Raw genomic sequence first — 56,850 nt, forward strand, 5'->3', positions numbered from 1 at the left:
ACTTCCTGGCCGCCATCGCACTCGCATCAGCAAGACTCTGGGTCAGAGCTTATGAGTCCACGCCCTAGGCTCGCGTCTGCCCCGTGCCAAACACCTGGTATTTCCAGCTTGTGAGCTGGTCTGCACCAACGGGTCCGCGCGCATGGATGCGGCCCGTGGCAATGCCGATTTCGGCGCCAAAGCCGAATTCTCCGCCGTCTGAAAACCCGGTCGAGGCATTGTGAAGGACCACGCCTGCATCCGCGCGGGCGAGGAAGGTGTGGGCCGCCGCCTCATCGCCGGTGATGATCGCCTCGGTATGGCCAGAGCCATGGCGGGCGATGTGAACCAGCGCGCCCTCTACCCCGTCGACCATTGCCATCGATACGATGGCATCGAGATATTCGGTGTCGAAATCGTCAAGGCTGGCGGGCGTGACGGACGGGGCAAGGGCGCGAATGGTGGCATCGGCGCGCACCTCGCACCCTGCCGCCTGCAGGGCGCTGACGAGGCGCGTGACCATCGCCTCGCCTGCCTTGCGGTCAATCAGCACGCATTCAGCCGCGTTGCACACGCCGGTGCGGCGCATCTTGGAATTGACCACCAGGCTTTCGGCCATGCCCGGATCCGCGGCGCCATCGACATAGACATGGCAGAGGCCGTCGAGATGGCCGAGCACCGGCACACGTGCCTCCTCCTGCACACGTCTGACCAGCGCCTTGCCGCCGCGCGGAATGACCAGATCCAGCGCGCCAATGAGCCCCGTCAGCATATCGCCGACATAGGCGCGGTCTGTATCGGGCGGCGTAGTGATGATGGCGTCAGGCAGGCCGGCCTCGCGCAAGCCGTCTCGCAGCGCATCCAGGATCGCCGCGACGCTGGCCGCCGCATCCGACCCGCCGCGCAAGACCACCGCATTACCCGAACGCACGCACAGGGCCGCCGCGTCGGCGGCGACGTTAGGGCGGCTTTCAAATATCACACCGATCGCCCCTATCGGCACACGCACCTGCGAAATCACCAGGCCGTTGGGCCGTGTCCAGCGTGTGATCTCGCGGCCAATCGGATCAGGGTGACGGGCGACGGCGCGGATGCCCTCCACGATGCCGCCAAGCCTGACCGGATCAAGGCGCAGCCGGTCCAGCATCGCGCCACTGGTGCCATTGCTTTCAGCGCGGGCCACATCATCCGCATTGGCAGCCAGCACGCTGGGGGAGGCGGCCTGCAGCGCATCGGCCATGGCCTCCAGCGCGGTGGTGCGGGTCTGCGCATCTGTATCGGCCAGCGCGCGGGCCGCGGCACGAAGGTCTGCACCGGCGCGTGCGGCCCAGTCAGCTTGATAAGCGCTCATCCCTGATCCTCCAGCACCAGATCGTTGACATGGATCGCCGCCACGCCGCGCCGGTATCCCAGCACGGCTTCGATATCGGCAGAGCGAAGGCCGGCGATCCGGCGCAATTCCTCTGCCCCGTAGGCGGAAATTCCCTTGGCGAGCACCGCGCCATCACCGCCTGCCAGCGCCACTGTCTCGCCGCGCGAGAACTCGCCTTCCACCCGCGCAATACCTGCCGGAAGCAGGCTTTTGCCCGAACGAACCGCGCGCGCTGCCCCGTCGTCGAGGTGGAGAATGCCACGCGGCGCGATGGCGCCTGAAATCCAGTTGCGCCGGGCATTGGTGCGCGAGGTCTCCGGCGCGAAAACGGTGTGCGGCGCGCCGCGCGTCAGCCGGTCCAGCGGATCGTCTGCCGCACCGGCTGCAATGATGGTGGCGATACCGGCACGCGCCGCGATACGGGCCGCTGCAATCTTGGAGGCCATGCCGCCAGTGCCGGTCCCGGCCTTCCCGGCCTCGCCGCCCAGCGCCTCGATTTCCGGCGTTATCGCCGCCACATGGGCCATGAGCTGCGCGCCCGGCACGCGCGACGGATCGGCGCTGTAGAGCCCGTCCACGTCCGACAGGAGCACGAGCAGACCGGCATCGCACATCTGCGCGACGCGCGCGGCCAGCCGGTCATTATCGCCATAGCGCAGCTCGGCTGTGGCGACCGTGTCATTCTCGTTGATGACGGGCAGCGCACCAGCGGCCAGCAGCGCGTCCAGCGTGGCGCGCGCATTGAGCCAGCGGCGGCGGCTTTCCATATCGTCAAAGGTCAGAAGCGCCTGCGCCGCGGGCATGCCGTGGGGTTCCAGCGCAGTATTCCACGCCATCATCAGGGCCGTCTGGCCTGCTGCTGCTGCGGCCTGCTTCTGGTCGAGCGCCAGCTTGCCCGCAGGAAGCTTCAAACGCTGACGCCCCAGCGCCACCGCGCCGGAGGATACCAGTACGGTTTCAATGCCGCGCGCACGCCAGCGCACCAGCGCTCCGGCAATCGCCTCGAAACGGGCGGTGTCCGGGCCGCCCGTATGCGCATCAATGAGAAGGGAGGAGCCGATTTTCACGACGGCGCGGCGCGCGTTCGCAATCAGCCCGGATGCGGTCGCCGCCACGGCACATTATCCTTCAGACCCAAGAACCAGGGACACCATATCGCAGGCGCAGCATTGCGCAATGTGCAGCCGCTAGCGGCCCGCCTCGATCTCCTCGCGCAGCATTTCCAGCTCCAGCCAGCGTTCTTCCCTGGCCTCGCGATCCTCGCTGGCTTTCGCCAGCTCGGCGCTGGCAGCGTGGAAACGCTCCGGGTTGCGGACAAACAGGGCCGGATCGGCAAGCTCGGCTTCCAGCCTGGCGATCTTTTGAGTAAGAGCGTCGATCTCGCCGGGCAGGGTTTCCAGCGCATGCTTGTCCTTGAAAGACAGCTTGGTGCGCTGTGGCGGGGACTGGGGGGGCGGTGATTTCGGAGCGGCCGCTGCGCTCGGCCTTGGCCCAGTCTCCTGCTGGCTGCGCGCGCGTACACCCTCGCCGCGCTGGGCTACCATGTCGGAATAGCCGCCCGCATAAACCTGCCAGTTGCCATCGCCCTCATAGGCGATTGTGCGGTTCACCGTGCGATCCAGAAAGTCCCGGTCATGGCTGACCAGCAGGACCGTGCCGGCATAGTCGGCAATGAGATCCTGCAACAGGTCGAGCGTTTCCAGATCGAGATCATTGGTCGGCTCGTCGAGCACCATGACATTGCCCGGCAGGGCAAGCGCCCGCGCCAGCATCACGCGGGCGCGTTCACCGCCCGAGAGCACATGAACCGGCGTGCGTGCCTGCTCCGGGCGGAAGAGGAAATCCTTCATCCAGGCCGCGATATGGCGTGTCTGACCATTGATCTCGACATGATCTCCGCCACCGCCGGTCAGCGCCTCGGCCAACGTCCAGCCGGGTTTGAGCTGCGCGCGCTTCTGGTCGAGCTGGGCGATCTCAAGGCCCACGCCGAGGCGTACCGATCCGGTGTCGGGTTCCAGATTGCCGACCAGCATGTTGAGCAGCGTCGTCTTGCCGGCGCCATTGGGTCCGACAAGGCCGATCCGCTCTCCGCGCAGGATGCGCGCGGAGAAGCCGCGCACCACTACACGGTCGCCGAAGCGTTTGGAGATCGTCTTGGCCTCGACAATGAGCTTGCCGGACTGCTCCGCGTCCGAGGCTTCGAGATTGGCGAGACCTTGCGGGCCGGAATGGCTGCGATAGCGCACCTTGAGGGCCTTGAGCTCATCAACCCGGCGGACATTGCGCTTGCGCCGGGCGGTCACTCCGTAGCGCATCCAGTCTTCTTCGCGCGCGATCTGGCGGGCGAGCTTGTGCTGTTCCAGCTCCTCGGCAGCCAGCACCTCGTCGCGCCAGTCCTCGAAATGGGCAAAGCCCCTGTCGAGGCGCCGGGCCTTGCCGCGGTCCAGCCAGACCGTGGCCCGCGAGAGATTCTCGAGGAATCGCCGGTCGTGACTGATCAGCACCAGCGCACTTTTCGTGCGTGACAGCTCGTCTTCCAGCCATTCGATGGCGGGCAGGTCGAGATGGTTGGTCGGCTCATCAAGGAAGAGAATATCCGGTTCCGGTGCCAGGGTGCGCGCCAGAGCCGCCCGCCGGGCTTCGCCGCCAGAGAGGCGCGCCGGGTCCTCCCCGCCGGTCAGTCCCAGCGCTTCGAGCAGCATGCGCGCGCGCCAGGGATCGTCACCGGGTGTCAGCCCGGCCTCGACATAGGCCCGCACAGTCTCGAACCCCGACAGATCAGGTTCCTGCGGGAGATAGCGCACGGTGGCACCGGGGTGAACAAAGTGTTCCCCGCTATCGGCCTCAATCAGGCCGGCCGCGATCTTCATCAGCGAGGATTTGCCCGACCCGTTGCGTCCGACCAGGCAGATGCGTTCGCCCGGGCCGACGATCAGTTCGGCGCCGGTGAGCAAGGGGGTGACCCCGAAGCTCAGATGTATGTCCTGCAAGGTGAGTAGGGGTGGAGCCATGATGACGCGTGCGATACCGCAAACCGGCATGCCTGTCAGCGCCCTTGCGCTGCCGCACCGGGGCGTTGATGGTGATAATGGCAAACGGGAATCGAGAGGGGTCTCGGGCTGATGCACCGCAACCGCCGCCGCATATTGATGGCCACTCTTATCGTCAGCGCCCTTGTGGGCGTTCTGGCCACCGGCTGGGTATGGTCCACGCGCAATCCGCTGGAGCTGACGCTGCAGGAACTGGGACAGGCTGCCGGACAGTCGTATATTTACGGCTATCCGCTGGTCCTGATGGACGAGACGCGCCGCGAGGTCATCGAGCATGGCGGCTTGCCGCCGAACCGGCTGGCGCATATCCGCAACCTGCCGGGCGCCGGTTTCACGGCCGTGGTGCGCCCCAATGTGGATACGCTTTACTCGATTGCCTGGCTGGAGCTTGGGACAACCCCGCTACAACTGGACATTCCGGCCATGGAAGGGCGCTACTGGCTGTTTCAGGGGCTGGATGCGTGGACGAACGTGTTTGCCGATCCGGGCGTGCGCACGCTGGGCGACGGAAATGTGAGCGTGCTGATAGCCGGTCCGGACTTCGAGGGCAGTGTGCCCGACGGCGTGACGCTTTATCGTTCGCCGACGCGCACCGCCTGGCTGCTGGGCCGGATCGAGATAGACGGCCAACACGATCTGTCAGCAGCTCACCGGCTGCAGGACGGGCTGCGGCTTCACCCCTACCGCGCCATGCCAGGCGGTCACGGGGTCACGCTTGACCGCCCGGCGACACCAACATCACGGCCCGCCCCGCCAGCCCGCGTGGAGGCGATGGATGCCCCAGAGTTTTTCAACCGGCTCGGCGCCTTGATGGTGGATAATCCTCCCGCTGACGGCGATGGCGAGGCGCTGTCACGTATGCAGGCGCTTGGTGCCGGTCCGGGCGAGTCTGTGGACTGGTCCGAATACGGCATACTGGCCGTACAGGCGATATTGCGCGGCGTGCGGCTTGCCCGGCAGCGGCTAGCAGAAGGGCCCTCGCAAGGCACAGGATGGGTGATGCCGGAGGGCCATATTGGCCGCTATGGCACCGACTACGCCTACCGGGCCGGCGTCGCGCTCTACGGCCTTGGCGCCAATCTGCCGGAAGATGCGGTCTATCCGGGTGCGCGCACGGATTCGGCAGGAGACGCATTGCAAGGCGGTGAGCACTACCGCATCCGATTCGCTCCCGATGCCGTGCCGCCGGTCAACGGTTTCTGGTCGATCACGCTTTATGACGAGGACGGATATTTCATCGCCAACGGGGCGCAGCGCTTCGCACTGTCGAACCGGGATGAACTGGTCACCGGCGCGGACGGGGCAATCACGCTCGACATTCACCCGGGTCCGCCAGCGGAGGGGCGCGAGGCGAACTGGCTGCCTGCACCGGAAGAGGGCAAGTTCACCTTGCTCGCCCGGCTCTACTGGCCGCAGGAGAGCGTGCTGGATGGCAGCTGGACCATGCCGCCCGTGGAACGGGTCGAGGCGCCCCCCGAATAGCTATTCAGCGGCGCGCGGCAGGCTGGAGGATGCCTCACCGGTACCGGACTTCGCCTTGCGGAACTGCAAATGCCCGTCCTGCAGCCGGCCATAGCGTATCGTCACCATGTCCTGCAGATAATTCTGGTATGTGCGCCAGGGCGCCTTTGTCCCCTGCCGCGGCAGATGAGGCAGGGCGCGCTGCACATAGCCGGAGGAAAAATCGAGCAGCGGTGCCAGCTCGATATCATCAGGCGGAACCGGCACGCAGTAATCGAAGCCCTCGCGCTCCATATGGTTCAGCAGGCGGCAGACCCGCTCTGCAGTGAGGTCGATCTTCAGCGTCCAGGAGGCATTGGTGTAACCAAAGGCAATTGCAGCATTGGGCACGCCGGAGAGCATCATGCCGCGATAGGTGATCTTGTCTGCCGGGACCAGCGCCTCGCCGTCCACGCTGATATCCATGCCGCCACCGACCTGCATCTCAAGGCCCGTCGCCGGGATGATGAGGTCCGCCTCTATCAGCTCGCCGGATTTCAGGCGGATGCCGCCGGTCTCGAACCGCTCGATATGATCAGTGATTATGCTGGCCTTGCCGCTTTTCAGCGCGGCGAAGAAATCACCATCCGGTGCGAGGCAGAAGCGCTGGTCCCACGGATTATAGCTTGGCGAGAAATGGCGCTCGACGTCAAAATCCTCGCCCAGCTCGGCGCGGATCGCCTTGATGACCCCGCGCTTGACGAAATCCGGCCAGGCTCTGGAGAGCTGGAAGAAGAACATGGCAAGGCCGATATTCTTTACGCGTGACAGCGTGTAGGCGAGCCGTCCGGGCAGCAGCTTTCGCAGCGCATCGGCGATCGCATCGCGCGACGGGCGCGCCGCAATATAGCTTGGAGAGCGCTGCAGCATGGTCACATGGGCCGACTTCTCCGCCATGGCTGGCACCAGCGTCACCGCGGTCGCACCGGAACCGATGATGACCACGCGCTTGCCCGCATAGTCATGACCCTCGGGCCATTTCTGTGGATGGATGATCTCGCCCGCGAAGTCCGCAACACCTGCAAATTCGGGCATATAGCCCTGCTCGTAACGATAGTAGCCAGAGCAGATCATCAGGAAACGGGCCGTCAGCGTCACCGGGCCGTCAGGCCCCTCGGCCCTGACCGTCCATCGTGCAGATGCGCTATCCCAGCGGGCGGACAGAACGCGTGTATTGAACCGGATATACCGGTCGATACCCGCTTCGCTGGCGGTATCGGTGACGTAACGACGGATGCTCGGCCCGTCGGCAAACACCTGTCCGTCCACCCATGGACGGAAGTTATAACCGAAGGTGTACATGTCGGAATCGGAACGTATGCCGGGATATCGGAAGAGATCCCACGTGCCGCCGATCTGCGAACGCGCCTCGAGAATGGCAAAGCGCATGGAGGGTGCGCGGTGTTGCAGATGCCAGGCCGTTCCAATGCCGGAAATGCCTGCCCCCACGATCAGCACGTCGAGCGTGTCATCGGTCTTGCCGCTCATGATCAGCTGTCCCTGAACCGGTTGCCGGAGCAAAAGTGAACACTGTTCACCTCAGTCTGGCAAGCCGGTCAGCGACAGATGCTGTGGAGCAAGCGCACGCAGAAACGCTGCCCCGTCAAAGAGTGCGGAGGGTGCGTAGGCACCTCCTCTCGGCGGCGGCGAAGCGAGGACGCGCAAGGCGGCCTCGCACACCAGCGGCGCTGTAACGGCATAAATGTCCTGCCCGCTGACGCTGATGCGTAGCTGTCCGCCGTGCCTGCCTATGGCGGCCTCTACCAGAAAGCGCTGCGCAGAGCGCCCTGAAGCGTCTACCGGAACGGGTGGCGGCGTTGCTGCATTGCGGATGTCGTCCAGTGCCACTTGCGACAGCCAGGTGTGCAACTCGCCGGTCTTCACACGCTGCGTGATGAGGGGGATTTCAGAGAACGGCAGAGCGGTAACGGATTTGCGGTGCCAGGGCGCGGGAAAGTCCCATTCACGCTCGGGGGCAGGTTGTGGCAGCGGGACAAGCTTGCCACCGGACACTACCTGACGCACCGCCGTGTTGCGCGCACCTGTCCGCCGCGTACCCTCGGTCGGGTGCCAGCTGTCGAGCATGATGGCGATGTCTATCGTGTCGGCCTCGCGCGCTGTTCCCAGCCCTGCGGCGACCACCAGATCGGCGAGGCCACCGAAAAACCCCGCCGCCGGCACGGCAGTAACGCCCGCCCGGCGCGCAGGCCTGTCCATCTGCTGCAGGACGTTCCATGCACTCGCCTGCTCGGTCGTTATGTCGAGATAGTGCGCGCCGGCTGCGAGCGCTGCCTGCGCAACAGGCAGAGCGGTATCCAGAAACGGGCCCGCGCAATTGATGACGGCTGCACAGCCGGAGAACGCCGAAATCAGTGCCGCCGGATCGTCAATCAAGGCCGCGCGAATCCCGACCGCTTCGCCGTCAAACCCGCAATCGAGCAGGCGTGTGATATCCCGCCCCGCCGCCACAACAGGGACACCCCGGCGACGCAGCTCGGCAACAACGAAGCGGCCTGTATGACCGGATGCCCCATAGACGGCAATCTGCTGCCGTCCGGCCACACGCTGTTTCATGCCGCAATACCTCCACCCGGGACGATACAGACCTGTTCGTTTTAATAAAACAAACTGGTCTGTATGGTGTCAAGCTGCTATTCTCAATCGGCATCGCGCGGCATGTGACAGGAGAAGTGGATGACGGAGCCGGCCGGGAATAATGATCAAGCAGGCGGAATGCGCCAGCGGATACTGGAGACGGCATCATCGCTCTTTTACGAGCACGGGGTACGCGCGATCGGCGTCGACCTGGTGGTGGAGCGCGCCGGCATCGCCAAAACGAGCCTCTACCGGCATTTCAGGACCAAGGATGAGCTTGTCGCCGCGTTTCTGGAGCGTGAGGATGCCGCCTTCTGGCAGGCATGGGACGATGTGGCTGCTCGCCACCGCGACGATCCGGAAGCCGAGCTGCTTGCGCATATGGGCTGGATTGCCGAACGCGTTGCCAGACCGGGCTATCGCGGCTGTCCGCAGATAAATGTCGCTGCGGAATTTCCCGAGAGCGGCCATCCGGCGCGCCAGGTGGAATATGAGCACAAGCGCGAGATGCGCCGCCGGATACAGGCGCTGGGTGAACGCATGCAGATGGCGGACCCGGCCGGCTTCTCCGCCAGCCTGTCCGTCTTCATCAACGGGGCATTCGTCAGCTCGCGGGTCCTCGATCCCGGTGAGGCAAAGCCGGTGCTGGCAGACACCGCCGCTGCACTCTTGTCTGCCTATCGGTGATCATTCACACCCCATCCTCTGGCGCATGGCATCAAGACTGCCGCGTGGGCGCCATGCCGCGATCGCTTCAACAACCGTACAGCGCTGTGCATCATCCAGCCGGGTGTCAGCGGCGAGATCGGCTTCGAGCTGCTCAAAGCTGTCAGTGCCGGTGATGAGCTCCTGACCATTGGCCTGAGGACTGTCAAAGCGCATCAGCAAGCCGTTTTCATTCCAGCGCTCCCAGCGCGGCAGATTGGTCGGCCCGCCCGTGCCCGGCTCGCCTGTACGGGCGAACTCGGCCCAATAGGCGCCCATGGCCGCGGCCAGCGCTTCACGGCCGCTGGCATTATTGCTGTTGAACATGGCGCCGTCGAGACGGCCGAAGAAATCGAAATGGTTGAAGACGAAGGGTATCTCCATCGCGTGCGCGGCGCCCAGCAGATGGGACAGGTCCATCACGAACAGCGCGCGGCCCTGCTCGTCCCAGTCAAACCGGTAGGCCCAGACATCGCCGTGCCCGCCCGCCTGAATCCGGCTGGCTGCCTGATCGACCGCCAGGATACGCCATGTACGGCTCTGATACTCGGCGATGGTGTCGTAGAATTGCCGGTTCCGGCTGACGAGAATAACCCCCAGATAGCGGTTCACCAGATCTCCTCGGAAGGCGTTGAACAGCTTCATCTCGTCCCGGTTGGTGCCGGTAATGACCGGCACGGCATTGAAGGTGTCGGGTGAGGCAAATGCATTGGCAAGGCCATCGCGCGGGATCGTCACCCCGTCCTCGATCATGCGCGGCAGGTTCAGGAAGGGTGCGCCATCGTCTCCGCGATAGGCGTTGAACACGGTCTCCAGATCCGCCGCGCGCAGGGCTTCGGCAGTGTAGCCGTCTCCGGCAATACGCAGGGCGACCTCATCAGACGTGTTGGACTGGCCAGGTTCCGCCCCGCTGGCGGCTTCCCAGCTGACACTGTCAAAACTGCCGGACTGGATGATGGCGCGGTGAAAGAGGCCCGATGCCAGTGGCGAGGCGAGAAGTCCGGCCACGTTGTGCCCGCCAGCGCTCTCGCCGAAAATGGTGACATTGCCGGCATCGCCGCCAAATGCACCGATATTGCCGCGTACCCATTCAAGCGCCGCGATCTGGTCGAGAAGGGCGAAGTTTGCTGCCGCGTCACGCGGGTCCGTGGCATCTGCCCGGAGCGTATCGCTGGCAAAAAAGCCCAGCCCGCCAAGCCGGTACTGGACCGCCACGACCACGACATCCTGGTCCTTTGCCAGCTGCGCGCCATCATACTGCCCGGCAAAACCCCAGACATTGGCGCCGCCGTGAATCCAGACCATGACCGGGCGGTTTGCGTTGTCGGAGCTCGCCCCTTCCGGTGCGTAGATGTCCAGCCTCAGGCAGTCCTCGGACCCTACCAGCTGGCCGGGTTCGACGCCGGAAGAGGCTTGAAGCGCGCTGGTGAATTGCGGGCAGGGCTCGGGATGTTCCAGCGCCTCGAACCGGCCGTTGAAGGCCGGCGCGGGGCGCGGGGCGCGCCAGCGCAGATCACCTTCCGGAGCAGCCGCGAAGGGCACGCCGAGCCAGGCCCAGGCACCCGGCGAGTGCTGGAAGCCGACAAGCTCGCCCTGCCCGACAGTGCGCACCGTTGCCTCCAGCGGCTGGGGCGGACGCTCGCCTGTACCTGAACAGGCCGATACCGCCAAGACGCCCAACAAGCCCAGCCATATATGCCGCATGAAACCCTCCCCGGCGTTTTTGAAGATCGCTGGAGAGCCTAGCTGGCATGTGCTGTCCTGCAAGCGTTTTGGCGCTATCCCGCCTTCGGCACATTCACCAGCCGCACCCAGCCCGTCTTCTTGTCGCGCACGACAATGATCCGGTTCACATCAAGCCCGGAGACATCGCGCCCGGTCTCTTCAAGCATGGCCATGGAGGCCGCACGCACATCCGCGTCACTGGCCTGGGGCGCAAGATGCACCGAGCCGCGCTTCTTGCCGCCCTCTTGCACCACGATCTCGATAGTCTCGACCGCCGCGCGCAGCATGTCCGCATCAGCTTTCGGCCAGTCGGCATGGAAGACACTGCCTGTCTGCCCGGCACGCTCCCACAATTCCTCCGCCATGTGCGGAGCAAAGGGGGCGAGCACGCGCAGGAAGGTGAGAAGGCTCTCCTTCGTGACGGGCTGGCCCTCCACCGCATTGAGGAATTTCATCAGCTCGGCGATGGCTGTGTTGAGGCGGAGATTCTCCAGATCCTCCGTCACCGCCTCGACCAGCTTGCCCGTGGCGATGGTGACAGCAGAGCTTTCCGCATCGGCCGGGCTGGCGATGCCGGTTGCGGCATAGTTCCACACCCGCCGCAGGAATTTCAGCGAAGCCGCGGCCTTCTCCGTCTCCCAGACGCGCCCGCCCTCAACCGGCCCCATGAACATCAGGCAGACGCGGAAGGCGTCCGAGCCGTATTGCGCGACGACATCATCCGGCGTCACCACATTGCGCAGCGATTTCGACATTTTCGCGCCGATCCGCTCCACCGGATCCCCAGTGGGAACGTGAACAAACTGGCCCTCGCCGCGCTCTTCCACCTCGTCGACGGGCAGGATGACGCCGCGCGCATTCTGGTAGGCGAAGGAGGTGAGCATGCCCTGATTGACGAGCTTGCTGAACGGTTCGGCCGTCGAGATGACGCCCAGATCGTGCAGGGCCAGATACCAGAAGCGCGCATAGAGCAGGTGCAGCGTCGCGTGCTCGGCCCCGCCGACATAGAGATCGACCGCGCCCCAGGCTTTCTCCTTTGACGGATCAACAAGCGCACTTTCATTCTTCGGGTCCATGAAGCGCAACGGATACCAGCACGATCCGGCCCATTGCGGCATGGTGTTCAGCTCGCGCCGCCCCTTCATGCCGGTTTCCGGATCGGTGACTTCCACCCAGCCGGCCGCTCGCGCCAGTGCTGGCGCGTCATAGCTGGTCGGCTTGTAATCATCGACATGGGGCAGGGTCAGCGGCAGCTCTGACACATCAAGGCTGGTGCGCGTGCCGTCTTCCCAGTGGATGATCGGGATGGGTTCACCCCAATAGCGCTGGCGGGAGAAAATCCAGTCTCGCAGGTTATAGCTGATCACCCGCTGGCCGAGATTTCGCGCCTCAAGGAAGCTGGCCACCGCCTCGCGCGCGTCACGCCAGCGCTGGCCCGCGGTGTAGAGCCCGGCTTTCGTGCCCGCAGGCGGGTCGAGCATGATGCCGTCTTCGGTCCAGCAGGCCTCCCCTTTCAGGACGGCATCGCGCACAGGCACATCAGCGCCCGGATCAATGACCGGAACGATAGGCAGGCCGTATTTCTTAGCAAAGGCAAAATCACGCTCGTCATGGGCCGGCACACCCATCACCGCGCCGGTGCCATAATCTGGCAGGACATAGTCCGCCACGAAGATTTCAACCTTCGCAGACGTCACCGGGTTAATGGCGTAAAGACCTGAGGAAACGCCGGTTTTCTCTGCGTCCACCGTGCGGTCGAGATCGGATTTTCGGGCCGCCGCCTCGCGATAGGCGTCCACATCGGTGCGGTGACTGGCCGGAACGAGGCGTTCCACCAGGGGGTGTTCAGGCGCGAGTGCGAGGAAGGTGACGCCCGCCAGCGTGTCAGCCCGGGTGGTGAACGTGGTGACGGTTTCGTTCGAACCGTCGATGGCGAAGCGGATTTCCACACCTTCAGAGCGGCCAATCCAGTTGCGTTGGCTGTCCTTGATGCCTTCGGGCCAGTCCAGCGCTTCAAGGCCCGCCAGAAGGCGTTCCGCATACGCTGTAATGCGCATCTTCACCTGCCGGATGGGGACGCGCACCACGTCAAAGCCCTGCTCCGACTTGCCGTCAAACACCTCCTCATTGGAGAGGATGGTGCCAAGCTCGGCGCACCAGTTGACCAGCGCATCATCAAAATAGACCAGACGGCGCGCATCCTGATATTCCTGCACGGCGAGCCTGCCTTGCGCCTTCACCTCCTCGGGGATGGGAAGCTCGCTTATCGGACGGGCCTTGTTCTGGTCCTTGTCGAACCAGGCCTCATACATCTGGACGAAGATGAATTGCGTCCACTTGTAATAGTCCGGCCTTGAGGTCGCGATCTCGCGGCTCCAGTCATAGCCGAGCCCCAGCAGCTCCATCTGCCGGCGGAAGGTCTTGATATTCTTGGCCGTGGAAACTTCCGGGTGCTCACCCGTCTTTATCGCGTGCTGCTCGGCGGGCAGGCCGAAACTGTCCCAGCCCATCGGGTGGAGCACGTTGAAACCCGCCATGCGCTTGTAGCGCGCCACTATGTCTGTCGCGAGATAGCCCACCGGGTGGCCGACATGGAGACCCGACCCGGACGGATAAGGAAACATGTCGAGCACATAGAAGGTCTTTTCGCCGGGCTTGGGGTCAGGCGTGCGATACGTGTCCCGCTCAGCCCAGAGCTGGCGCCATTTGGTTTCAATCGCGGTGAAATCATAGGTCTCGGACACGGGGAGGCAACCTTCCTTGAAAACAGGCGAAGCGGCGGATGAACCGCCGCTTCTACTAGGCTCCAGCGTTTCTGGCAAAGCCCTGACGGGCAGCGCCTGTCTCAGGCCGCACGGGCCTGCTCGAAGCGGGTAATGGCATCCTCACGCGCCAGGAGAAAGCCGAGCGCATCATGGCCCTCCATCAGGCAGGTGCGCGCAAACGGCTCCAGCGTGAAATCTGCCCGCACATTGCCGCTGGTCACGCTCATATCGGCCAGGCTGACAATCACCTCCTCGCCTGCCCGCTCCAGCAGCGCTGCATGCGCCTCAGCGTCGATCTCGGCAACGACCAGCCCGTTATTGGCAGCGTTCGCCTTGAAGATATCGCCCGCGCGCGTGGTGATGACCGCCCGCACGCCGAAATCGCGCAAGGCCCACGGTGCATGCTCGCGCGAGGAGCCACAACCGAAATTATCGCCTGCGACAAGGACCGCGTGAGTGGCCGTCTCAACCGTGTTGAGCGGATGGGTGGTCGGATTGCCCGCCTCGTCAAAACGCCAGTCGTGAAAACAGGCTTCAGCCAGCGCGCCGCGCTCTGTAGTCGTCAGGAAGCGGGCCGGAATGATCTGGTCGGTATCGATATTCTCGCCCGGCAGCGCAAAGCTGCGCGAGCGGATCCCGGTTATCGGTTCACGCTGCACCACACATCTCCATCATCTTGCGCGGATCGGTAATCGCACCGGCGACAGCCGCAGCCGCAGCGGTTGCAGGACTTGCCAGCACGGTGCGCACACCCGGTCCCTGCCGGCCGGCGAAATTGCGGTTGGAGGTGGAGACGACCAGCTCTCCGGGTCTGCCGCTATCGCCGTTCATGGCGATGCACATGGAGCAGCCCGGCTCGCGCCACTCCGCCCCTGCCGTGCGGAAAATGGCATCAAGGCCTTCAGCTTCAGCCGCCTTGCGCACCCGTTCAGAGCCGGGCACGACCAGCATACGCACGCCGGGCTTCACATGGCGTCCGGCCATGATGAAGGCGGCCTCGCGCAGATCGGACAGGCGCGCATTGGTGCAAGAGCCGACAAAGACCGTGTGGACCGCCTCCCCCATCAGCATCTCGCCAGGGGCAAAACCCATCCATGCGAGCGCCTTCACATCGTCCGGGTTTTTGGGTCTGGGCACGCTGGCATCGACCGGCGCGGCCATGTGCGGGGAGGCGCCCCAGGTGACCATGGGGGCAAGCCGGCTGGCATCGAGGCGCACCTCGCGGTCAAAGCGCGCGCCCTTGTCTGTACGCAGACGCTTCCACTTCAGGCGGGCCGCCTCGAACGCGGCGCCTTTGGGCGCGTGATCGCGGCCCGTCAGCCAGGCAAAGGTAACCTCATCAGGAGCGATGAGACCCGCGCGCGCGCCTGCCTCGATCGACATGTTGCAGACGGTCATGCGCCCCTCCATGGAGAGAGCTTCAATGGCCGGGCCGCAATATTCGATCACATGGCCGGCCGCGCCGCCCGCGCCGAGCTTTGCGATGATGGCGAGAATCAGATCCTTGGCACCCACCCCATAGGGCAGACGGCCATCGACCTGGACTTTCAGCGTTTTCGGCTTGCGTTGCAGCACGGTCTGGGTGGCCAGCACATGGGCGACTTCGGTCGTGCCGATGCCGAAGGCCAGCGCCCCGAACGCACCATGCGTTGATGTATGGCTGTCACCGCAGACAATGGTCATGCCGGGCTGGGTCAGGCCCAGCTCCGGGCCCATCACATGGACGATCCCGCGGTCGGAACTGCCCCAGCCCGCCAGCGGAATGCGGTGCCGGGCGCAATTATCCTCAAGACGCTCCACCTGTGCCCTGGCCGCCGGGCTGATATAGGCCGGGCGCTCGCCTTTCCGGCGCGGTGTGGTGGGGGTGGAATGGTCGAGCGTGGCGAAGGTGCGCTGCGGCGCACGCACCTTCAGGCCGCGCTCGTCCAGCATCGCGAAAGCCTGCGGGCTCGTCACCTCGTGAACAAGGTGAAGATCGACATAGAGCATGGCCGGTGCCTCAGGGCTTTCCGGCATGACGATGTGACTGTCCCACAGCTTGTCGAACAGCGTGCGCGGTTCAGACGGCGATGCGCTTTCCATTATCTGCTTCCTTGTCAGTAGTGTGGGCCGGGACTGGCTCCAGCCAGTTCCAGCGGTCGGGCGTGCGCCCTTCGAACAGGCCGAAAAAGCGGTCCTGCAGGCATTTGGTGATTTCGCCGGGTCCGCCTGCACGGGTAGGCTTGCGGTCGACCGAGCGCACCGGCGTCAGCTCGACCGCCGTGCCGGTAAAGAATATCTCGTCGGCGAGATAGAGAATCTCGCGCGGCAGGGCCTGCTCGACGACTTCGATGCCTTCGGCTCTGGCCAGTTTGATCACGCTGTCGCGGGTAATGCCCTGCAGGATGGACGAGGCCGCCGGCGGGGTGAGAATACGGCCATCCTTCACCGCAAAGATGTTCTCGCCTGCGCCTTCGGAGAGGCGCCCTTCCGTATCAAGACCGATACCTTCGGCAAACCCGTTCAGCTTGGCCTCGCGCGAGATGAGGAAGCTGGAAAGATAGTTCCCGCCCGCCTTGGCACCGGTGGGAGCCGTGTTAGGCGCAAGCCGGTTCCAGGAGGAGACGCACACATCCACCCCCTTGGTGCGACCTTCATCGCCGAGATAGGCACCCCAGGGGAAGGCAGCCATGTAGATTTCCACCGGCGGCAGTTTCAGCGGCGCGACACCGACAGAGCCATAGCCGAGAAAAGCGACAGGGCGGATATAGGCTGAACGCAGATTGTTGGCGGCCACCGTGTCCAGACAGGCTCTGGTCAGCGCTTCTGCGTCATAATCGAGCTCAATGCCGTAGATTTTCGCCGAATCCACCAGGCGCTGCATGTGATCATGCACGCGAAAGCCCTTCGGGCCATCGGGCGTGTCATAGACGCGAATGCCCTCAAACAGCGAGGTGCCATAATGGAGCGCATGGGTCAGCACATGCACCTTGGCATCCTGCCAGCGTATAAGCTGGCCGTTGTGCCAGATGTGTTCGACTTCCTGAATGCTCATCGGCGTATTCCTATTCTGCTGCGACACCGCTGGCCGCTGGATGATCGGAACCGCTGCCTGCACGATGGCGGGCGACGGCGCTGGCATTACACAGCGCGTCGATATACGCGCCTACGCATGCAGGCAGGATATCGCGATTGCGCGCGCGCCCGGTAAAGCTTTCGCTGCAGCTCGACACGGTCATGTCGATCAGCACATCAGCACCCTGGCCCGCCCTGCCGGCGTCTTCAGCTTCGGCCGCGATGTAGCGCATGTCGATAGACTCAACGCTGGCCTCGACGCCGATGATCTGGCTGACCGCAAGGAAAGCCGCATCCATGGCGCCGGGCGCGGCGGCAATGTCAGTTACCCGCCCGCGCCGGGGATGGTTGAGCTCCACCCGGGCAACCGGTTCGGCATTGGAAGCCAGGGGCGCACGGATCTCGACCCTCGACAGCTCCCAGAGCTCGTCATCCGATGCGCCCTCACTGCGAGACAGAATGGCGGCAAGGCGCGCGGTATCGACCGTGCCGACCTCGTCCGCCACCCGCTTGAACTCGGCAAAGGCGCGGGCAAACGCCTCGTTATCCAGCTCGAATCCCAGCTCTGCGGCTCTGGCGGCCAGGGCATGCTTGCCCGAATGCTTGCCGAGAACCAGAGAGCTGGCCGGCCAGCCCACATCCTCAGGCTTCATGATCTCGTAGGTTTCCCGGTTCATCAGCATGCCGTGCTGGTGAATGCCGGCCTCATGCGCGAAGGCATTGGCCCCGACGATCGCCTTGTTGCGCGGTGGCAGGGTGGAGGTAATGCGCGACAGGGTCCGGCTGGCATTCATGATCTCGCGCGTTTCGACACCCGTCGTGACGCCCGTGGCGTCGCGCCGTGTACGGATCGCCATCACGATATCTTCCAGCGCGGCATTGCCCGCGCGCTCGCCAATGCCGTTGACGGTACATTCCACCTGACGGGCCCCGCCACGGATGGCGGCAAGGGAATTGGCAACCGCCAGGCCCAGATCATTGTGGCAATGGGCGGAAAAGATCACATCGTCATTGCGGCTGACCTTCCGGCCCAGCATGCGGAAGAGCTCATAGATCTCGTCCGGCGTCGCATAGCCGACCGTATCTGGCACGTTGAGCGTCGTGGCGCCGGCCGCCGCCGCCGTGGACAACGCCTCGACCAGAAATCCCGGTTCTGTGCGGATCGCGTCCTCGGCGGAAAATTCCACATCGCCGCAGTATGTGCGCGCGTGTGCGACCATGTCGGCAATGGCAGTCAGGATCTCCGCAGGGCTCATTTTCAGTTTGAACTCGCGGTGGATCGGGCTGGTGCCAAGGAAAACGTGGATGCGGCTTCTGGGTGCGGATTTCAGCGCCGATACCGCTGCATCGATATCGGCTTTCGACGCCCTTGCCAGCGAGCAGATGCGCGGGCCTTCAATCTCGGCAGCGATGCGGGCAATCGCCCTGGCATCGCCCGGTGACGCCGCGGCAAAGCCGGCCTCTATAACGTCAACCTTCAGGGCCGCGAGCGCTCTGGCCATGGCCAGCTTGCCGGCCTCGTTCATGGAGAAGCCGGGCGCCTGCTCGCCATCGCGCAGGCTGGTGTCGAATATGGTGATCTGCCGGGTCATGACGCGGCTTCCAGTCTCGGCACGGCCGACATTTCGCTCACTGACGTCACGCCATAGAGGCGGGCAATCTGGGCCTTGAGCGTCTCGATCCGGCGGGGGCCAGGGCGCGGGCGGACCACCATGCTGAGGCGGTGCGTGCCCGGGGCGGGAACATAGTTCATCGCATCCAGCTCATAGCCGCGGCGTTCCACGAGGCCGATAAGACGCACCACAGCCCCTTCGGCGGGCAGAAAATCGACGTCGATTTGCGTGGTCATGGCTCAGGCCTCCATCATGTCGGAATTGGATTTGCCCGGCGGCACGAGCGGCCAGACATTCTCGCGCGGATCGATGCGCACATGGCACAGCACGGGCCCGCGCGTGGACAAAAGACGCTCCACGGCGCCCGGCACATCGGCCCGGCGGTCCAGCGTGAACGCCTCGATGCCGAAGGCACGCGCCAGCTCGGCAAAGTCGGGATTGTCCCAGAGATCGACCTCGGAGAAGTTCTCCTCGTAGAACAGCTCCTGCCATTGCCGGACCATGCCGAGCTGGGCGTTGTCGATAAGGACTATTTTCAGCGGGATGCGATAGCGGCGCAGCGTCGCCAGCTCCTGGATATTCATCATGATGGAGCCATCGCCGCTGATCGTGACAACCGTGGCGTCCGGCTCGGCCAGAGCTGCGCCGATACCGGCGGGCAGGCCATAGCCCATCGTGCCCAGCCCGGCGCTGGTGAGATGTGCCTGAGGCCGCGAAAAGCGGCAATGCTGGGCCACCCACATCTGGTGCTGGCCGACATCGCAGGTGGCGATGAAACTGTCTCCGGCGGCCGCTGAAATCTGCTTGAGCAGGGCAGGCGCGTAGACGCCCGAGCCCGGCGCGTCATAGCGGAAGGCCCAGCGCTCGGCGTTCTCGGCGCAGGTGCGCCGCCAGCCCTCGATTTCCCCGGTCTCACCGGACAGGGCTGACAGTATCGCCGAGACATCTCCGGCCAGCGCTACATCAGCCTTGCGCAGCTTGGATATCTCCGCCGCATCGCCATCGATGTGAATGACGCGGGCATTGGCCGCAAAGCTGTCCAGCCGGCCTGTCGCGCGGTCATCAAAGCGCGCGCCCACACAGATCAGGAGATCGCAATCATTTACGGCAGTATTGGCGGCACGGGTGCCATGCATGCCCAGCATGCCGAGAAAGCCCGGCCAGTCGGTGGGCAGCGCACCAAGACCTTTGAGCGTGGCGACAGCAGGAATTCGCGAGCGCTGGAAGAAGGCGCGCAACGCGCCTTCGGCTTGGCCAAGGGCAATGCCGCCACCGAAATAGAGGACGGGGCGGCGGGCCGAAGCGATCAGGCGGTCGGCAGCGGCCAACGCCTTCGCATCGAGGGGAAACACGGCCCGCGCCGCCGTCCGGCAGGCCAACGCACGGGGGACAGTGACGTTTGCCTGCGTTACATCCTTGGGAAGATCGATCAGAACCGGGCCCGGCCTGCCCGAACGGGCAAAACGGAAGGCCTCGGCAAATATGTCGGGAATATCGGCCGCGTCACGCACCAGCCAGGAATGCTTCACGACCGGCAGGGTGATGCCGAACGTGTCGATCTCCTGGAAGGCATCGGTACCCATCAGGGGTGAAGCGACCTGTCCGGTGATGGCTACCATCGGCACGCAATCCATGAAGGCATTGGCCAGTCCGGTAACCAGATTTGTCGCGCCGGGCCCTGATGTGGCCAGGCACACGCCCGGCTCGCCGGTTACCCGCGCCCACGCGTCGGCGGCCAAAGCCGCCGCCTGCTCGTGGCGCACCAGAATGTGCTTCAGGCTGGACGCTGTCAGTGCGTCATAGACCGGCATGATCGCCCCGCCCGGATAGCCGAATACCCGGCGCACACCCTCGTGCTCCAGCGCGTCGATGACGAGCTGGGCGCCGGAGCGTGCGTCCGTGCGGCTATTCAGTGTGGCGGGTGAAGCGGCGGTCATGATTGCAGCGTCCCCTCAGGCCTGGCCGGCATTCGCGCCGGGCTGAAGCCAGCCCATGCGCGCGCGCAGACGCTCGCCGGTATGCTCGATCGGCTGGTCGAGGTCCTCCCGCAGCAGGGCGGCGTAGCGCGGCTTGCCAGCCTGGTTTTCCAGCACCCAGTCGCGGGCGAAGCTGCCGGTCTGGATGTCGCGCAGCACCTCCTTCATGCGGGCGCGTGTTTCGGCATTGATGACACGCGGACCGGAAACCAGATCGCCATATTTGGCGGTTTCCGACACGAAACTGTGCATCTTGGCCAGCCCGCCCTCATACATCAGGTCGACGATCAGCTTCAGCTCGTGCAGGCACTCGAAATAGGCCACTTCAGGCTGGTATCCGGCCTCCACCAGCGTCTCGTAACCGGCGATGACCAGCTCGCTGGCGCCGCCGCACAGAACGGCCTGCTCGCCGAACAGATCGGTCTCGGTCTCTTCAGCGAAACTGGTTTCAATGGCACCGCCCGCCGTGCCGCCATTGCCCGCGCAATAGGCAAGCGCCTTGTCGCGCGCCTTGCCAGAGGCATCCTGCCAGACTGCAAACAGGCTTGGCACGCCGGCCCCGCGCTCATATTCGCGCCGGACCAGATCACCCGGCCCCTTGGGCGCGACAAGGATGACATCAACGTCTTTTGCGGGCTGGACCTGCCCGTAATGGATGGAAAACCCGTGCGCGACCAGCAGGGCGTCGCCTGCGCTCATATTGGGCGCGATGTCTTTCGTGTAGACCTCGGCATGGGTCATGTCGGGGGTCAGGAGCGCGATGAGCGTGGCGGCCTTCGCGGCCTCGGCCGGGTTCATTACTGTAAAGCCGTCGCCTCTGGCCGTTGCCTCGGCGCGGCCACCGTCACGGGCACCGACAATCACCTCATGGCCGCTATCGCGCAAATTTCGGGCGTGGGCGCGGCCCTGACTGCCATAGCCGATAATGGCGACCGGACCCGGCCTTATCGCGGCGGGACTTGCATCATTGTCTGTGTAGATCCGGGCTTGCATCGTTCGAGGTCTCCTTGGCGTGCGCTTGGCGCAAAAGAAAACCCCCGCTTCCGGTCGGGAGCGGGGGTCTTGCGTTTCGGGTCTGGTCTTGACCGTCAGGCAGGGACAACCGCTCCCGGTATGGGAATGGTAAGTACGATCACAAGTACAAGCGTAATGAGCCCGGTCACGGCAATCATCCGTGTCCGGGTCTCGCGCTCTGCGCGGGCAGCCATGACGATGGCGCGGCGGCTCATACTTCTGGTTCCTTCAGCAGCCCGACCGGCTGCAAATCGCGGCGCGAAACAGGTATGTCTCGCATCTGCAAAAACCGTGAGCCAAGCGCAGCAAAAGCGCAAGGGAAAATTTCCCCACCGATGCGTTTTTTTATTTTATATTATATTTCATGTGCTTATGTTGCTTTTTCTGTGCGCACCCGCACGTCTTCAACCGGATTCTTAAAAAAAATGTTTGACGCCGCGCCCGGTTTGCATCGAAGCTTGCACCACCTTAGCAGGCGCAACATAGCGTGCCGCATGGAAGACAAGGACAGGCCAATGGGGGCGATAGCCGCCTTTTTCACGAACGCTTCTGCCGGGTTTGACACCTGTGGCAGCAGCGCTGTGCCTGCACTCCACATGACCATTACGACGACCATCATCACCACCACCGGCAGCCCCGGGGGCGGAACGGATATGGTCTGACGAGGCAGGCAAACCTCACCACACCAAACCGACCCGCTCCCCGTCCGGCGAGCGGGTTTTTTCATGCCTTGAACCCGGCCCAACTTTCAGCACGACACAGGAAACCGCCATGAAACCCCAATCGATGAAACCCGGCGCAGCGCCCCTTTGCGTGCTCAAATTCGGCAGTTCCGTGCTCGGATCGGAAACCGATTACGACGCGGCAGCGCAGGAAGTTTTCCGTCATGTCAGGCGCGGCGAGAAGGTCATTGCCGTGGTTTCAGCGCTCGCGGGAGAAACCGATGCGCTACTCGCACAGGGCGAGCAGGTGGGTGGACGTGGATCCACGCCTCACGCCGCGATGATGGCACGGCTGGCACGGGTCGGCGAGCTGAGATCTGCCGCCCTTATGGGTCTGGCGCTGGGCCGGATCGGCGTTCGCACCGGGGTTCTTGATCCGCATGAGATCGGTCTGGAAGCAGACGGTGATCCGATGGACGCCAATCTGTGCGCGCTCGACAGGCATGCCGTGTCAGACGTCCTTCACAGCAATGAGGCACTGGTCGTGCCGGGCTTTACGGCTGTACATGCCCGGTTTGGCGCTGTCACGCTGGGGCGTGGCGGCACCGATCTGACAGCCGTGTTCTTTGCGGCCCAATGCGGCGCCGCACGCGTGCGCCTGATCAAGGATGTCGATGGCGTATACGCACAGGATCCGGTCGAGAACCCGGATGCCGAACGCTATGCCGAACTGGATTATGATGCCGCAGCCAGGGTCAGCACCGGCCTCATCCAGCCAAAGGCGATTGCCGCGGCAAAGGCTGCCAATGTCGTTATGGAAGTGGCGGCAATGGGCTCTGGCGATGCGACGCGCATCTGCCGCGCTCCGGCCCGTAAGGCGCCCGCCCGCCCCGTCCGGCGCCTGCGGGTCGCGCTGCTGGGATGCGGCGCGGTGGGCGCCGGCGTGCTGGCCCATCTTTGTTCCCGCCCTGACCTCTTCGACATCAACCCGGTGCTGGTCCGCAACACGCTGTCGCGGCCGGGCGGGGGCGCGGTGCGCTTCACCAACGATCTGCACGCCGCGCTGGCCGGTGAGCCGGACCTGGTGGTCGAGCTGATGGGCGGCGCGGACCTGCCGGCCGATATCATGGCTAGCGCTCTCAGCCATGGCCGCCATGTGGTGACCGCCAACAAGGCGGCCATGGCGCGCCATTATGACCGGCTCCATACCGCTGCGTGCGATGGCGGGGTCCGGCTGTCCTTCAGTGCCGCGGTTGGCGGGGGAACACCTGTTCTCGAGACTCTGGAACGGCTGGCCGCCTCCGGCGGGACAGTGCGGATTGAAGGCGTGATGAACGGAACGGCCAACTTCCTGCTCGACCGGCTCGCGGCGGGCGACCCGTTCGACGCGGCCGTGAAAGAAGCCCAGCGCCTGGGATTTGCCGAAGCGGACCCTGCAGCCGATGTGGATGGTCACGATGCGGCCGACAAATTGTCCCTGCTCATCCGGGCGGCGTTCGGCGCCGCCGTCGATCCGGCGCAGATCGCCAAGGATTCGCTGGCCGATATTGATCCTGCAGCGGTGAAGTCAGCACATGAGGAAGGCCTCGCTTTCAAGCAGATAGGCTGTTGCGAGCTCGCCGGCGATGGCAGGGTGCAGGCTGAAGTGCGCGTTCGCGCCGTGCCTGCTCACCACCCGCTGGCCGGTGCCCGTAACGAGGAAAACCGCTTCGTCCTCACCGGCGCAGACGGCAGTGAGCATGCCCTGTTTGGCAAGGGCGCCGGACGCTGGCCCACCGCTGCAGCGGTGTTCGCCGACATCATGGACATTCATCGCGGACTGTCAGAGCCTGATGCTGTGGACTTCGCTGCATCGGTACCGGCCAGAGCGCCCGCACTGCTGAGGGCCTGACCGATGGGCGGCAAGGAAAGGATGCGCGCGATGACAGACATCGCAAGAGCGAGTGCGCCGGCCAGTATCGGTAATGTGGGGCCGGGTTTTGACATTCTCGGGCAGGCGTTTGACGCGTTACAGGACGTGGTCACGGCCCACCGCGAGCCAGAGCCCGGCGTGCGTCTCGGCAAGGTTTCCGGCCGGTTGACCCACCTGCCTGACACAGCGGAGCGTAACACTGCACTGGCAGCGGCAAAGGCCCTGCTGGATTCGGCTGGCGCGAAGTTCGGCGTCAGGCTGGACATCGAAAAGGGTGTGCCGCTGAGCGCGGGCATGGGCGGGTCTGCCGCGTCGGCCGTTGCCGCAGCCGTCGCCGTCAACGCGTTGCTGGACAAGCCCTGTCCTCATGAAGAGCTATTGCTGTTCAGCCTTGAGGGAGAGCGCGTTTCCTCCGATCCGCCCCCTTGGGACAATGTCATGGCCAGCCTGCTGGGCGGTCTGGTCATCGCCGCAAGGCTGGAGGCCGGTCAGGTGCGCCGCATCCCGGCACCATCGGGTCTCGTCTCCATCATCGCCCATCCCGATGCCGAGATCGAAACCCGCGCAGCACGCGGAATCTTGCGCCCGTCCGTCGCCATGGAAACGGTTGTGGACCATTCGCGGCGTCTGGCGGCCTTCGTCGCTGGATGTGCCGCCGACGATCATGAGCTGATCCGGGCAGGGCTGGAGGATGTGCTGGTCGAGCCCCAGCGGCGGTACCTGTTGCCAGCCCTTCCTGCTGTCAAGGCCGCCGCCCTGGAGGCCGGCGCGCTGGGATGTTCATTCTCCGGCTCGGGACCATCCATGTTTGCCTGGTGCGCGCAAGGCGACCGGGCGGGCGTTGAAGCTGCAATGTGCGCGGCGTTTGCCGCGGAAGGACAGCCGGCCCGCGCCTATCACGCACCGATAAATTCACGCGGTGCGAGGCTTGAGCCGGTCTCGGAGGCGGTGGGGTGAAATATGTCTCCACGCGCGGTGGTCAGCCCGTCAGGCTGAGCGAGGCGATTTGCCAGGGTGGCGCGCCGGGGGGTGGCCTTTTCGTGCCGCAATCCCTGCCACGCATAGCGCCTCGCGATCTTGAAGCGGAGCTGCCGCTCGCAGACCTGGCCGTGAGGCTTCTGGAGCCGTTCTTTGCGGACGATGCGCTTGAAGCGTATCTGCCGGCACTCTGCTCGCAAGCTTTCGACTTCCCCGTGCCTCTCACAATTCCTGATCCGGCAAGGCCGGGCCTGCGCGCGCTGGAGCTGTTCCACGGGCCAACAGGCGCGTTCAAGGATTTCGGCACGCGCTTTCTCATGGGTGCGCTGGACCATCTTGCCGGGAGCGGAAATCCGTTCACGGTTCTTGTGGCAACATCCGGTGATACTGGCGGCGCGGCCGCACAGGCGGCCGAAGGCCGCAAGGGCGTGCAGCTGGCCGTTCTGTACCCGAAGGGACGGGTCTCCCCGTTTCAGGAGCATCAGCTGACCTGCTGGAATGCGCCGGTGCGCGCCTTTCGCGTGCACGGTGATTTCGATACCTGTCAGGCGCTGGTAAAGCAGGCATTCGCCGATGATGCGCTGGTACGGCGATTCCGGCTTACCTCCGCCAATTCGATCAATATCGTGCGGCTTTTGCCGCAGATGGTCTATCTGGCCGAGGCGTCCCTGAGAGCGTGGCGCAGCAGCGGCACTATCCCTGGACTGATCATTCCAAGCGGCAATCTCGGGCACGGCCTGGCAGCGCTCTATGCCCGCGCCATCGGCCTGCCCATAGGCCCTGTCGTAATCGCAACCAACGCCAATGCGACATTGCACGACTGGAACCGGACAGGCGTATACCGGCCGCGGCCATCGGTCGTCACGCTGGCGAACGCCATGGATATCGGCACGCCGAGCAATTTCGAGCGCCTTGACCATCTGGCCTCAGACCAGCGCGCCATCAGTGTGGAACGTGTCGATGACGATGCCATCCGTGCCCGGATCCGGAACGATTTCGAGCGCACCGGCTATATCTGGTGTCCTCACTCCGCCATCGCTGCCGAGGCCTGGCACCGGCTGCCGGAGGCCGCTCGCGAACAACGCGTCTGGATAGCGGCAGCTACGGCGCACCCGTACAAGTTTGCTGACATCGTGGAGCCACTGATCGGACAGGCCGTGCAGCCGAGCGCGCCGCTTGCGGCGGTGATGGGCAGACCCTCGACTGTCGACGAGATGAAGGCCGGCATGGACGCCCTGACGGCGGCCCTGTCCGGGGCCTTTTTCACGCCGGCAATTCCTGAAGGAGCTGTATAATGGCCATACCGGGAAAGTCACCGTCGCGAACCCTGATTGAGGGACCAAGCCGCGCTCCGGCCAGGGCCATGCTGCGGGCGGCAGGCTATGATGACGAGGCGATGGCCAAACCGATGATCGCCATTGTGAATACCTGGACCAGCGTCACGCCCTGCAACATGCATCTGAACACGCTCGCGGACCATGCGCGCGAGGGCATACTGGCGGCAGGCGGCACGCCGGTAGACTTCAACACCATCGTGGTCACTGACGGGATTGCGATGGGTACCGAGGGCATGCGCGCCAGCCTGATGAGCCGCGAGTGTGTGGCCGATTCAGCCGAACTGGCCGTACGCGGACATTGCCTGGATGCGGTGCTGTTCCTGGCCGGATGCGACAAGACGATACCGGCAGCCGCAATGGCGGCAGCCCGTCTCGATCTGCCCAGCGTCATACTCTATGGCGGGTCAATCATGCCAGGGCAGCTTCGCGGCAAACCCGTTACCATACAGGATGTGTTCGAGGCCGTCGGCGCTTGTGCGGCCGGCAGGATCAGCGAGGCGGAGCTGGGTGAAGTGGAGCGGCAGGCCTGCCCTGGAGCAGGCGCGTGCGGCGGACAGTTCACTGCCAACACCATGGCATTGGCGCTGACCTTCCTGGGCCTGTCACCGATGGGGCTGAACGATATTCCGGCTACCGACCCCAGAAAGCCGGATGCTGCGCGACGGGCCGGAGAGCTCGTCGTCGAAGCGTTCCGTGAAGGGCGCAACGCCCGCCGCTTCGTGACACCGGCATCCTTGCGCAATGCCGCCGCGGCCGTCAGCGCAACGGCCGGATCCACCAATGCCGTCCTGCACCTGGTAGCGATTGCCCGCGAAGCCGGGCTGGACCCGTCCGCATTCGGAATCGATGCCTTCGACGCCATATCGCGCGCCACGCCGGTAATCGCCGACCTGAAGCCGGGCGGACGTTATATGGCACCGGACATGGCGCGCGCCGGAGGCTCGCCCTTGCTTGGCCGCCGGTTGATGGAGGCCGGACTGATCACCGACACGCCGGCCATCACCGGCGACAACCTGTTTGCGCTAGTATCCGGCGCACAGGAAGCCGCCGGACAGGATGTGATCCGCGAGGCGGGCGCTCCGCTCAAGGCGCGTGGCGGATTTGGCATCCTCTACGGCGATCTTGCGCCGGAAGGATGCGTTGCCAAGCTGGCTGGACACGACCGGCTTGCCTTCGAAGGGCCCGCCCGCGTGTTCGACAATGAGGATGCCTGTTTCGCCGCTGTCCAGGCCGGGCAGATCGCCAAGGGGGATGTCGTCGTCATCCGCTATGAAGGTCCGGCCGGCGGGCCGGGCATGCGTGAAATGCTGGCCGTCACGGCCGCCATCCAGGGCGCGGGGCTGGGTGATGATGTGGCATTGATAACGGATGGCCGCTTCTCCGGCGCCACCTATGGCTTCATGGTCGGCCATGTCGCGCCGGAAGCGGCCCGTGGCGGCCCGATCGCCTTCCTTCAGGACGGTGACCGTATCCGGATAGATGTCGACGCCCAGCGCATCGACACTGACGCGGATCTGGCAGCGCGCGCACGTGCAGGATTCGCCCCGCCAGAGCCGCGCTATCGATCCGGAGCCTATGCAAAATATGCCGCGCTGGTGTCATCGGCATCCGATGGTGCAGTGACATCCTTCCCCTTTGCCAGGCCCTAACGCCCGGCCCAGAGAAGCTGAAGGCTGTCCAGAAACGTGCCGCTTCCGTCCAGCGCCCTGACGAGGCTATCGCCTTTTGTCCGCCGGGCCATGGTGACGAGACGCGCCGGCCGGCTTGCCAGGCTTCCGATGACGGCACGGCCTGCCAGCCGTGTCAGCGCCGCCTGCGCCTGCAGTCCGGGTGGCGGACGTCCGTTGGTAAGTGCCTCGAAGGCGCGTCCCGCCCAGTCAGCTGCGCGCCGGGCATCACGGCCCGAAGCGCCGACAAGCGCAAGCCCCGCGCCCCGGCTGCCGGCACGATGAACAAGACCGGTAAAAGCAGGCCAGCGGTCCGGGAGCCCGACCGGGCTGGCGCTGCGTGTGCGCAGGCCGATATCGGCATCGGCCCCGTTTACGATCCGGTCCAGCGCCGTATCGAAATCCGGACGGCGCTCATCTGCTGCCGGCGCGATGCGCACCGCCTCGATAATCGCGTGATCGGCGGCCAGCGGCAGAATAGTCTCAAACACCAGCGCGCGGCCCTCCTTGCGCAGACGGTGCACGAGACTGGCCGTCTGCGGCTCAAAGAGCCCCGGGCCGGTGCGCACTTCCGCCCGTACGCCGGTGCGAACCCACGGCGCGCGGCCCAGCAATTCGGCCCCTGCGGGCCGCGTATCAATGACCCGCGCAGCCGACACAGCGCCCTCAGAGGTTTCCAGCCGGACAAGCCCCCCCGATGTGTGCATGGCATCGAGTGTCACGCCGGTGCGCAGCTGGACGTCCTGACTGGCGCTTATTGTATCGACCGCCCGCTGCACCATACCGTCGCCCCGCATGAGGCCGTAGCGCCCGTTCACGAACCGCCGCGACACGGCAAGATAGCCGGCGCCCACCCGCCAGGCGGGCCAGCTAGCGGCAAAGACCGCGCGCGGCCTGCCTTGCTCATACCAGCTCCAGCTGCCCGCCGAGACACGGATTTGCGCGGCCTGCTCAAGCAGCTCGACGCGGATCCGGCGACGGGCCGATACGGCCAGCCGCTCTGCCAGGAGCAGCCCGGCAAGCCCCGCACCGATAATGATCACATCCACGTCGGGGCGCACGCGCATGACCTCCTGAACCGCGCGGCTACCATTCCCAATACAGCCAGTGACGGCAATAGGGCAAAACCTGTTGAGCGATCTGTCAGCGAACACTAGGCTCAGGCTATCACGCTGTGCTGCCGGAACCCGGAACCCTGTGTCATGTCCCTCTCCCCCGCGTTGAAAGCCTGGCAGGAGCAGAGTCTGTCCTGGTCATGGAAGGACCAGCCGATTGCATACTGGAAGGGCGGGGACTGGGCGCATGACGACCGGCCGGTCCTGCTACTGATCCATGGCTTTCCCACCGCCTCGTGGGACTGGTCGGCGCTGTGGGAACCGCTCGCCAGGCATTTCCGCCTCTTGGCCGTCGACATGATCGGGTTCGGGTTTTCTGCCAAGCCCGCCGCCTACGGCTATTCCATAATCGATCAGGCCGATCTCCATGCCGGCCTGTGCGAAACACTGGGCATCCACGAATGTCATGTGCTGGCCCATGACTATGGCGACACAGTCGCGCAGGAGCTGCTTGCCCGGCATAACGAGGGCGAGGCTGGCACGCCCGAGCTGCAATCGGTCGTGTTCCTGAATGGCGGGCTGTTTCCGGAAACTCACCGCGCCACCTTCAACCAGAAACTGCTGCATTCACCGATCGGCTTTCTGGTATCGCGCCTGATGAGCGAGGCGCGGTTCAATGCCGGTTTCAGCGAGGTGTTCGGACCGCAGACGAAGCCGGACGCAGCCGAGCTGAGGGATTTCTGGGCACTGGTGGAGCATAATGGCGGGATGAAGCCGATAGGTCACAAGCTGATTTGCTATATCGCCGAGAGGCGCCGTAATCGGGAACGATGGGTCGGAGCACTGGCGTCAGCACGCATTCCATTGCGGGTGATCGATGGCGGCGCGGACCCGGTATCGGGCGCACATATGGTCGCGCGTTACCGCGAGCTGGTGCCTGATCCCGATACGGTGATCCTTGAGGGCATTGGCCATTACCCGCAGGTAGAGGCGCCGGAAGCAGTGCTTGAGGCATTTCTGGAATTTCACCGCAAGGCGCATACACTCTAGCCAAAGCACAAGAATGCCGGGAGGAGATATTCATGACGGCCAGCAAAGACTGGGACATTTTGATCCGCGGCGGGCTGGTCATTGATGGCAGCGGCGGGACGCCGATGACGGGCGACATCGCAATTGCCGATGGCCGCATCGCCGAACACGGCACCAGCCTGGACCCGGCACGCGCCAGCGAGGTTATCGAGGCTCAAGGCCAATGGGTAATGCCCGGCCTTCTCGACATCCATACGCATTACGATCTGGAAGTTGAACTGGACGCCGGCCTGCCGGAATCGGTGCGGCACGGCACCACGACCGTGCTGATGTCCAATTGCTCGCTGGGCATCTGCTTTGGCAATCAGCGCCGTAATGGCGAGGATCCGATCGTGGATTGCTTCGCCCGCGTGGAGAACATGCCCAAGCATGTTCTGCGCAAGGCAGCAGACCTCGCCACCTGGTCAACGACAGCGGAGTATCTTGATCATCTCGATACGCTGAAGCTGGGCGTCAACGTGATCCCGATGGTCCCCCATTCCATGCTGCGCGCCGAAGTCATGGGTCTGCGCACCAGTGTTTCACGCGATCCGAGCGAGGAGGAGCTGCAGCGCATGGAGAGCCTGCTGGAAACGGCAATGGCAGAAGGCTATGTCGGCTTCTCCACCGATGCCCTTCCCTTCCATTTCCTGGCCGAAGACCCGAACCGCAAGACGAAGATTCCCTCCCAGTTCGGCAGCTACAGGGAGTTGAAGCGCCTGACGGCGATCCTGCGGCGCTGGGGACGCATGTGGCAGGCAACGCCGCCCAAGGACAATCCGGCTGAAGTGTTCCGCAATTTTCTGCTGACCAGCGGACGCGCGCACGGCAAGCCGCTGAAAGTCACCGCCGTGGCGGCGATGGACGTGGCGGCGAACCGCAACCTCGTCAAGCTTGCGAAAATCCTCACCCGGCTTCTCAATTCCACCCTGTTCAACGGGCATTTCCGCTTTCAGGCACTCGCGGCACCTTTCCGGCTGTATTGGGACGGCCCGGTCAATCCGCTGGCGGAGGAAATTCCGGAGCTGCGTGAACTCAATGAGCCCGATCTTGAGGACCGAGAAGCGCGCCTGCGCATCCTGGCTGATCCGGACTATCAGCAACGCTTCGCCGCCATGTGGATGCACGGCAAGCAGGGCGGTATTGCCGGCCTGAAGCGCAAGATGCGCGCCGAGCAGATGGCCTTCGACCGTGACCTGGCGCAAATGGTTTTCCATTCGGGCTGTCCTGCGGACTGGGTAGGCGAAACGTTCGAGGACGTGTTCAAGCGCTATCAGGTCAGCTTTGGCATGCCTGATGTCATCCGCTCCGAAGAGGAGCGTGCGGCGTTCGAGGCCCTGCCGTTAATGGCGACCACGCCGGATGAGGGCGAGCCGTATTTCGTGCTCGGCCTGTTCCAGCTTTACGACACGGATTTGCGCTGGTGGACGATCTCGGCCAACCGGGACATGGAGGTCGTGAAGAAGCTGCTCACCGATCCGCAGATATTCCCGGGCTTCAACGATTCCGGTGCGCACCTGACCAATATGGCCTTCTATGATGGCAATCTGCGCTGCCTGCAGCTGGCGCAAATGGAGGGGCTTGAACGGGTTGCCGCGCAGGTGAAGCGGCTGACGCGCGATCCGGCAGACTTTATCGGCATCGAGGCCGGGCGGATCGGCACGGGCGATATTGCCGATATCGCCATCATCGATCCCGAAGCCCTCAAAACCTACGATTCCGATGCGGGGCTGAAGTTCATCCATCGCGACGTGTTCGACCATGAACAGCTGGTCAACCGCTCCGACGGCGTGGTCAGCCATGTGATCGTCGGTGGCGGCGTGGTCTGGCGCAACGGAGCATTCACCGCAGCTCACGGCAAGACGAAGCTGGGGCGCGCCCTGCGCCACCGCGACGCGGGTGCCGCTGCACTGAAGACGGCGGCTGAGTAAGCCGGCGCAGCCGGCTCCCGCCACTTCGTGCATCAGGGCTTTTGCGAAGACTGTTTGGCGGCTAGACAGGCCGCATGACAACCCGCATCGAACCGTTCAAGGCCATCGCCATTTCAGAGCTTGCCCATCGGCTGAAAGCCGATGGAAAGCCCGTCATCCACATGGAGTTCGGCCAGCCGTCTACCGGCGCGCCGCAAGCAGCCATCGACACCGCGCATGCTGTGCTGGACAGCGACGCAATGGGCTATTGGGAGAGCGCGCGTTTGCGCGAGCGGATCGCCCGCCACTACCATGAGCGCTACGGCGTGGAGATCGCGCCGGACCGGGTCCTCCTGACCGCAGGCGCGTCACCGGCCCTCCTGTTGTCCATGCTGGCAGGTCTTGAGCCGGGCGCGCGCATCGCGATGGCACGGCCGGGCTATGTCGCCTACCGCAACACGGTGAGAGCCGTGCACCTGGAAGCGGTCGAGATCGACTGCGGGCCGGAAACACGCTTTCAGCTCAGCGCACAGATGATCGCGGACATGGATCCCGCGCCAGCCGGTATTGTGATCGCCAGCCCGGCTAACCCGACCGGCACGATACTGCCCCCTGACGAGATGGAAGCCATCGCAGCGATCTGCCGGGATCGCGGTATACGGATTATCTCTGACGAGATCTATCACGGCCTGTCCTATGGCATGCCTGCGGCGAGCGCGCTGCAGTTCGACGAGACGGCCTTCATCGTCAACAGCTTCTCCAAATACTATTCCATGGTGGGGTGGCGGCTGGGCTGGGTCATCGCGCCGGCCGACCGGGCCGATCTGGCGCGCGCCTATCGCGGCAATCTGTTCCTGACACCGCCATCCTTGAGCCAGCACGCGGCGCTGGCCGCGATGGATTGCAGGGCGGAGCTGGATGCGCATGTCGAGACGTACCGGGCCAACCGCGCCGTCCTTCTGGAAGCCTTGCCACGTATGGGACTGACATCCATCGCGCCGCCGGACGGGGCGTTTTATATCTGGGCCGATATCGGCCATCTGACCGACAATTCGATGGCGTTTTGCGAGCGCCTGCTACGCGAGACGTTTGTCGCAACTGCGCCGGGCGTGGACTTTGACCCGGTCAATGGACACCGCTTCATGCGGATAAGCTTTGCCGTATCGACGCCGCAGGTGAAGGAAGCAATCCAGCGCCTTGAGCCGTGGTTCGGGGCGCTGACACGATAGTCCCTACTTCTTCCGGATACGGATAAGCCCTTCCTGCGCCGTGGAGGCAACCAGCTTGCCATCCTGAGTGAACAGGCGTCCGCGATTATAACCGCGGCCGGCGCCAGCCCACGGGCTGTCCGTGGCGTAAAGCAGCCACTCATCCATGCGCACAGGGCCGTGAAACCAGACCGCATGGTCAAGGCTTGCCGATTGCAGGCCCGGCGAAACCCAGCTAACCGCGTGCGGCTGCATGGACGTACCCAGAAGGGCCATGTCGGAGGCATAGGCCAGTGCCGCCCGGTGCAACAGCGGATCATTCCCGAGATCACCACGCACGCGGAACCAGATATGGCGGACCGGCTCCAGCTTTGACGGATTTCCGGGAGACCAAGGACCGACAGGACGAAGCTCAATCGGACGCGGGCGCGTCACCATCTGGTAGAAGCCGGCGGGCAGGCTTTCTCGCTGCTCTTCGGCGAGTTCGGCTTCACTTTTCAGGCTGTCCGGCCCCGGCACATCGGGCATTGAGTCGGCGTGCGACAGGCCTTCCTCGGTGCGCTGGAAGGAGGCCGCCATGTTCAGGATTGGCTGACCCTTCTGCATCGCGATGATACGGCGCGTTGAAAAGCTGCCGCCATCAAAGTCGCGCTCCACGCGGTAGATGATGGGGAAGTTCTCATCGCCTGCCCGCATGAAATAGGCATGCAGCGAATGGATGGAGCGATCCCCGTCCACCGAGCCGGAGGCCGCCATCAGGGCCTGGCCGACCACCTGGCCGCCAAAGACGCGCCCCTTTCCGCCGGGATTGCGCGGACCGCGATAAAGATCGGTATCAATCTCCTCGACACGCAGGAGCCGGGCAAGCCCGTCGGCAAGGCCCTGAACGTCCTGGCTGTCGACGGGTGCAGGTTCGCTCTGGCGAGCGGGGTCATATTTCATGGGCAATGTCCGGACTGATTTATGCTGCGATGCAAAACACATCTTAGCAGTTTTTGCCACAGCGCAAGCCCTGCTCCCTGCAGGGCAGGCTCGATAGTTAAAAAGCACATTAGCTGTAATAGTTTATTATAACTCCACGCTTACCGTCCCGGGCGATTTCAGCTTCACGGACACACCTCATGCCCTGTTCTGCATGCCGCGGCGGCGTAAAGGCGCCCTTCGACTTCACGATGGCGTTCCACCCGATCCTCGACATCGAGGCGCGCCGGGTGTGGGCCTATGAAGCGCTGGTGCGCGGGCCGGAGGGCCAGGGCGCGGGCTGGGTACTCGATCAGGTCACCGCGGAGAACCGCTATGCGTTCGACCAGTCCTGCCGGGTGAAGGCCATCGAATTGGCATCAGAATTATTCAATGAGGCGGATGGCCCGATATTGTCCATCAACTTCCTGCCGAACGCCGTTTACGTGCCGGCCGCCTGCATCCGCGCCACGCTGGACGCGGCCGACCGGACAGGCTTTCCCGTCAACCGGATCATGCTGGAGTTTACCGAAGGCGAGAAGATGGAAGATGTTGATCACGTCAAATCCATCATCCGGGAATATCAGGCCCGCAACCTTATCACGGCGATTGACGATTTCGGGGCCGGGTTTTCCGGCCTCGGCCTGCTGGCAGAGTTCGGCCCTGATGTCATCAAGCTGGATATGGGCCTGGTACGCAATGTGCACGCCGACCGGGGACGGAGCGCAATCCTGAAAGGCATTATAGCCACCGCCGGGCTTCTCGACCTGAAAGTGGTCGCCGAGGGCATAGAAACTATTGAGGAGTTCGAAGCCCTTCGGGCACTCGGAATCAATCTCATGCAAGGCTTCCTGTTTGCCCGTCCGGTCACCGGCGGGCTGCCAGACATTCATTGGCCGGAACCGGCGTACAAGCGGGCGGCAAACGGCTAGCCCTTGCCGCCTTCCGAGGGACGCCCGGGGGCATCATCTCGCCCGTCCCAGCTTTCCTCGTCAGCCGGTTCCATCGGCAGGCCGGTGAATCCTTTGAGGGAATCGGAGAGCGGTTCAGCATCACGGCGGATCTCCACACGCGAAGCAGCATAGGCGTGAATCAGGCGGGCGACGGAATGCAGGGCGTGCATGTGGATGCGCTCATAGCCGTGACTGGCATCAATGCCGAAGGTCACCAGCCCCGTGCGCACATCGGCACCGGCCTCGATCGCGGCCGCTGAATCGGAGCGGTAATAGCGGAATATGTCGCGCTGGTGCTCGATCTCCTCCTCGCGGCACAGGCGCAGAAGCTTCTGGGTGAGATGATAGTCGAACGGGCCGGTCTGGTCGGCCATGGCGATCGTCACGCCAAACTCCCGGCTGTTCTGGCCCGGGGCGGTGGTGCCATTATCGATCGTTATCATGGAGGCAATGTCGTGGGTCAGGACCGAACTCGCCCCGTGACCGACCTCTTCGGTAACCGAGATCAGGAAATAGGTGTCGACGGCAAGCTGGACCTCGCCTTCGACCAGCGCCTTGATGGCAGCAAACATCGCCGCGACGCCGGCCTTGTCGTCAAGGTGGCGTGAGACCACAAAGCCATTGTCAAGAAACTCCGCCTGCGGATCAATGGCGACGAAATCGCCGATATTAAAGCCGAGCGCCGCCAGGTCACTGCGGCTTTCGGCTACCACGTCAGGGCGGAGCTCGACCTGGCTCCAGGCCACGGGCTGGGTGTCCACCTCCTCGTTGAACGTGTGGCCGGATGCCTTCAACGGCAGGATCGTACCCCGGAACGCCCCGTGTTCGGCGGTAAACACGGTGCAGCGTGCACCTTCGGCGAAGCGCGAGGACCAGTGTCCGATGGGGACAAGCTCCATGCGCCCGTTATCCTTGAGGAACTTCACTTGCGCGCCGAGCGTGTCAACATGGGCGATCAGGGCCCGCGCCGGCTGGCGGCGGCCGCCCTGCAGCTTCGCCCGGATCGCCCCGCGCCGTGTGATCTCATAGCTGACGCCCAGCCGGTCCAGCTCTGCGCAACATACGCGCGTCACCGCATCAGTGTAGCCGGTCGGGCTCGGAGTTTCCAGCAAGGTCTTGAGAAAGCTGGCAATATAGGTGTCGTCAATCAAAGGCATTGCATCGGCTTTCTATTACTCAGGGCGGCCCGCCGATAACGGGAAGAGCAGATCGACAAAGCGCTCGGCCGTCGGCTGGGGTTCGTGATTGGCGAGACCCGGACGTTCATTGGCCTCGATGAAGACATGATAGTCGCCTGCCGGATCTGTGACGATAAAGTCCATGCCTGCCACCGGAATATCAATAGCACGCGCTGCCTTCAGCGCGCTGGCCGCGATGGCTGGCCCGAGTTCGGCTGTCACGTCATGCAGCGTGCCACCGGTGTGCAGATTGGCCGTCCGGCGTACCCTCAGGCGCGTTCCGCGCGGCAAGACATCGTCCATGCCGAAACCTCCGGCACGGACACACCGGGCGGTCTCGTCGTCCAGCGGTATGCGCGACTCCCCTTGCGTAGCTGCAGCCCGGCGCCGGGAGAGGCGCTCAATCAGCTCACGGACGGTGCGCTCGCCATCCCCGAGGATTTCGGGCGGTTTGCGCAAGGCGGCGGCAACCACTTCATCATTGATCACCACAACACGCAGATCATCACCCTGCACGCACTCCTCTATCAGGACATCGGGGCTGATGCTCGCCGCATGCTTGAGTGCCGCGTCCATATCCGCAGCTGTTTCAATCCCCACAACAACGCCGCGTCCCTGCTCCCCGCGCGCGGGCTTGACCACGACCGAGCCGCATTCTTCAAGAAACGCCATGCGCTCTGCCTCGTCCGCGCGGGCGCTGAGCTGGCGCGGCACCGGCACGCTGGCCGCTTCCATCAGCCTGCGGGTAACCGCCTTGTCGTCGCACCGGCTCATCGCAACCGCGGTGGTGAGTTCGGACAGCGACTCCCGGCATGTGACCGCTCGGCCACCCCAGCTCAGCCGGAAAAAGCCGCCTTCAGCGTCCAGCACCTCGACGCCGATACCGCGGCGGCGCGCCTCGTCAACAATTATGCGGGCATAGGGGTTGAGCTGTTCCTCGGGAGGCGGACCGATAAAAAGCTTCTCATTGATCGTATTCTTGCGCTTGAGCGTGAATACCGGAATGCGCTTGAAGCCCAGCTTTTCATAAAGCGCGATGGCGGATTCATTGTCATGGAGCACTGACAGATCGAGGAAGGCCGCGCCCCGGGCCTGGAACAGCTCTGCCAGACGGCGCACCAGCGCCTCCCCAATGCCGGGCTGGCTGGCGCGCGGATCAACCGCCAGGCACCAGAGCGAGGAACCGTGAGCCGGATCCTTGAATGCCCGGCTGTGATCCACGCCGGTAATGGCGCCGAGAATCTCGCCGGTATCGTCGTGCTCGACGACGAGGACCGTCAGAGTGCGGCTGTCACGCTGGCGCCAGAAAAACTCCGGATCGACCGGTACCATGCCACGGGCGCGGTATATCCGGTTTACAGCCTTGGCGTCGGCCTCAGAGCACAGGCGCCGTACGAAATAGCCCCGCGAGGGCGTCCTGCCGGAACGGTAGGTGGCCAGATCAAGCCGGTAGGTATGCGACGGGTCCAGGAACAGCTCCTGGGGTGCCGCGGCCAGCACGACGTGGGGGTCGCGGATATAGAACGCGATGTCGCGCTTGGTGCTTTCCTCGCTTCTCAGCACATCGACCAGCGCTTCCGCACTTTCAAACGTCTGCGCGAAGGCGAGCCTGCCCCAGCCGCAATCCACAACCACGTTGGCGGGCAGGGATGGGGGTGCCGCGTCATCAGCACCCGGAATGGCGGCGCGCATCGACTGGTCGCGCATGCGCTTCAGACGATGGCCCATAGGGTTGCGCTTGCCGGACTTGCGTGGCTGGCTCATGGGCCGCCTCCGATCTCCTTGCATTTACACATTGTGCGCTTCGAGCCACATGGCCAGCAAGCCGATCTGGTAGAGCTTGGAGCCTCGCAAGGGCGTTATGTGGGCTTCCGGATCATCAAGCAGCCGGTTGACATAGTCATCGCGGACAATGCCCCGCCCGCGGAAGCTGTCAGACGTCACGGCCTCACGCACACGCTCCAGATAGGGGCCCCGCAGGTATTTCAGCGCGGGCACAGGGAAATAGCCCTTGGGCCGGTCAATCACCTCGGATGGTATCACATCGCGGCCGACATCCTTGAGGATGCCCTTGCCGCCATCGGCAATCTTGAGCTCCGCCGGCACGCGCGCCGCCAGCTCGACGACCTCGTAGTCCAGGAAGGGTACACGCGCTTCCAGCCCGAAGGCCATGGTCATGTTGTCAACGCGCTTGACGGGATCATCCACCAGCATGATCTCGGTATCGATCCGCAAAGCCTTGTCTATAGGCCGCTCGGCACCGGCTTGGGCAAAGTGCTGGGTTACAAACTTCCGGGCGAAATCGCCATCGGCCCAGCCCTCGTGCAGCAACTCGCCCATCTCTGCGCTGTCGCGGTCAAAAAATGCCCGGGCGTAGGTATCCACCGCATTGTTGGCGTCCAGCATTGGCGGATACCAGTGATAGCCGGCAAAGATCTCATCGGCGCCCTGACCGGACTGCACCACCTTCACGTGCTTGGAGACCTCCTCGCTGAGGAGGAAGAAGCCGACACAGTCGTGGCTGGTCATCGGCTCGCTCATGGCGCCGATTGCGCGTTCAAGAGCGGGCAATGCACGAGCGGTATCGATACGGATCTGATGATGATCAGTCTCGAAGCGCCTGGCGATAATATCCGAATACTGAAATTCGTCGCCAGCTTCCTCTCCAACGCTTTCAAATCCGATGGAGAAGGTTTTCAGGCCGGTCTGTCCGGCCTCGGCCAGCAGACCGACGATCAGGGAGCTGTCCAGGCCGCCTGACAGGAGCACACCGACGGGCACGTCTGCGACCAGCCGCCGTTTCACGGCCAGCCGCATGGCATCGGCAACGCGCTCCTTCCATTCGCCGCGCGAAAGGCCGGCCTCGTCATCGCGCGGGCCGAAAGGCAGGGTCCAGAAGCGCCGCTCGCTTCGGGTGCCATCGGGTTCGATACGCAGAAGCGTCGCCGGGGGCAGCTTGCGCACGCCCTTCAATATGGTCCACGGGGCGGGAACGACGGCGTGGAAGGAGAAGTAGAAATTAAGCGCCTGCGGATCGAGCGAGGTGTCGATATCGCCAAAGGCAAGCAGTGCCGGCAAGCTCGACGCAAACCGGAAAGCCCCTTGCGTCTCGCTATAATAGAGCGGCTTGATGCCCAGACGGTCGCGGCCGATCAGTACACGTCCTGAATCCCGCTCGACGATGGAAAACGCAAACATGCCGTTGAGCCGCTGGACGAAGTCCTCGCCCCAGGCGTGGTAGCCCTTCAGCAGGACCTCTGTATCGCCATCAGAGAAGAATCGATAGCCCTTCGCCTCCAGCTCGGCGCGCAATTCCTTGTGATTATAGATGCAGCCATTGAATACGGCAGACAGTCCAAGCTCGGAATCCACCATGGGCTGCTGGGCGGCGTCGGTGAGATCGATAATTTTCAGCCGGCGGTGACCCAGCGCGGCTGCGCCCTGAACATAGAGCCCGCCAGCGTCCGGGCCGCGCGGGGTCATGCGCCCAGTTACTGCCTGTAGCGCCGAGATGTCAGCGGGCTGTCCGTCAAAGCGCAATTCACCGGCAATACCGCACATATAAAATGCCTCCTCAAATCAATACTGATGAAAAATCCGGGTGAGCCGCCAGAGATGGCGTCAAGTGATCCAGATATGATGCCGCAGCCCAAGATCAACCGTATGCGGCAGGAGCGCAAACAGCTGCTTTGGGACCCTACACCATCTAACGCCGCACTTTCCAACACGATCCATCCGGCCTGACAGTTTTCAGCGGAACTGGCGGGCAGACACAGCGTTTACAGACAGGGCGAAAAATGGAGATCGACATGAATTCCGATGAGATCAAAGGCAAATGGAAGCAGCTGACCGGCGATGTGAAAAGCCGTTGGGGCAAGCTGACCGATGACGATCTGGCCGAGATTGACGGCGAGAAAGACAAGCTGGTCGGCAAACTTCAGGAAAAATACGGCAAGTCCCGCGAGGAAGCCGAAAAGGAGCTTGAAAACTGGTAGTCTTGACAGTCTGCCGACAGCCGCGCCTCTGCGCCCGCCCCCGTGGCGGGCGCTCTTGTTTTGCAGGAACGGGAACCGGCATTTGCGTCCGGGCGTAAATACCGGGAGCTTCCGGATAGACAGGCGCGCTGGCGCCGAGGGAGACACTGGAAATGACAAGCCCTGTGATCTTGCGCCTGCGCCATCACGGCAAGCTGGGTGATGGCGCCGCAGACGCGCTGCTTTCATGCAGGAAGCGTAACCGTCTTGTGGAACCCGGACAATGCCTGATGCGGCAGGCTGAAGAGATGAATGCCCTGTTCTGGATAGAAAGCGGCTGGGCCATGCGCCACCGCAATCTGGCCAATGGCCGCCGTCAGATACTCAACCTCCTGCTGCCCGGCGATATTTGCGATCTCCAGGGCCTGATCCATACCCGCGCAGATCATTCGGTAACGGCCATGACGCCCGTCATGCTGTGCGAGGTGGATGCCGGGCGGTTTCTGGACCTTCTGCATAATGACGGCCAGTTGGCCGCCTCCCTGTTGTGGAGCGTCGTGCAGGAAGAGGGAATCTTGCGCGAACACATCGTGCGGATCGGCAGGCGCAGCGCGCGGATCCGGCTGGCCCACCTGCTGCTGGAGCTGGTCAGGCGCCAGGCGCTGGGGGGCGGCCCCAGTGACGGGCTGATCGAGATTGCACTGACACGGGAAGTGATGGCCGACTGCCTGGGCCTGACCCCGGTACACATATCGCGCACGCTCAGCGAGCTGCGGCGGGATGGTCTGGTCACGCTGGAGCCTCAGGGCCGCCTGCGGATCAGCGATATCGACGCCCTCGCGCGGCATGCCGACTACGATACGCGCTATCTGCATCTGGCCCGGCCAGATCATGTCCTGGACCGCGCGGGCGGCGCGCAGGCCTGAGCGGCAATACGCAATCTATGTTAGCGCGCCTTGCGCGGACGGCTGATAGGGGAAACGGGCACCAGACAAAGGAGCAGGCGGCAATGCCGCCAGCCAATGCCCGTTTCCAAACCTACCCTCGCTGTCCGCCTCCACAGGTACGGCTTTCTGCTGACTGCGGACCTCGTGGCTGCGGGCAGCGCGTTGAACCGGATTCTGGCTGACGCTTCCGCGAACGACGCTGACGGGCAGATCTCCAGCCGGGAACGCGAACTGTTCCGCCTGTTTACCGCCGGCCTTCAGCAAGCCTCACCCCATGCGAAAACCAATCTGCGGCATCTTCCGGCATTAGCGCCGGCCAGCCCGGCTTCGTTTGCGGCCGCCCTGTGGGGCTTGCCATTTCCTGCACGGGCCGCCCTGATACTGGTTTGCGTCGAGGGATTTTCTCTGGCGGAAGCCGCCTTCATTCTCGACTTGCCACTTCATCGGGCCGAGCAGTGCATGCTGAACGGGCTTTTCACCCTGCGGCCGGACGCTGAATGAAAACGGCCCCCGCGCCGTCATGCGCGGGGGCCGCTGTAACCGGAGGGAGATTGCCCTAGCGGGCGTCGTCCTCCGCCGTGATCTGCTCGATATCGCTTTGCGTGATCGAGCGGGCATGGACTTCCCAACCGTCACCATTGTGCTCGAGCGACAGGGTGGAAAAGGCAATACGGCCCGTTTCACCCAGCATGTTGAAGAAGCCGCTATCGCGGACGATGGCATATTCGGCGCGTCCATCAGCGCTCAGCTCCAGGTCCCGGATGACAGCAATCGCCTCACCATCAGCACCATGAATTTCGGCTCCGGACAGGTCTGAATAGTAAAGCGCCGTGTCGGAACGCTCCTCGACGAGCTCAAGAGACATGGCAGCGCGCTGTCCTTCCGCCACAGCTTCCATTTCAGCTTCGGTCACATTGGCCTCGACGACGATTTCACCATCATCAAGATCATGGCTTACCGAAGCAGACACCGCATCGACTTCGATCTCATCGCCAAAGACGCCAAGAAAGCCACCATGGGCCACGACGATGGCCTCGACCTCGCCATCGGTGCTCATGCGCAGATCGCGGATGGGGACGGAGCCGCCCTCATATTCGAGGTCTGTGGTTGTAAGGGCGCGCGCCGTCAGACGCGTACGGTCCGGGACGATGGCATTTTCCAGCGCGGCGCCGGTTTCAGACGCCCAGTTGCCGGCTTCGTCCGCACGATCCTCGGCCCATTCACGGGCTTCCTGCGCGCGGTCCTGGTCTTCGGCCGGCGGTTCATCGGCAAACGCCATTGGCGCAAGCAGACCGCCAGCGGTAATAATAGTGCATGTTTTCAGAAACGTTTTCATATCCACCTCCATAGCAATCGGAGTCATATACTCCATGAAGGCTCAACGTGGATCCAAACAATACCGTTCCAGATAAAATTCATTAAAAAGCCGGATCATAATTTATGTTATGATCCGGCTTTTTAATGCTTAAAGCTATAATTACCTACACTGGCGGCCGTCCGCGGAACGCCTGAATGATGGCTGAAAGAATTGCCAGGCCCAATGCGATGACAAACAGCACCTGGGCGATTGTCGCTGCTGCTCCGGCAAGGGTCATGAAACCCAGCACAGCACACACGATCGCGATGATCAGGAAAAGCAATGCCCAGCCAAACATGGTCTCGTTCCTTCCGTATCAGGACGCTTCAGCCGGCTCGGCAGCGAAGAACAGCGCCTGGCTGATCGTCGCCGCGACGGTTTCCGGCATGAACGGTTTGGTGATGAGGTAGGTAGGTTCGGGCCGCTCACCGGTCAGCAGGCGCTCAGGGTAGGCGGTGATGAAGATCACAGGAACATCCTGCCCGGCGAGGATATCGCGGACCGCATCAATTCCCGATGAATTGTCGGCCAGCTGGATGTCCGCCAGCACGAGGCCGGGGCGGTGCTGCCCGGCCTTTTGCACCGCCTCGCTGCGCGTGCGGGCCGTATCACACACCCGGTGGCCCAGCCGTTCCACGACCGTAGCCAGATCAAGCGCAATAATCGGCTCGTCCTCGATGATGAGCACCGAGGTTGCAAGCCCCTGCTCCAGCTCTTTCTGCGCACTCAGAAGCGCGCTTTCGGCCTGCTCATGGCTGATACGCATGATTGTCGCGGCGTCCTGCACGCTGAAACCCTCAACCGAGGTGAGGAGCATGACCTGACGGTGCAAAGGCGTGATTTCCGATAGCCGCTTGTCCAGCGAGGAGGTAAAATCGGCTCCCCCGGAGCTGTCCCATGTGGCATGGAAAAGCTGATAGAGCGCAATCTTCGGGCTCTGGTCGCGGTCAAAACCCTGCGGGTTGGCCAGCACAGCTTCCAGACAGGCTCGCACATAGGCGTCACCGCTGGCCTGGGAACCTGTCAGGATACGGGCATAGCGCCGCAAATAAGGAAGATGCGGGCGGATAGCGTTCGAAAAACTCATCAGTCTCCTCCGGACGGAACTTATTTGATAACGCGTGCGGTCCATACCCGTTCCATGGCAGCTGAAAAATGCAGCGCTTTATCGGAACCCCTTTCGTGCAGCCGCGTTGTCTGGCTCGATGGGACGTAACAGCGATATGGTTCACGCGCCAATGGGACCAAGCGTGCCGCCATAATCAAGCGCAGCCGCAAAGAGCAAGTATGAGTGCAATGAACAAGTCTGATGACAAACCGGATGCGCAGGCGGTCAAGAGCCGTCAGCGTGTCATAGGTGCGCGTCTGCAGGCGGTGTACGACGATGTCGTGCGCCAGGGCGTGCCGGACGATTTCGAACAGATGCTGGCTGCCCTTGACGAGCTGGACGAGCAGTCCGGCGCTGCGGTCAAGAATGGCTCCAATGGAAATGAGGGCTGACATATGGCTAGCCCTGATTGCGATACGGCGGCGGAAGCACCAGCCGAACCTCTTCCCGTAGGCGAATTCAAGCGGGAGATGGCCGAGGCCATACCCTATATGCGCGCCTTTGCACGGTCACTGACTGGCGATGACAGCGCAGCCGACGACCTGACGCAGGATGCCCTGATGAAGGCGTGGAATGCCCGCCAGCGCTTTCGCGCCGGATCGAATTTCCGCGCCTGGATATTCACGATCGTGCGCAACCAGTTCTATTCCAACTGCCGCCGCAGCTGGCGCCAGGTGGCCTGGGATCAGGAGCAGGCCGACAGAACCCTGACCGGGCCGTCCTCCATGAACGGTGTCATGGAGCTGGACGAGACGCGGCGCGCGCTTCTGGAGCTTCCCGACGACCAAAGAGAAGCGATCATCCTGGTAGGCGCTGGCGGCTTTTCCTACGAGGAAGCGGCCAGCATTTGCGGATGTGCGGTCGGCACGGTGAAAAGCCGGGTCAGCCGGGCACGTTCTGCCCTGGCTGCCATCCTGGAAACCGGGCCAAGGCAGCGCTCTGCCGGTGACGACGTCAAACCCTCGCAGTCGGCCGAGCTGATCATGGCAGAGGTAAAATCCCTCACCTCGGGGGCCTGACGGCATTGCTGGGGGGGTTATCGGAAGCGCTGGAAAACGGATCGCGCAGGGGTCTGCGCATTCAGCTGCTGGCCGTGCTGGTGCTGGCGCTGATGCCTTTGCTCATCCTGTCGAGCGTCCAGGGCATCATGGAGTATGAGCAGCAGCGCGAGCGCGAGATCGGACGCCTGCACACAGCGGCGCTATCCGCCTCCGAGGCTATAACGGCCGCGTTCTCGCGCGCTGACGGCAAGGCGGGGGCGCTTGCCTCATGGTCCTTTGCCCTGATGGACGACCCGGAATCCTGCGTCAGGACATTGCGGCATATGGCAGAAGCCGATGTGACGGTGTCCAATATCGCCATGCTGGACAGCAATGGCGAGGTAATCTGCTCGGCGGTGCCGCCATCGGAGTCCGAACGCAATTTCAGCTCGCGTGACTGGTTTCAGGCTGTCAGCGACGGTGCGGACCGGACGCATAGCGATGTGGTTTTCGGGGCCATTTCCCAACGCCAGATCGTCCTGACCGTCCGCCGCCTGCGCGCAAATCCGGACATTGACGGCACTGACACAGACACGTTTGCCGGCGTGGTGGCGGTGGCGACCGACATGAATGCTGCGGCGCGGCTGGTCCGGCGCGAGCGGCTAGGCGCGGATGCCCAGATTGCCCTGATCAGCCGCCAGGGCGCCTTGAAGCTCGAAGGCAGTTCCATAGAGGACGATCTGTTCGAGAATGTCGCTGTCGGGACACTCCTGGAGCAGGCCCGGCCAGGCGAAGCCATTCGCGCGCAAGGGACAGGGGTGCGGCCAGGCTATGAGGTGATAGTGGCCGCACTGATCCCGGAAAGGCTGGGAGTGGCCATTGCGGCACCAGCACGTGTGTTCGAGAGCTGGAGCGGCGTCAGCGTCATCAGCACATTCGCCATCCCTGCCTTGATGACCTTGCTGGTACTGGTCTGTGTGTGGGTGGCGGTGGATTATTTCATCCTGCGCTGGCTGACCTATCTTCAGCGCATCGCGCAGCTCTACGCCGCCGGCCGGCTCGACCTGGTCCCCCAGCGCGCGCGCAAGGCTCCGCGTGAAGTAGCGCGCCTTGCCGCCGTCATGGAGCAGATGGCCGCCTCGCTCGATGAGCAGCGCACAGAGCTTGCCGAAGCCGTTGACCAGCGCTCCGGCCTGCTGCGTGAGATTCATCACCGGGTTAAGAACAATCTCCAGGTCATTGTCAGCCTTCTGAACCTGCAATCGGGCCGAATCAGCGATCCGGCCGCGGCAGAGGCGCTGATGGATGCGCGCCGGCGTATCAATGCGCTCGCCCTGGTCCACCGGAGCCTCTATGAAACCGACGACCTGCGCTTCATCGAGGTCAGCCCGTTCCTGAAGGATCTGATCGGCAACCTTGCCGAAGTACTAGGCGGGCATGACAGCACCATTGCGGTCGATGTCGAGTGCGATGATCTGGCGCTCAGCCCGGATCAGGCAGCTCCCATGGCCCTGTTCGTGACGGAAGCGGTAACGAACGCCTTCAAACACGCGTTCGCAGGCCGTGATGCCGGGCGCATCCTCGTCCGGCTGACATGCGGCGATGATGACCAGTGCGAGATTTCCATTGGCGATAACGGTACCGGGGTAAATCCGTCGGCCAGCGCGGGCACCGGTTCATCGCTGATGAATGCCTTTGCCCAGCAACTGGGCGGACGCTTCGAGACGCGCCCCAGCCCGCTGGGCGGCTATGAGGCAGCCATCTCCTTCCCCATCAGCAAGCACTGGGATAGCTAGAGCGTATCGAGATTGCAGGTGCGCACGACCACCAGGCCCGTTTCGGGCACCTGGGCCGCACATGACGCGGGCACCTGCTGGAGACCGCCCCCGGCGCCATTGATGCGGACCATCAATACCAGTCCGGTGCCGGGCGATTGCGCGATACGTTCAACCAGACCGAAACGATGACCCCGATCAGTAATCACCGGGGCGCCGGCAAGCTCCGGCGCGTGCGCTGCGGCAACGGGGATGCCTGACGCTGCCTGACGGGCAAGAAGCTCGTCTTCAGCATAGGGAATAAACGCGATACTGCGCGCGGCATCAAACCTCACATCGCTTGCATCGACGCGCACGGGCAGTGTTGACAGGAAGCGTCCCGCCATGCGCGATCGCGCACCAAGGCGCACCGTGAAGGCGGCCGGCGAGCCAGTCTCTGCGTAGTGTATCTGGTCCAGATAGGCCTCACCCTGCGCGAGCTGAACGCGCACTTCGCCCGGAGCGCTGGCTGGCGCCGCGCTTGCCGGGGTCAAGACGATCCGATCTGTCTGGGGTCCAGCCAAGGTCACCGCCGTGCTGGCGGCCAGACCGGTCAGCGCTGCTGCGATAGTGGATCCGATAGCCATATGCATCGCGTCTACCTCCGTTGAAAAGGTAAACGCACGCGCCGCCAACAGGTTTCAATTATCCGCCTGCATCCGTGTGCGGCAGGCCTGCACAAAGCGGCGGAACAGGCGGCGCATGTCTGCGCGGTGCAGCAAGAGCTCCGGGTGAAACTGAACCCCGAAACGCAATGAGCCCTCTTGTGCCTCGATTGCCTGGACACCGCCATCCTCACCGCACGCCGCTGCCGTGAAACCCGGCGCGATATTGCGTACGGCGCGCCGGTGGAGGCTGTTGACCCGAAGTGCTCCAGGACCAAAGACACTGGCAAGAAACGTGTCCGGCAGTATGTCCACCGGCTTGCGGAAAAGCGCATAGCCGATCGGGCCGCTTGGCCAGTTCCGCGTGATTTCAGGGTCGAGGCGCTGGTGAAGATCGCCTCCGGCCTTCACGTTGAGCATTTGCAGGCCCCGGCATATCCCCATGACCGGAACCGAGCGGGCAAAGGCGACCGCAAGCCAGGCCAGTTCCAGTTCGTCACGCTGCAGGTCGAACCGGCTTTCCACCTCCATTTCCGCATTATAGCGGCTTGGATGGATGTCGAGTCCCCCCAGCAGGATCAGGCCGTCAATACGCGGCGAGTTGTCATCTGGCGGCCGGCGCAGGCGGGCCGGCTTGCCCCCCGAAAGGCGGATAATGAGTGACGTCAGGGCTCCGACCAGCCGGTCACCATCCGGCGCGCCGATATATCCGATCACAGGTCTCAAAAGGGATTAGTCCATGGGCTTGTATGAAATCTCGGGTGGCAGCTTGCCGTGACGGGCGAGATGGGACGCAATGAAAAGAACGCCAAGTGCGGAGCGCGGATCATCTTCTGCCATGAGGTCGATATCAAGGTCAGACCGGTCGGTCAGGCGGAACATGATGTCGTCTATCGCTTCGCCGGCAGATTTGGCACTGCCAAGAGAGGTGAGGAACCGGCCTACCCGGTCAAGCAGGCTCTCGTCGGAAGCCTGGAGATGCTCCCACGCATCGGAGAGCTTTTCGGCGTATTCGGTCTCGGAGAATGCTTCTGACACGGCCGAGGGCATCCAGATCATGGGCACCTTCGAACGATGGCCGATCTCGGGCTGTCCGGGCTCGGAGCGTATCTCGCCAAACAGGGTCTGTTCCAGCAGCAGGCGGGGATAATCAACACCGGACAGTTTGGAATGGCGGACACCGGCCCAGAAGCGGGCATTGATCTCGATGAGAAGCGGCGTATCGCCCTCCTCTCCGGTCCACATGAAGTCAGCCTCGAACACGCCGTCCCATCCGGTCTCGCGCGCGATCCGGCGTACCGCCTCCACAAAAGGCGCAGCATCAACGGTTTCACGTACAACACCTGCGCCATGCTCCTTCGGGAATTGCTCCAGATTGGTGTAGGCCGAGCAGATCACAAGCTCGCCCTTGTTGCACAAGGCAGAGACGCAATAATCCTCTCCCGGTGCGAGCGACTGGGCTAGGATGATGTCCTTTTCCCTGATGCCAGCGGCGTAATCGTCCAATTCCCCGCGGCTCGCAACCTTGCTTATACCCCGGCCGCCTGCGCCCTCGGACGGCTTGACGAGGAAAGGATAGCTGAAGCCTTCAGGTTCCCGCAGGCCGGACTTTCCATCACCGATGATCTCGGTCGCAGGAGCCGGGATATCCGTGCCCGAGACGGTTTCGGCCAGCTTGTGCTTGGGTGTGACCCTGCCTACCGCCTGCGTATCCGGCGCTGCGATCGTGACGTTAGCGGGAAACCGGTGACTTTCACGGGCGAGAAGTTCCATCTCCTCGAAGACCGGCATGATGACAACCTGCTCGCCGGAGAAGCGCTCGCAAGCCGCAGCCAGATCATCCACGAAGTCCTGCGGGTCACTGCGATAGTCCGCCGTGACGATGGCCTCATCACAATTTTTCGAGAAGCCGAGCGGCGTCATGTCGACGCTGTCGGCTGCCACTATCCTCCCCGCGAGCTCGCGGCAGGACTCTGCCACCGTCAACGACATCAGGCTGCGGGCATAGGTGATAATCACGATCGGTTTTCTCATGTGCCGGAAACGCGCTGGCCGCAATCGGGTTCCCGATCGCCCGCGTGCGCAAACAAACCTGACAGGGCCAATTTTCTCTGATAAGAGAATTGGTAGAGAAAATGAAAACGGGGAGACCGGCATGACTGGTATCATCACAAAGCTTGCCCTGGCGGGCGCTCTGGCCTTCAGTCCGGCCGCGCTTGCACAGGACTACGACATTGTCCTGAACAATGGCCGCGTCATTGATCCGGAGACGGGTCTTGATGCCATCCGCCATGTCGGCATTCGCGGTGATGAGATAGCCACCATTTCCGAAACCCCGCTTGAGGGCGCGCGCACGATTGACGCCACGGGCCGCATCGTGGCGCCGGGCTTTATCGATCTGCACGGGCACGGACAGAATACGCCGTCAGGGCGCATGCAGGCGCTGGACGGGGTAACCACCACACTGGAACTGGAGTCCGGCGTGCTCCCCGTTGCCGAGTTTTACGAGAGTGCCGCCGAGGAAGGGCGTCCGATCAATTACGGTGCGGCGGCCAGCTGGGCCCATGCGCGCATCGCGGCGGTCATGGACGTCGAGCCCGATGCGGACACATACTGGTTCTTCCGCTATATCGGGGATCCGCGCTGGCAGACGGAGCTGGCCGACAATGAGCGCCTGTCGACCATATTGCGCCACATCAATACCGGACTGGAAGAAGGCGGGCTGGGGATCGGCATTCTTCTGGGCTATGCGCCGGGGGTCAGCCGGTCCGAATACCACGCGGTCAACGCGCTCGCGGCGGCGCGCGATGTGCCGACCTTCACCCATGCCCGCTTTTTGAGCGCCATCGAGCCGCAAAGCTCCTATGAGGGCTTTCAGGAAATGGTGGCCGTTGCGGCGAGCACCGGCGCACACATGCATATCAGCCACCTCAACTCCATCAGCCTTTCGGACATTGACCGCATTGCGGAAATGATCGAGGGCGCACAGGCCAATGGGGTGAACATCACGGTGGAGGCCTACCCTTACGGCGCGGGCGCAACCGGCATTGGCGCTGCGATGTTCCGGGGCGAGAACTGGCGCGAGCGCATGGGCGGGATCGAGTATTCCGACTTCACCGTACAGGGCGTGCCGCTCGACGAGGAACGCTTTAACGAGCTGCAGGAAAACGCGCCTGGCACCGGCATTGTCGTCCATTTCCTGAACCCCGATGAACGCCCCGAGCACCAGGCCTATCTTGACCGCTCCATTCTCTTCCCCGGCGGGGCCATCGCGTCTGATGGCGGGCCCTGGGCCGTCGGCAGCGACCGCCTGACCGGCGATATCTGGCCGATCCCGGAAGATGCCCACTCCCACCCGCGCAGCGCGGGCACATATGGCCGCTTCCTGCGCATCTATGCGCGAGAGCGCGGCGTGATCGACTGGCCGGAAGCGGTCGCCAAGGCGAGCTTCTATCCTGCCCGCATCCTCTCTGACGCCGTGCCGCAAATGCGCCGCAAGGGCCGCCTGCAAGCGGGCATGGACGCCGATATCGTGGTGTTCGACCCCGAAACGGTCGCTGACCGCGCCACGTTTGAACGGCCCGCTCAGGCGTCAGTCGGCTTTGAGTATGTGATCGTCAACGGCACGGTACTGGTCGATGGTGGAGAGCTCGACACCTCGGTCCTGCCCGGCCGCCCGGTCAGGGGAACCGTGGCAAGCGGGGCGGAGTAGGGGTTAGGGCCTGTCCTGACGAAGGTTTCGGGCGCGGCGCGAAGCGGATTTTATGTCTGAGAAGGAGAGACGACCGCCGTGGAGCACTCCTCCACAAGGGCGGCTCGACGCCGTCAGGCGCAAAATCCGCCGCGTCCTTGGGGATGTGGGCCAGATCGCCCGTTTCATCGTCGCGAACCCTTGAAAGGGGACGGCCCTTTCTGCGGCTTCCCTCCTTGAACCGGACAATCTGGCCCGACACCGCGCCTCAAACCCTTCGTCAGGAGAGGCCCTAGCCGGCGATCCCCCAGCGGGCAAGGCAAGGGGCGCTCTCCTCGTCGGGGATCGCCACCCGGACCAGTTCGAGCTGGATATCGTTCAGTTCCCAGCACGGATCGTGGGACAATAGCGGCTCATCGGGATTGCTGGCCTTGCGCAGGCGATAGCCGTGATAGGCCACCTCGCCTGCCACCTCGAAGCGCGGCATGTTCCGGGCTGCGGCGAGCGCGCGTTCATCCCGTTCCCCGCTGACCTGCCATCGCCGGTAGCCTGTTTGAAGCCGGGAATAATCCACATGCTCATAGCCGGTAGAGATGGCGAAGCGCCATTCGTCACTGGCTATTTCGCAATCAATAGCGTCAAGATTGCCTTGCCAGGCTGCATCGTAAAGTGCGTGAGGATCAGGCCAGTTCGCGCACACTGCCTCGTGAAGGAGCCGCGCCGCCTCCATTTCCGGTGTCTCTTCCCAGAGTGGTTCGCGCGCTTCCTCAGCAACACAGCCTGCAACAGCAAACAGACCGGCGAAAGCCGCGTGAAGTGCTGGTTTCATGACCCTGTCCCCGCCGGAATTCCTGCAAGTTCTTCAAATGAAAGGGCGCACACGCAACTAATCCGCCCCCTCCTGCTCCGGCTCAATAATGCGCAGCCTAATAGTGGAGGCCTGCAATATGAACCCTGTTGCCAAGAACCCGAAACAGCCGCCATCCGAGCCGCCTGTCTGCGCACGGATAAAGCGCAATATCCAGCTCGATAGTGCCCTGCAAGCACAAGCGGGCCGGGACTGGAGGAGAGCTGAGCAGTCTCTCGTCGCCATTGAAGCCGAGATACCGGCACTACGCGCCGAGGTTCGCAGGCTGGAGACATTATCGGTTCTGCCCCACAACCCTGTACCGCCACGCCGACCAGGTCGGCTGGTGGGCGTGCTTCAGGAGGCACCGGGTGCGGGCGCGGCTGCGTTGGCCAGCCAGCTTGGCAATGCTCGGAGCAGACTGGCTCAAGCTGAACGCCGCAGAAGCACCCTGCAGGCAGAGATATCTCAAGCTCGCAATGATCTGAGCCGCCTTGAACGGAACATGGAGAACAACGTCGCCGAATTCCACGCCAATGGATGCGAAGGCCGCCCTATGAACTGGGTGCGCCACTAGCCTCACGCGCCATCCGCATCAGCTTCCAGATGCCGAGCGTCAGGAGTGGCAGGACGAAGACGGCGATGATCGCGAAGGCCAGCAAGCGGTATCCATTGGCGATCAGCGCGATGAGGCCGAACCGGTCTGCGATAACCATGGCCGCGAGCAGCAATGCTGATGTGATGACCAGGCGCGTGCGCACGCCAATGGGCTGCGGACGCACAGCCGAGATGCGTTCATTGACGGCATGCACGGCGCTGACGCTTGTTTCCACCAGCGCGACGAAGACCATGAACTGGAACGCCATCTGGAAGACCGGAGAGCCGAGGCGCTCAAGGATATAGTTTGACGGGAGCGCCGCGCCGGAGATTTCCGGGTAGAAGGCAATCATGCAGGCGAAGAAGAGAAGCGCCGGCAGGGCGGCGAGCGGCCCTGCAAGGGCGCCTGCAATCACAGCATCCTTGCGGCTCGTCAGATGGCGCAGCATAGGCAGAATCACCACCGCGCCGACCACGTTATAGCCCGCATAGGTGATGCCGCCCGACACCCAGCCCGTGGCCGGAATGCCGGCATCAAGGCCGGCGAGGATATCCCCGCCAAATTGGGTGAAGCACATCACCACGAAGACGAGATAGACGAGATAAAGGAAGAGCGAGGCGTATTTGAACAGCCGCTCCACGCTTTCCTGACCCAGCGCGGTAAAGACAAGGATGGAGAGCGCCAGCGCGGCAGAGCCAACCAGGTTTGGCAGACCGAAGAGCGCTGCGCCGATCTCGCCTGCTGCCGCGCCGAAAACGGCCAGAATCAGGAACAGGAAGAGCAGGTAGGCGATCTCGAAAAGCGGCCAGAAGGGCCCGAGCAACGCCTTGAAGAAGGCGAGGTAATTGCCGCTGCGCGTGGCATGGGCAAAGACGAAGGTGAGCGCGCATACGCCGCTCCACAGCGCCGTGACCAGCGCCAGCCCCAGCAGTCCGCCCAGCGGGCCGGATGGCATGAAATATTCAACCAGCTCACGGCCCGTGGCGTAGCCGCCTCCAATCACCACCGCCTTGAAGGCGAGGCCCGGCAAGATCAGGCGTTGAAAGAGGCTTGGCGCCGCACTCATTGGGCAAGGGCTGCTTCGGGTTCCAGGCACGCCTCGACCAGCTGGTCAAAGGCTGCACCTCCCCGGATCGGATCGGCGCAGGGAAGGCCGGTGCGGCGGCTTTCCGCCTCTATCGCCCGGCGCGCCTCGTCGTCGGACAGCTTCGAGGTGTTCAGGCTGATCCCGCCAATGCGCACATCCGGGTTCACACGGCGCGCATGCATCAGGTTGAGCTCTATCACCTCCTCTATCGACGGGATCGGGTAGAAGCCGTCAAGGCCGATGATCCGCTTGCGTCCGGCCTCATGGCAGACGACCAGCACGTCGGGCTGGCTGCCATGCAGCAGGCCCAGCGACACGCCGGCATAGGAGGGATGAAAGAGCGAACCCTGTCCTTCAATGATATCCCAGTGATCGGCGGGCGCATCGGGCGACAGCGCCTCGGCGGCGCCCGCGAGAAAATCGCTTACCACCGCATCCATCGGGACACCGCCGCCAGCGATGAGAATGCCGGTCTGGCCGGTTGCGCGGAAGGTCGCCCTGGCCCCGAGACGTGAGAATGCCTGGGTCAGCGCCAGCGCGGTGTATTTCTTGCCCAGCGCGCAATCGGTACCGACAGTCAGCAGACGTTTGCCCGTGCGCTTGCGGCCGGTGCCGAGCGGCAGGCCGGCAGGCGGCTTTCTGACATCGATGAGCTGGCGGCCCAGCCGGTCGGCCGCGCTTTTTAGCTCGGCAACACTGGCGAGGGGCATATGCATGCCGGAAATGATGTCGAGACCGGCCTCCATCGCTTCAAGCAGGGCGGGAATCCAGGCCGGGCGCAGAGCCCCGCCCATGGTTGCCGCACCGATCACGAGAGACCGGGCGCCTGCGCGCGCAGCCTCTGCCGGGGCCATTACAGGCAGGCCCAGACGCAACGGATTTCCTGGCAAGGCCCACTCGGCCACACACTGGTCCGGCACCCAGTCCCGCAATCCGGCCGCCGTCTTCGCGTAGGACAGGTCCGTGACATCGCCCAGGAACAGAAGATAGGGCCTTGGAAGGGTCAGAACGCTCATCAGGCCGCTTTCCTTTCCGGCAAGCCCCACCCGCGCGGCGGGCATGCAAGATAGCCGTTTTGATAGATGGCCGCCGGATCCCGGTCGGCAGACAGATGCCACGGGCCATCCAGGTCCACGACATCACACAGCTGGCCCACGATCGCAGCCGGGCCGCATGACAGCGATGTGCCGACCATGTTGCCAACCATGACGCCAAGCCCGTGCTCGCGCGCAAGACGCGCCATTTTCAGGCCTTCGGTCAGCCCTCCGGACTTATCAAGCTTGATATTGATTACGTCATATATGGCGGCCAGCCGGGGGATGTCCGCACTGGTTTGCGCGCTTTCATCCGCGGCCAGCGGAATGGGCGAGTTGAGTCCGGTCAGACTGTCATCGGCACCGATCCGGCAGGGCTGCTCCAGCAGGCTTACCTTTTCTTCGATCAGCGTTGGCAGCAGCGCCTCTGTCCCTGCCCGGTCGAATGCCTGATTGGCATCCACTCCGATCCAGACCCCTGGAGCCGCCGCCCGTACGGCGCGGACACGCCCGGCATCAAGGCCGTCACCGATGAGTTTCAGCTTGAGCGCCCTGACCTGCGTGAGGCCAGCCGCCTTGGCGCCCATGGCCTCGGGCGTATCGGCCCCCAGCGTGAAAGTGGTGAGCAGGTCGGACGGTTCGGACAAGCCTGCGAGCTTCCAGGCCGGCTGACCGGATTCCTGTGCTTCCAGGTCCCACAGCGCGCAATCCACGGCATTGCGTGCGCCGCCCGCTGGCAGAAGCGCCTGCAATTCCTCGCGGGTAATGCCTTGCTCAATCCTGGCCCGGACGGCCTCGATCTGGGCCAGCATGCTGGCTCCGGTCTCGGCGTGGTAATAAACGCCCGTCGCCTCACCCCGGCCCCGGTGACCTGCACGCGCAAGGGTGCAGACCACCAGATCCACCTTGTCCATCACATGTCCCGTGATGCGGAATGGCGTTTTCAGGCGGACCGGCTCGATCCCGGCCGACAGGGAAAGCGGCGTGGCAACTGACATGACTGGTAAGGCCCCTTCCTAGTAGGTCAGACCGAAGTTGAAGAAGCCGGCGGCGGCAACGAACCAGATCATCACCAGCGTGGAGGCCAGGAGCACGAGGCTCCACAGCTTCGCAAACCAGCTGGCAGCCCCGGTCCACACGACGAACACGTTCCACACGGCGACCAGCAGCGCCAGGAACGGCAGGACCGCCATGAACTGCATGAACATGAGTGCGCCATCCAGGCGGCCGTCCAGCCTGTTGAGTTCAGACATCATGTAGGTCATGAGGAACAGCCAGCCGCCAGCGTGCAGCAAGGGCAGAAGCGCGCCGACATTGGACAGCCTGTAGGCCATTGCCTGACGGCCGGACAGCGCGAACGGCTTCCCGAACCGCCAGCGGACAATGGCACGTACCGGCCAGAACAGCACGGTCAGCAGAAGCGCGGCAGCGGCAAATCCCGCCAGCGGCATGAGAAGCGCGCCATTGCGCCACCACTCAACAGGCGTGAACATCATGAAGGGCGCAAAGAAGGCGGCCGAGAACATCTCCACCTCACCATCCTCGTTGATGCGCGCAGACAGGCGCTCGGCGCCATTCACCTGCTGCCAGACGAATGGCTCCACCTCACGAAAGCGCAAGGGCGTGCCGGCCGCGTCCGTCAGGATGGACAGGCTGATTTCATGGTCTTCATTCATCGACACGCTGGGCTGGCCAAGAAGGGCCGTCGCCGCCACGAAATTCTGGTGAGCGCGCCGGGAGATCACGTAATTGCCGACCAGCATGCGGCCATGTTCCTCGGCCGTATCGAGCGTGGGACGCTCCTCCTGCGACTCAGGCGGGAAGTAGCGGTCGGTGAACCCCTCGAACAGAGCCTGGCGGATGCGGCCCGGCGCCCCGCCGCGGCCGGAACTGTTCATGGAGATATACAGCCCGACACCGTGATCGAGATAGAGGTGCAGGTTCGAGTGAAAGAGCGTCGTATCTCCGCCATGGCCGATGATGCGGTGGCCATTGCGGTTCTGTTCGTAGAAGCCGAGCAGCATGGCATTGACGGCCGGAAGCTTGCGATCAGCCGTCGTGTGCATCTGCTCGGCCGTCTCCGGGGAGAGCAGCCCCTCACCGCTGTTAAGGTGGGCAATCATGAAACGGCCCATGTCATGGCCGCTTGCTGACATCGAACCGGCCGGCGCTGGTGTCACGATCTCGAAGTCACGCCCTTCGCCATCCGAGCCACGCATATAACCCGACGACATCAGGCCTTGCAGATGTTCGGGAAGAGGCTGACGCATGGAGGAATACTCCATACCGAGCGGCGCGAAGATGTGCTCGTCGACATAGTCGTCAAAGCTCTGGCCCGACACTTCTGCCACGATATGCCCGGCCAGCGCGGTACCGTAATTGGAGTAGGCGGGCACTTCCCCTGCAGGGTAAACAGCTGCGGGGATGTTGTTGCGCACATATTCGTCCAGCGGCTGAAGCCGCTCCGGATCTTCCATTATCAGGGCGCGCACCTGCTCACCCCAGCCGGGCGTGTGGGTGAGGAGGTGACGCATGGTGATCGGGCGTTCAACGCCGGTCACCTCGAAGTCGA

The 56,850-nt window shown here is 63.6% G+C and carries 50 protein-coding genes (1 of these 50 only partly in view); 19 read left to right on the forward strand and 31 right to left on the reverse strand.

The genetic code is table 11. The features are described 5' to 3' along the window. Positions 1 to 64: 64 nt before the first annotated feature. The 3 genes from IEV75_RS04000 to IEV75_RS04010 all read right to left on the reverse strand — a co-directional run bounded on the left by IEV75_RS04000 (position 65) and on the right by IEV75_RS04010 (position 4,362). A complete protein-coding gene (locus IEV75_RS04000; protein WP_188451267.1) occupies positions 65 to 1,330 on the reverse strand; it encodes a glutamate-5-semialdehyde dehydrogenase in 1,266 nt (421 codons plus the stop codon). After that, a complete protein-coding gene (gene proB, locus IEV75_RS04005; RefSeq protein WP_188451268.1) occupies positions 1,327 to 2,466 on the reverse strand; it encodes a glutamate 5-kinase in 1,140 nt (379 codons plus the stop codon). The genes IEV75_RS04000 and proB overlap by 4 nt, the downstream gene beginning before the upstream one ends. A gap of 72 nt (positions 2,467 to 2,538) precedes the next feature. Continuing rightward, positions 2,539 to 4,362, reverse strand: coding sequence for an ABC-F family ATP-binding cassette domain-containing protein (locus IEV75_RS04010; RefSeq protein WP_188451269.1), 1,824 nt, complete (start codon positions 4,360 to 4,362; stop codon positions 2,539 to 2,541). Positions 4,363 to 4,473: 111 nt separating this feature from the next. Here IEV75_RS04010 and IEV75_RS04015 point away from each other — a divergent pair, with 111 nt between their 5' ends. Then, positions 4,474 to 5,883 (forward strand): DUF1254 domain-containing protein, encoded by a 1,410-nt coding sequence (locus IEV75_RS04015; protein ID WP_188451270.1) that lies wholly within the window; start codon positions 4,474 to 4,476, stop codon positions 5,881 to 5,883. Here the strand turns inward: IEV75_RS04015 and IEV75_RS04020 are convergent, their stop codons facing one another. Then, the gene (locus IEV75_RS04020; protein ID WP_188451271.1) at positions 5,884 to 7,389 is read right to left on the reverse strand and encodes a flavin-containing monooxygenase; all 1,506 of its coding nucleotides are present in this window, start codon (positions 7,387 to 7,389) and stop codon (positions 5,884 to 5,886) included. 51 nt (positions 7,390 to 7,440) lie between these two features. Beyond that, on the reverse strand, positions 7,441 to 8,475 hold the full coding sequence (locus tag IEV75_RS04025) for a saccharopine dehydrogenase family protein (RefSeq protein ID WP_188451272.1): 1,035 nt from the start codon (positions 8,473 to 8,475) through the stop codon (positions 7,441 to 7,443). 159 nt (positions 8,476 to 8,634) lie between these two features. On the opposite strand from IEV75_RS04025, the gene IEV75_RS04030 reads away from it, so the two are divergent. Continuing rightward, positions 8,635 to 9,183 (forward strand): TetR/AcrR family transcriptional regulator, encoded by a 549-nt coding sequence (locus tag IEV75_RS04030; RefSeq protein ID WP_233351741.1) that lies wholly within the window; start codon positions 8,635 to 8,637, stop codon positions 9,181 to 9,183. On the opposite strand, the gene IEV75_RS04035 is transcribed toward IEV75_RS04030, so the two are convergent. The 10 genes from IEV75_RS04035 to IEV75_RS04080 form a co-directional block, all read right to left on the reverse strand. Then, positions 9,184 to 10,905, reverse strand: coding sequence for a carboxylesterase/lipase family protein (locus IEV75_RS04035; RefSeq protein ID WP_188451274.1), 1,722 nt, complete (start codon positions 10,903 to 10,905; stop codon positions 9,184 to 9,186). 74 nt (positions 10,906 to 10,979) lie between these two features. Then, the gene (gene leuS, locus IEV75_RS04040; RefSeq protein WP_188451275.1) at positions 10,980 to 13,670 is read right to left on the reverse strand and encodes a leucine--tRNA ligase; all 2,691 of its coding nucleotides are present in this window, start codon (positions 13,668 to 13,670) and stop codon (positions 10,980 to 10,982) included. A 101-nt stretch (positions 13,671 to 13,771) separates the two neighbouring features. Next, positions 13,772 to 14,350, reverse strand: a complete 579-nt coding sequence (gene leuD / locus IEV75_RS04045) for a 3-isopropylmalate dehydratase small subunit (RefSeq protein ID WP_188451276.1) — start codon at positions 14,348 to 14,350, stop codon at positions 13,772 to 13,774. Further along, positions 14,340 to 15,773, reverse strand: a complete 1,434-nt coding sequence (gene leuC, locus IEV75_RS04050; RefSeq protein WP_188451277.1) for a 3-isopropylmalate dehydratase large subunit — start codon at positions 15,771 to 15,773, stop codon at positions 14,340 to 14,342. Before leuC ends, leuD begins: the two co-directional genes overlap by 11 nt. Further along, complete coding sequence (locus IEV75_RS04055) at positions 15,751 to 16,725, reverse strand: branched-chain amino acid transaminase (protein WP_188451278.1); 975 nt, start codon at positions 16,723 to 16,725, stop codon at positions 15,751 to 15,753. The genes leuC and IEV75_RS04055 overlap by 23 nt, the downstream gene beginning before the upstream one ends. A gap of 10 nt (positions 16,726 to 16,735) precedes the next feature. Further along, positions 16,736 to 18,337, reverse strand: coding sequence for a 2-isopropylmalate synthase (locus IEV75_RS04060; protein WP_188451279.1), 1,602 nt, complete (start codon positions 18,335 to 18,337; stop codon positions 16,736 to 16,738). Next, positions 18,334 to 18,594 carry an ACT domain-containing protein gene (locus IEV75_RS04065; protein WP_188451280.1) on the reverse strand — a complete coding sequence of 87 codons (261 nt, stop codon included), beginning with the start codon at positions 18,592 to 18,594 and terminating at the stop codon, positions 18,334 to 18,336. Before IEV75_RS04065 ends, IEV75_RS04060 begins: the two co-directional genes overlap by 4 nt. Before the next feature lie 3 nt (positions 18,595 to 18,597). Next, positions 18,598 to 20,295: an acetolactate synthase 2 catalytic subunit gene (gene ilvG / locus IEV75_RS04070; RefSeq protein WP_188451281.1), complete on the reverse strand. Its 1,698-nt coding sequence runs from the start codon at positions 20,293 to 20,295 to the stop codon at positions 18,598 to 18,600. Between the two features lie 15 nt (positions 20,296 to 20,310). Further along, positions 20,311 to 21,327: a ketol-acid reductoisomerase gene (ilvC, locus tag IEV75_RS04075; protein WP_188451282.1), complete on the reverse strand. Its 1,017-nt coding sequence runs from the start codon at positions 21,325 to 21,327 to the stop codon at positions 20,311 to 20,313. 95 nt (positions 21,328 to 21,422) lie between these two features. Beyond that, positions 21,423 to 21,563: a hypothetical protein gene (locus IEV75_RS04080; protein WP_188451283.1), complete on the reverse strand. Its 141-nt coding sequence runs from the start codon at positions 21,561 to 21,563 to the stop codon at positions 21,423 to 21,425. 120 nt (positions 21,564 to 21,683) lie between these two features. Between IEV75_RS04080 and IEV75_RS04085 the strand changes: the two genes are divergently transcribed. The 5 genes from IEV75_RS04085 (at position 21,684) to ilvD (ending at position 27,886) form a co-directional block, all read left to right on the forward strand. After that, positions 21,684 to 22,010 carry a hypothetical protein gene (locus IEV75_RS04085; RefSeq protein ID WP_188451284.1) on the forward strand — a complete coding sequence of 109 codons (327 nt, stop codon included), beginning with the start codon at positions 21,684 to 21,686 and terminating at the stop codon, positions 22,008 to 22,010. 109 nt (positions 22,011 to 22,119) lie between these two features. Continuing rightward, positions 22,120 to 23,901, forward strand: a complete 1,782-nt coding sequence (locus IEV75_RS04090; protein ID WP_188451285.1) for a homoserine dehydrogenase — start codon at positions 22,120 to 22,122, stop codon at positions 23,899 to 23,901. Positions 23,902 to 23,931: 30 nt separating this feature from the next. Then, positions 23,932 to 24,879 carry a homoserine kinase gene (locus IEV75_RS04095; protein ID WP_188451286.1) on the forward strand — a complete coding sequence of 316 codons (948 nt, stop codon included), beginning with the start codon at positions 23,932 to 23,934 and terminating at the stop codon, positions 24,877 to 24,879. Further along, positions 24,876 to 26,195, forward strand: coding sequence for a threonine synthase (gene thrC / locus IEV75_RS04100; RefSeq protein WP_188451287.1), 1,320 nt, complete (start codon positions 24,876 to 24,878; stop codon positions 26,193 to 26,195). Before IEV75_RS04095 ends, thrC begins: the two co-directional genes overlap by 4 nt. Then, positions 26,195 to 27,886: a dihydroxy-acid dehydratase gene (gene ilvD / locus IEV75_RS04105; RefSeq protein ID WP_188451288.1), complete on the forward strand. Its 1,692-nt coding sequence runs from the start codon at positions 26,195 to 26,197 to the stop codon at positions 27,884 to 27,886. The genes thrC and ilvD overlap by 1 nt, the downstream gene beginning before the upstream one ends. Here the strand turns inward: ilvD and IEV75_RS04110 are convergent. Then, entirely contained in the window at positions 27,883 to 28,971 is a 1,089-nt protein-coding gene (locus tag IEV75_RS04110; RefSeq protein ID WP_188451289.1) for a lycopene cyclase family protein, read from the reverse strand. The genes ilvD and IEV75_RS04110 overlap by 4 nt on opposite strands. 135 nt (positions 28,972 to 29,106) lie before the next feature. On the opposite strand from IEV75_RS04110, the gene IEV75_RS04115 reads away from it, so the two are divergent. The 3 genes from IEV75_RS04115 (at position 29,107) to IEV75_RS04125 (ending at position 33,166) form a co-directional block, all read left to right on the forward strand. Beyond that, positions 29,107 to 30,009 carry an alpha/beta fold hydrolase gene (locus IEV75_RS04115; RefSeq protein ID WP_188451290.1) on the forward strand — a complete coding sequence of 301 codons (903 nt, stop codon included), beginning with the start codon at positions 29,107 to 29,109 and terminating at the stop codon, positions 30,007 to 30,009. Between the two features lie 32 nt (positions 30,010 to 30,041). Further along, the gene (locus tag IEV75_RS04120; protein ID WP_188451291.1) at positions 30,042 to 31,958 is read left to right on the forward strand and encodes an N-acyl-D-amino-acid deacylase family protein; all 1,917 of its coding nucleotides are present in this window, start codon (positions 30,042 to 30,044) and stop codon (positions 31,956 to 31,958) included. Between the two features lie 74 nt (positions 31,959 to 32,032). Continuing rightward, on the forward strand, positions 32,033 to 33,166 hold the full coding sequence (locus tag IEV75_RS04125) for a pyridoxal phosphate-dependent aminotransferase (RefSeq protein WP_188451292.1): 1,134 nt from the start codon (positions 32,033 to 32,035) through the stop codon (positions 33,164 to 33,166). 3 nt (positions 33,167 to 33,169) lie between these two features. Here IEV75_RS04125 and IEV75_RS04130 read toward each other — a convergent pair whose 3' ends face one another. Then, entirely contained in the window at positions 33,170 to 34,087 is a 918-nt protein-coding gene (locus IEV75_RS04130; protein ID WP_188451293.1) for an acyl-CoA thioesterase, read from the reverse strand. A gap of 179 nt (positions 34,088 to 34,266) precedes the next feature. Here IEV75_RS04130 and IEV75_RS04135 point away from each other — a divergent pair, with 179 nt between their 5' ends. Beyond that, complete coding sequence (locus IEV75_RS04135) at positions 34,267 to 35,037, forward strand: EAL domain-containing protein (RefSeq protein WP_188451294.1); 771 nt, start codon at positions 34,267 to 34,269, stop codon at positions 35,035 to 35,037. Here the strand turns inward: IEV75_RS04135 and IEV75_RS04140 are convergent. Genes IEV75_RS04140 through IEV75_RS04150 form a run of 3 tightly spaced genes read right to left on the reverse strand, consistent with a single transcriptional unit; the run spans position 35,034 to position 39,797 of the window. After that, a complete protein-coding gene (locus tag IEV75_RS04140) occupies positions 35,034 to 36,215 on the reverse strand; it encodes an osmoprotectant NAGGN system M42 family peptidase (RefSeq protein ID WP_188451295.1) in 1,182 nt (393 codons plus the stop codon). The genes IEV75_RS04135 and IEV75_RS04140 overlap by 4 nt on opposite strands. Before the next feature lie 15 nt (positions 36,216 to 36,230). Continuing rightward, a complete protein-coding gene (ngg, locus tag IEV75_RS04145; RefSeq protein WP_188451296.1) occupies positions 36,231 to 38,000 on the reverse strand; it encodes an N-acetylglutaminylglutamine synthetase in 1,770 nt (589 codons plus the stop codon). A gap of 24 nt (positions 38,001 to 38,024) precedes the next feature. Beyond that, positions 38,025 to 39,797, reverse strand: coding sequence for an N-acetylglutaminylglutamine amidotransferase (locus IEV75_RS04150; protein WP_188451297.1), 1,773 nt, complete (start codon positions 39,795 to 39,797; stop codon positions 38,025 to 38,027). 248 nt (positions 39,798 to 40,045) lie between these two features. On the opposite strand from IEV75_RS04150, the gene IEV75_RS04155 reads away from it, so the two are divergent. The 3 genes from IEV75_RS04155 to IEV75_RS04165 all read left to right on the forward strand — a co-directional run bounded on the left by IEV75_RS04155 (position 40,046) and on the right by IEV75_RS04165 (position 41,658). Continuing rightward, the gene (locus IEV75_RS04155) at positions 40,046 to 40,231 is read left to right on the forward strand and encodes a CsbD family protein (protein WP_188451298.1); all 186 of its coding nucleotides are present in this window, start codon (positions 40,046 to 40,048) and stop codon (positions 40,229 to 40,231) included. 152 nt (positions 40,232 to 40,383) lie between these two features. After that, the gene (locus IEV75_RS04160) at positions 40,384 to 41,136 is read left to right on the forward strand and encodes a Crp/Fnr family transcriptional regulator (RefSeq protein WP_188451299.1); all 753 of its coding nucleotides are present in this window, start codon (positions 40,384 to 40,386) and stop codon (positions 41,134 to 41,136) included. A 96-nt stretch (positions 41,137 to 41,232) separates the two neighbouring features. Further along, complete coding sequence (locus tag IEV75_RS04165) at positions 41,233 to 41,658, forward strand: hypothetical protein (RefSeq protein WP_188451300.1); 426 nt, start codon at positions 41,233 to 41,235, stop codon at positions 41,656 to 41,658. A 55-nt stretch (positions 41,659 to 41,713) separates the two neighbouring features. On the opposite strand, the gene IEV75_RS04170 is transcribed toward IEV75_RS04165, so the two are convergent. From IEV75_RS04170 to IEV75_RS04180, 3 genes are all read right to left on the reverse strand, one after another. After that, positions 41,714 to 42,493, reverse strand: coding sequence for a PRC-barrel domain-containing protein (locus tag IEV75_RS04170; protein ID WP_188451301.1), 780 nt, complete (start codon positions 42,491 to 42,493; stop codon positions 41,714 to 41,716). A 145-nt stretch (positions 42,494 to 42,638) separates the two neighbouring features. Further along, positions 42,639 to 42,812 carry a DUF1328 domain-containing protein gene (locus IEV75_RS04175; RefSeq protein ID WP_188451302.1) on the reverse strand — a complete coding sequence of 58 codons (174 nt, stop codon included), beginning with the start codon at positions 42,810 to 42,812 and terminating at the stop codon, positions 42,639 to 42,641. Positions 42,813 to 42,830: 18 nt separating this feature from the next. Then, on the reverse strand, positions 42,831 to 43,601 hold the full coding sequence (locus tag IEV75_RS04180; protein ID WP_188451303.1) for a response regulator: 771 nt from the start codon (positions 43,599 to 43,601) through the stop codon (positions 42,831 to 42,833). 200 nt (positions 43,602 to 43,801) lie between these two features. Here IEV75_RS04180 and IEV75_RS04185 point away from each other — a divergent pair, with 200 nt between their 5' ends. From IEV75_RS04185 to IEV75_RS04195, 3 genes are read left to right on the forward strand one after another with little or no spacing between them, the layout of a single operon-like run. Further along, a complete protein-coding gene (locus IEV75_RS04185) occupies positions 43,802 to 44,014 on the forward strand; it encodes a NepR family anti-sigma factor (RefSeq protein WP_188451304.1) in 213 nt (70 codons plus the stop codon). A 3-nt stretch (positions 44,015 to 44,017) separates the two neighbouring features. After that, the gene (locus IEV75_RS04190; RefSeq protein WP_188451305.1) at positions 44,018 to 44,641 is read left to right on the forward strand and encodes a sigma-70 family RNA polymerase sigma factor; all 624 of its coding nucleotides are present in this window, start codon (positions 44,018 to 44,020) and stop codon (positions 44,639 to 44,641) included. Positions 44,642 to 44,646: 5 nt separating this feature from the next. Beyond that, entirely contained in the window at positions 44,647 to 46,398 is a 1,752-nt protein-coding gene (locus IEV75_RS04195; protein ID WP_188451306.1) for a sensor histidine kinase, read from the forward strand. Here IEV75_RS04195 and IEV75_RS04200 read toward each other — a convergent pair. The 3 genes from IEV75_RS04200 to IEV75_RS04210 are packed head-to-tail and all read right to left on the reverse strand — an operon-like array spanning position 46,395 to position 49,055. After that, positions 46,395 to 47,003: a hypothetical protein gene (locus IEV75_RS04200; RefSeq protein ID WP_188451307.1), complete on the reverse strand. Its 609-nt coding sequence runs from the start codon at positions 47,001 to 47,003 to the stop codon at positions 46,395 to 46,397. The two genes, IEV75_RS04195 and IEV75_RS04200, sit on opposite strands and share 4 nt — an antisense overlap. A gap of 54 nt (positions 47,004 to 47,057) precedes the next feature. Continuing rightward, the gene (locus IEV75_RS04205) at positions 47,058 to 47,738 is read right to left on the reverse strand and encodes a gamma-glutamyl-gamma-aminobutyrate hydrolase family protein (protein ID WP_233351761.1); all 681 of its coding nucleotides are present in this window, start codon (positions 47,736 to 47,738) and stop codon (positions 47,058 to 47,060) included. A gap of 15 nt (positions 47,739 to 47,753) precedes the next feature. Further along, complete coding sequence (locus IEV75_RS04210) at positions 47,754 to 49,055, reverse strand: ATP-grasp domain-containing protein (RefSeq protein ID WP_188451309.1); 1,302 nt, start codon at positions 49,053 to 49,055, stop codon at positions 47,754 to 47,756. 121 nt (positions 49,056 to 49,176) lie between these two features. Between IEV75_RS04210 and IEV75_RS04215 the strand changes: the two genes are divergently transcribed. Next, positions 49,177 to 50,733, forward strand: coding sequence for an amidohydrolase family protein (locus tag IEV75_RS04215; RefSeq protein WP_188451310.1), 1,557 nt, complete (start codon positions 49,177 to 49,179; stop codon positions 50,731 to 50,733). A 271-nt stretch (positions 50,734 to 51,004) separates the two neighbouring features. On the opposite strand, the gene IEV75_RS04220 is transcribed toward IEV75_RS04215, so the two are convergent. Beyond that, positions 51,005 to 51,541, reverse strand: a complete 537-nt coding sequence (locus IEV75_RS04220) for a hypothetical protein (RefSeq protein ID WP_188451311.1) — start codon at positions 51,539 to 51,541, stop codon at positions 51,005 to 51,007. Positions 51,542 to 51,659: 118 nt separating this feature from the next. Here IEV75_RS04220 and IEV75_RS04225 point away from each other — a divergent pair, with 118 nt between their 5' ends. After that, positions 51,660 to 52,136: a hypothetical protein gene (locus tag IEV75_RS04225; protein ID WP_188451312.1), complete on the forward strand. Its 477-nt coding sequence runs from the start codon at positions 51,660 to 51,662 to the stop codon at positions 52,134 to 52,136. On the opposite strand, the gene IEV75_RS04230 is transcribed toward IEV75_RS04225, so the two are convergent. The 4 genes in view from IEV75_RS04230 to IEV75_RS04245 are tightly spaced (at most 18 nt apart) and all read right to left on the reverse strand, a layout consistent with a single transcriptional unit that may run on beyond the window. Further along, a complete protein-coding gene (locus IEV75_RS04230) occupies positions 52,114 to 53,223 on the reverse strand; it encodes a YkvI family membrane protein (protein WP_188451313.1) in 1,110 nt (369 codons plus the stop codon). The two genes, IEV75_RS04225 and IEV75_RS04230, sit on opposite strands and share 23 nt — an antisense overlap. Next, positions 53,220 to 54,260, reverse strand: a complete 1,041-nt coding sequence (locus IEV75_RS04235; RefSeq protein ID WP_188451314.1) for an N-acetyltransferase DgcN family protein — start codon at positions 54,258 to 54,260, stop codon at positions 53,220 to 53,222. The genes IEV75_RS04230 and IEV75_RS04235 overlap by 4 nt, the downstream gene beginning before the upstream one ends. Beyond that, entirely contained in the window at positions 54,260 to 55,276 is a 1,017-nt protein-coding gene (locus IEV75_RS04240; RefSeq protein ID WP_188451315.1) for a dipeptide epimerase, read from the reverse strand. The genes IEV75_RS04235 and IEV75_RS04240 overlap by 1 nt, the downstream gene beginning before the upstream one ends. 18 nt (positions 55,277 to 55,294) lie before the next feature. Continuing rightward, positions 55,295 to 56,850, reverse strand: partial view of a serine hydrolase domain-containing protein gene (locus IEV75_RS04245; protein ID WP_188451316.1) — the 3' portion only. The gene runs 442 nt beyond the window's last position; only the last 1,556 of its 1,998 coding nucleotides appear in the window; its start codon lies off the right edge, out of view; it ends in the stop codon at positions 55,295 to 55,297.

Source organism: Glycocaulis albus (genome assembly GCF_014639075.1).
Lineage (GTDB): Bacteria > Pseudomonadota > Alphaproteobacteria > Caulobacterales > Maricaulaceae > Glycocaulis > Glycocaulis albus.

Excerpts from the sequence above, each read along its gene's own strand:
- IEV75_RS04225 (WP_188451312.1), top strand. The coding sequence starts at position 51,660 with ATGAACCCTGTTGCCAAGAACCCGAAACAGCCGCCATCCGAGCCGCCT.
- IEV75_RS04130 (WP_188451293.1), bottom strand. The coding sequence starts at position 34,087 with ATGAAATATGACCCCGCTCGCCAGAGCGAACCTGCACCCGTCGACAGC.
- IEV75_RS04065 (WP_188451280.1), bottom strand. The coding sequence starts at position 18,594 with ATGACCACGCAAATCGACGTCGATTTTCTGCCCGCCGAAGGGGCTGTG.
- IEV75_RS04035 (WP_188451274.1), bottom strand. The coding sequence starts at position 10,905 with ATGCGGCATATATGGCTGGGCTTGTTGGGCGTCTTGGCGGTATCGGCC.
- IEV75_RS04060 (WP_188451279.1), bottom strand. The coding sequence starts at position 18,337 with ATGACCCGGCAGATCACCATATTCGACACCAGCCTGCGCGATGGCGAG.
- IEV75_RS04235 (WP_188451314.1), bottom strand. The coding sequence starts at position 54,260 with ATGAGCGTTCTGACCCTTCCAAGGCCCTATCTTCTGTTCCTGGGCGAT.
- ilvG (WP_188451281.1), bottom strand. The coding sequence starts at position 20,295 with ATGACCGCCGCTTCACCCGCCACACTGAATAGCCGCACGGACGCACGC.
- IEV75_RS04210 (WP_188451309.1), bottom strand. The coding sequence starts at position 49,055 with ATGAGAAAACCGATCGTGATTATCACCTATGCCCGCAGCCTGATGTCG.
- IEV75_RS04090 (WP_188451285.1), top strand. The coding sequence starts at position 22,120 with ATGAAACCCCAATCGATGAAACCCGGCGCAGCGCCCCTTTGCGTGCTC.
- IEV75_RS04125 (WP_188451292.1), top strand. The coding sequence starts at position 32,033 with ATGACAACCCGCATCGAACCGTTCAAGGCCATCGCCATTTCAGAGCTT.
- IEV75_RS04020 (WP_188451271.1), bottom strand. The coding sequence starts at position 7,389 with ATGAGCGGCAAGACCGATGACACGCTCGACGTGCTGATCGTGGGGGCA.
- IEV75_RS04015 (WP_188451270.1), top strand. The coding sequence starts at position 4,474 with ATGCACCGCAACCGCCGCCGCATATTGATGGCCACTCTTATCGTCAGC.
- IEV75_RS04240 (WP_188451315.1), bottom strand. The coding sequence starts at position 55,276 with ATGTCAGTTGCCACGCCGCTTTCCCTGTCGGCCGGGATCGAGCCGGTC.
- ilvD (WP_188451288.1), top strand. The coding sequence starts at position 26,195 with ATGGCCATACCGGGAAAGTCACCGTCGCGAACCCTGATTGAGGGACCA.
- IEV75_RS04155 (WP_188451298.1), top strand. The coding sequence starts at position 40,046 with ATGAATTCCGATGAGATCAAAGGCAAATGGAAGCAGCTGACCGGCGAT.
- IEV75_RS04135 (WP_188451294.1), top strand. The coding sequence starts at position 34,267 with ATGCCCTGTTCTGCATGCCGCGGCGGCGTAAAGGCGCCCTTCGACTTC.
- IEV75_RS04010 (WP_188451269.1), bottom strand. The coding sequence starts at position 4,362 with ATGGCTCCACCCCTACTCACCTTGCAGGACATACATCTGAGCTTCGGG.
- IEV75_RS04095 (WP_188451286.1), top strand. The coding sequence starts at position 23,932 with ATGACAGACATCGCAAGAGCGAGTGCGCCGGCCAGTATCGGTAATGTG.
- IEV75_RS04085 (WP_188451284.1), top strand. The coding sequence starts at position 21,684 with ATGCGTTTTTTTATTTTATATTATATTTCATGTGCTTATGTTGCTTTT.
- IEV75_RS04055 (WP_188451278.1), bottom strand. The coding sequence starts at position 16,725 with ATGAGCATTCAGGAAGTCGAACACATCTGGCACAACGGCCAGCTTATA.
- IEV75_RS04220 (WP_188451311.1), bottom strand. The coding sequence starts at position 51,541 with ATGAAACCAGCACTTCACGCGGCTTTCGCCGGTCTGTTTGCTGTTGCA.
- IEV75_RS04080 (WP_188451283.1), bottom strand. The coding sequence starts at position 21,563 with ATGAGCCGCCGCGCCATCGTCATGGCTGCCCGCGCAGAGCGCGAGACC.
- IEV75_RS04180 (WP_188451303.1), bottom strand. The coding sequence starts at position 43,601 with ATGAGTTTTTCGAACGCTATCCGCCCGCATCTTCCTTATTTGCGGCGC.
- IEV75_RS04185 (WP_188451304.1), top strand. The coding sequence starts at position 43,802 with ATGAGTGCAATGAACAAGTCTGATGACAAACCGGATGCGCAGGCGGTC.
- IEV75_RS04230 (WP_188451313.1), bottom strand. The coding sequence starts at position 53,223 with ATGAGTGCGGCGCCAAGCCTCTTTCAACGCCTGATCTTGCCGGGCCTC.
- IEV75_RS04200 (WP_188451307.1), bottom strand. The coding sequence starts at position 47,003 with ATGGCTATCGGATCCACTATCGCAGCAGCGCTGACCGGTCTGGCCGCC.
- IEV75_RS04030 (WP_233351741.1), top strand. The coding sequence starts at position 8,635 with ATGCGCCAGCGGATACTGGAGACGGCATCATCGCTCTTTTACGAGCAC.
- IEV75_RS04165 (WP_188451300.1), top strand. The coding sequence starts at position 41,233 with ATGCCCGTTTCCAAACCTACCCTCGCTGTCCGCCTCCACAGGTACGGC.
- IEV75_RS04170 (WP_188451301.1), bottom strand. The coding sequence starts at position 42,493 with ATGAAAACGTTTCTGAAAACATGCACTATTATTACCGCTGGCGGTCTG.
- IEV75_RS04190 (WP_188451305.1), top strand. The coding sequence starts at position 44,018 with ATGGCTAGCCCTGATTGCGATACGGCGGCGGAAGCACCAGCCGAACCT.
- IEV75_RS04025 (WP_188451272.1), bottom strand. The coding sequence starts at position 8,475 with ATGAAACAGCGTGTGGCCGGACGGCAGCAGATTGCCGTCTATGGGGCA.
- leuC (WP_188451277.1), bottom strand. The coding sequence starts at position 15,773 with ATGGAAAGCGCATCGCCGTCTGAACCGCGCACGCTGTTCGACAAGCTG.
- ilvC (WP_188451282.1), bottom strand. The coding sequence starts at position 21,327 with ATGCAAGCCCGGATCTACACAGACAATGATGCAAGTCCCGCCGCGATA.
- IEV75_RS04115 (WP_188451290.1), top strand. The coding sequence starts at position 29,107 with ATGTCCCTCTCCCCCGCGTTGAAAGCCTGGCAGGAGCAGAGTCTGTCC.
- IEV75_RS04000 (WP_188451267.1), bottom strand. The coding sequence starts at position 1,330 with ATGAGCGCTTATCAAGCTGACTGGGCCGCACGCGCCGGTGCAGACCTT.
- IEV75_RS04140 (WP_188451295.1), bottom strand. The coding sequence starts at position 36,215 with ATGCCTTTGATTGACGACACCTATATTGCCAGCTTTCTCAAGACCTTG.
- IEV75_RS04110 (WP_188451289.1), bottom strand. The coding sequence starts at position 28,971 with ATGCGCGTGCGCCCCGACGTGGATGTGATCATTATCGGTGCGGGGCTT.
- IEV75_RS04160 (WP_188451299.1), top strand. The coding sequence starts at position 40,384 with ATGACAAGCCCTGTGATCTTGCGCCTGCGCCATCACGGCAAGCTGGGT.
- IEV75_RS04150 (WP_188451297.1), bottom strand. The coding sequence starts at position 39,797 with ATGTGCGGTATTGCCGGTGAATTGCGCTTTGACGGACAGCCCGCTGAC.
- IEV75_RS04120 (WP_188451291.1), top strand. The coding sequence starts at position 30,042 with ATGACGGCCAGCAAAGACTGGGACATTTTGATCCGCGGCGGGCTGGTC.
- IEV75_RS04215 (WP_188451310.1), top strand. The coding sequence starts at position 49,177 with ATGACTGGTATCATCACAAAGCTTGCCCTGGCGGGCGCTCTGGCCTTC.
- ngg (WP_188451296.1), bottom strand. The coding sequence starts at position 38,000 with ATGAGCCAGCCACGCAAGTCCGGCAAGCGCAACCCTATGGGCCATCGT.
- IEV75_RS04175 (WP_188451302.1), bottom strand. The coding sequence starts at position 42,812 with ATGTTTGGCTGGGCATTGCTTTTCCTGATCATCGCGATCGTGTGTGCT.